The following is a 57,202-nucleotide window of genomic DNA, read 5'->3' as shown; positions in this document are numbered from 1 at the left end:
GATGTGCTCAACCGTTCGGCGGCGGATCTGCATCCCGACGGTCAGCGCCTGGCACTTTCCATCGATCCCACCGCCCTGTGTGAGGTAGCCTGATGACTTTGCTGACACCCAAGAGGGAACTGAACTGATGGCTCTGGCAATTTTTGATCTGGACGACACCCTGATCCACGGCGACTGCGCCACGCTCTGGAGCGAGCAGATGGGGCGCCTGGGCTGGGTCGATCCCGAGTCGTTCATGCGCAGGAACAACGAGCTGATGGACGCCTACAGCCATGGCAAGTTGCGCATGGAGGACTACATGGAGTTCAGCCTCGAACCGCTGATCGGCCGTACCCCGGAAGAAGTCGAACATCTGGTCGGGCCGTGGGTGGAAGACTTCATCGAGCCGATCATCTTCAGCGACGCGACCAAGATCATCGCCGCGCACCGCAAGGCCGGCGACCGGATTCTGGTGATCTCGGCCTCGGGTACGCACCTGGTCAAGCCGATTGCCGATCGATTGGGCATCGATGAGATTCTGGGTATCGAACTGGAAGTGGCGCATGGCGTGTACAGCGGCCAGACCGTGGGCACCCTGACCTACCGCGAAGGCAAGATCACCCGCTTGCTGGAATGGCTGGATGCCGAAGAAGAAAACCTTGAAGGCGCGAGTTTCTATTCTGACTCACGCAATGATCTGCCACTGTTGCTGAAAGTGGATTATCCGCATGTGGTCAATCCGGATCCGGTATTGCGCGAGCAGGCCGAGAAATCCGGGTGGCCGATTCATCTCTGGAAGTAAGCGATTGCCTTGTGGGAGCTGGCCTGCTCCCACAAGCATCCATGATCAGCTCAGGCTGTCGTCGATTACCAGCACCAGCTTCCCGGCTACCGTGTTGCTCGCCAGCTCGGCAAATGCCGCCTCGGCATCCTTGATCGCAAAGGTCTTGGCCAGTTGAGGCTTCAGGCGCCCCTCGGAAAACAGTGGCCACACGTGCTGGCTCAGATCGCTGAACAGATCGGCCTTGAACTGATCGTCACGGCTGCGCAGGGTCGAGCCCAGCAGTTGCACGCGCTTGGCCAGCACCTGGGCCAGATCCAGTTTTGCCTCGCGGCCGCCCATCAGACCGATCAGTACCCAGCGTCCATCCTGAGCCATCAGCTTCAGGTTCAGCGCCGAATAATGGCCGCCGACCGGGTCCAGAATCACATCGAACGGCCCGAAATCCCGCAGGCTTTCCAGATCATCAGTGCGCACCACGCCGCCCTGAGCACCCAGCGCTTCACAGTAAGCCAGGCGCTCGGCCGAACCGACGCTCACCCAGCATGGATTGCCAAACGCCTTGCACAGTTGAATGGCGGCAGAACCGATGCCGCTGGCGCCGGCATGCAGCAGAACTTTCTCACCCGGTTTGAGCGCAGCGAGTTGAAACACATTCAGCCAGACGGTCGCGTAAACCTCGGGCAACGCTGCGGCTTCGATCAGCGATACACCTTCCGGAACCGGCAACACATGCCGCCCGTCGACGACCACTTCTTCGGCCATCCCGCCCCCGGCCAGCAAGGCGCAGACCCGATCACCGACCTGCCACGACGAGCCGGCGCCGACCTCGCTGATCACCCCGGAACATTCAAGACCCAGTACTTGACTGGCACCCGGTGGCGGTGGATATAGCCCCGCCTTCTGTAATAAATCCGCGCGATTGAGGCCCGCTGCCGCCACCCGGATGCGAACTTGTCCTACATCGCACGTAGGACTTGGTTCATCAACCCATGCCACTTGACCTTCAACGCCTTGCAATGCCTTCACAGTGCCTCCATAGTGAGTCTGGACTGAGCCCGAAGCTGTAGCGCCGGGCTTTTTGCATTATGCGACCGGCCCTGGGGTCTGAACGATCGCTGAACAGCAATGATCGTACAGAGCGCAGAGGTACCGGCGACTTCAAAGACGGCCTAATATGCGTTATCAATTGTCCCCGCGTCGAATCAGCATGAAGCATTTGCTCCCCAGCACCGCCCTCGCTCTTTTCATCGGTATCGGCCTCTTGCCGGTGTCGGGCAGTACATTCGCAGCCAACAGCTGGGACAAGTTGCAGCCTGATCGCGATGAAGTGATCGCCAGTCTGAACGTCGTCGAGTTGCTCAAGCGCCACCATTACAGCAAGCCGCCGCTCGACGATGCGCGCTCGGTGATCATCTACGACAGCTACATCAAGCTGCTCGACCCGTCGCGCAGCTATTTCATGGCCAGCGACATCGCCGAATTCGACAAGTGGAAGACCCAGTTCGACGACTTTCTCAAGAGCGGCGACCTCAACGCCGGGTTCACCATCTACAAGCGCTATCTGGACCGCGTAAAGGCGCGTCTGGACTTCGCCCTTGCCGAGCTGAACAAAGGCGTCGACAAGATGGACTTCACCACCCATGAAACCTTGCTGATTGATCGCAAGGACGCCCCGTGGCTCAAGTCCACCGCCGAACTCGATGACCTGTGGCGCAAACGCGTCAAGGACGAAGTGCTGCGGCAGAAGATCGCCGGCAAAGAGCCGAAGCAGATCCAGGAAACCCTGACCAAGCGCTACAAGAACCAGTTGGCGCGTCTGGACCAGACCCGTGCCGAAGACATTTTCCAGGCGTACATCAACACCTTCGCCATGTCTTACGATCCGCACACCAACTACCTGTCGCCGGATAACGCGGAAAACTTCGACATCAACATGAGCCTTTCCCTCGAGGGCATCGGCGCCGTGTTGCAAAGCGACAACGATCAAGTGAAAGTCGTGCGCCTGGTGCCGGCAGGCCCGGCCGACAAGACCAAACAGGTTGCACCGGCGGACAAGATCATCGGCGTTGCCCAGGGCAACAAAGAGATGGTCGACGTAGTAGGCTGGCGCCTGGACGAAGTGGTCAAGCTGATCCGTGGTCCGAAAGGCACCGTGGTCCGTCTGGAAGTCATCCCGGCCAGCAATGCGCCGAACGACCAGACCAGCAAGATCGTGCCGATCACCCGTGAAGCGGTGAAGCTCGAAGACCAGGCCGTGAAGAAATCCATCCTGAGCCTCAAACAGGACGGCAAGGACTACAAGCTCGGCGTGATCGAGATTCCGGCCTTCTACCTGGACTTCAAGGCGTTCCGTGCCGGTGATCCGGATTACAAGAGCACCACTCGCGACGTCAAGAAGCTGCTGACCGAGTTGCAGAAAGAGAAAGTCGACGGCGTGGTCATCGACCTGCGCAACAACGGCGGCGGTTCCCTGCAGGAAGCCACCGAGCTGACCAGCCTGTTCATCGACAAGGGCCCTACCGTACTCGTGCGTAACGCCGATGGCCGGGTCGACGTGCTGGAAGACGAAAACCCGGGTGCGTTCTACAAAGGCCCGATGGCGCTGCTGGTCAACCGCCTGTCCGCCTCGGCTTCGGAAATCTTCGCCGGCGCCATGCAGGACTACCACCGCGCGCTGATCATCGGTGGCCAGACCTTCGGCAAAGGCACTGTGCAGACGATCCAGCCGCTGAACCATGGCGAACTGAAACTGACCCTGGCCAAGTTCTACCGGGTTTCCGGTCAGAGTACCCAGCATCAGGGCGTACTGCCGGACATCGACTACCCGTCGATCATCGACACCAAGGAAATCGGCGAGAGCGCCCTGCCGGAAGCCATGCCATGGGACACCATCCGCGCGGCGATCAAACCGGCGAGCGATCCGTTCAAGCCGTTCCTGGCCCAGCTGAAATCCGAGCATGACACCCGTTCTGCCAAGGACGCGGAGTTCGTGTTCATCCGCGACAAGCTGGCCCTGGCGCAGAAGCTGCTGGAAGAAAAAACCGTCAGCCTCAATGAAGCCGAACGCCGTGCCCAGCACGCCGACATCGACGCCAAGCAACTGGCGATGGAGAACATCCGTCGCAAGGCCAAAGGCGAAGAACCGCTCAAAGAGCTGAAGAAAGAAGACGAAGACGCTCTGGCAGCCGCCGAGCCGGACAAGGTCAAACCGGAAGACGACGCCTACTTGAGCGAGACCGGGCGCGTGCTGCTGGATTACTTGAAGCTGAGCAATCAGGTGGCCAAGAAGTAAGGTGATGGCAATTTAATGCTGACGATCCCCGGATCGTCATCAAACAGTCATCATTCTGTCGTGCAATAAAGGACTGGGAGCGGTTCTCTTCATCGAGAGCGCTCCCAGTCCTTTTTTATCGCCAGAGATTGCCATGACCACGACCGAACAGCTGAGTGCCTTGAGCTCGATCCTGACTCAAAGCGGTTTGCACAGCCTGTTCCAACCGATCATTTGCCTCTCCGAACGACGCATTCTTGGCTATGAAGCCTTGACTCGCGGTCCTTCCAACAGCCCGCTGCACTCCCCTATCGCCCTGTTCGCCGTGGCCCGTCAGGCCGGACGCTTGAGCGAACTGGAAATCGCCTGCCGCCATAGCGCCTGCCGCCGTTTCAACGAACAGCAATTGCCGGGCAAGCTGTTTCTCAACGTCTCTCCCGAATCTCTGCTCGAAGCCGCGCACCAGCCGGGGCGCACGCTGCGGCTGCTTCAGGATTTTGGTATTCCGCCGAGCCAGGTGGTGATCGAACTCACCGAACAGACGCCGATCGATGATTTCCAGTTGCTGCAAACTGCGCTGCATCACTATCGGGCGATGGGGTTTTCCATTGCACTGGACGATCTCGGGGCGGGTTATTCAAGTCTGCGCCTTTGGTCGGAGCTGCGTCCCGACTACGTGAAAATCGACCGGCACTTTATCGACGGCATTCACCAGGACGCATTGAAGCGCGAGTTCGTCGGATCGATCCTGCAAATCGCCAAGGCCTCCCGGGCCCAGGTGATTGCCGAAGGCATCGAACTGCCGGAAGAGTTGGCGGTGCTGACCGAGATGGGTGTGGATCTGGTCCAGGGCTATCTGCTCGGGCGCCCTCAGGAACACCCACCGCGCGATGCCCGGGCCTTGATGCCCAAACACGACAGCAGCGCCGTTGCGCTGAACGATGAAGGCAGCGACCTCAGCGCCCTGCTCAACGACCAACCGGCCGTGAATCGCGACACGCCGACCGCCACCGTACTTGAGGCCTTCCGCCGCCAGGCCAACCTGAACTCGCTGGCGGTACTCGACGAACTGGGTCAGCCGTGCGGCATCGTTCATCGTCACTCTTTGTCCGATGCGTTGCTCAAGCCGTTCGCCACCGACCTCTTCGCCCGCAAACCGATCAGCCGCTTGATGAACGACGACTTCCTCGCCGTGGAAATGAGCCAGTCGCTGCAACAGGTCAGCCGCCTGATCACCAGCCGCGCCCGGCAACGCATCGAAGAAGACTTCATCATCACCCTCAACGGCGGTTACCTGGGCCTGGGCCGGGTGATCGATGTGCTCAAACTGATTACCGAACTGAAAATCCAGCAGGCCCGTTATGCCAATCCGCTGACGTTGCTGCCGGGGAATGTGCCGATTCAGCAATGTTTGACTCGCCTTCTGCAACAGGGGCGGGAATCGGTGATCTGCTACGTCGACATCGACAGCTTCAAACCCTTTAACGATATCTATGGGTATGGGCGTGGGGATGAGGTGTTGCTGTGTCTGGCGCAATGCCTCAACGAACGCGTCGACCCGTCCCGTGATTTCGTCGGGCATATCGGGGGAGATGATTTCCTGTTGGTGCTCGGTCCGGAGGATTGGCGCAAACGGCTCAATCAATTGCTTGATGATTTCCAGAGCCAATGCCGACGGTTTTATCGCCCCGAACACCTCGAGGCTGGGTGTTTTGTTGCGCCGAATCGCCAAGGGATTCGCCAAGAGTTTCCTCTGCTTTCATTGTCCATTGGCGTGGTGCATTTGCATCCTGAAGCGTGTACGCAACTGGATGCGAGTCAGTTGGCGGAAATGGCTTCGCAGGCGAAGCATCATGCGAAGAATGTTCCGGGGTACAGCGTGCATTTGATTGATAGCCTTGCCGCTCCCAACCTTCATTCTCCGCAACTAATCGGTCAACGCTGAGCCCCAGACTACATCCACCGTGGAATCAGGGCTGCACGCGAAGGGTAGGTTAACGCAACTAACTAGTTACCTTGACACCAATTCAGCAAAAAACTAACAACATCTATTGTTTATTTTCATAAAAACAGTCGTACTCACCATATGGATCTATCCTCACTCGCTGCGAGTTCAAGGTCTTCCCTCCAGACATCTCTCGCCAAACGGTAGACCTCCTTAAAAAAACAACGCGAACTGTCTAACGAATACCACTCACCTCTAGGCCAACTACACGTTTCGCACTCGTCTATTTCAAAAAGACTACTAAAATCATAGTTTGAATCACCTAACGCCGCTTCTAAGGCCTCAACCAAAACCAGCTTATGCCTATATGATAGGTATGGCAGGTTCAGACAGTACTTCCTGATGAGAATCTCTCTATCCTCAGGAACATTCGGATTATATACACCGAGCTCTAGGCCTCGAGTCTCCTCTCGATCATAAACATCAAAAACGCCAATAAACCAAGTAAATCTTGGTTCGAAGCGCTCATTCATATACGGATCTTTCAACATCATCTTTTCTCCGACGGGAAGCCAGTAAATGGCTCCTGCGTGTTCGTCCTATCAAACTTAACTTCAAACCAGTTCATATTTTCATTCAAAATCGGATTTTGCGGATCTGAACTCTTCGGCCTATACCCCCGCCCTGCCCCAGGCAATTCAAATCTAACTATAGGAATATCATTCTGATCCCTTCCCGTATGCATGATTAAGCCATTTTTATCCCTAGCCATCGCCTTGTTTAATGCACCCAAATGCATTCGCCAGTTATGAAACTGTGAGCTTGGATTTCCTCTGGGCGGTGTTGGAGTGACGCCAGTGTGAGGATCAGTACCATCGATGGCTCGCTGCTTAACCGCCCTATCAGGAATTTCAGAGCTATGTTTTTTGACGGTGTGCATACCATAACGGTCTTCATATTCAGTTACCCGTCGCTTGGCGTTTTCCTCGGCTACCTCATCAATCCTCGCCCGCCGCTCCTGTGCTGTCATCTTTGGCAGAGGGGGCGCCCCCTCTTCGACGACCACTCGACCGGCTTCGTATCGCATTGGACGGCGCGGGGTCGGCGGTGGGCAAGAACAGCTCAACCCCAACGGATCCACCCACCCCGTCGGATTCGGCACATACCGGTACTGATTCAGCCCCCCAGCCAGCTTCACCGGATCCGGCGTCAGGTACCGTCCCACGTCCGGGTCGTAATACCGATGCCGGTTGTAATGCAGCCCGCTTTCGTCATCGAAGTACTGCCCCTGAAAACGTAGCGGCTGGTCCAGGTAGTCCTCGGTCGCGAGCTCCAGCGAGGTGACTTTGCCGTAGGCGCTGTATTTGGCTGACCAGACGATGTCGCCGCTGTAGTCGGTCAACTCCTGCGGGGTGCCGAGGTGGTCGAGCTGGTAGTAGAACGGGCAGGCGCGTTTCGGGCCTTTGCCGTCGAGCAGCGCCAGCGGACGAAAGGTGCCGGGTTCGTAGATGAAGCTGCGGTGCTGTTCCTTGCTGCTCTCGGCGATCAGGTGCTCGCCTTGCCAGAAAAACTCGGTGGTCTGGCCGTCGACGCTCTTGCGGATGCGCCGGCCGAAGGCGTCGTACTGGTAGCTGGCGGTGGTGCCGTCGGGACGGGTCAGGCCGATCAGGCGGTGCTGGCTGTCGTAGCGGTATGCAGTGACGAGTTGTTGCGCGCGGCCGCGGCGTTCGCGGATCAGGTTGCCGAAGGCGTCGTAGTCATAGTGGCGGTCGCCCTGCATCAGCAGGCGGTTGCCTTTGATGCTGGTCGGGCCCGGCCGGTCCTGCATCAGCAGGTTGCCGGCCGGGTCGTGGGCGAAGTTTTCCGGCAGGTCGTCGCGGGTGTGGCGTACGCGGATCAAGCGGTTGAGGGCGTCGTACTGGTAGCTGCGCTGGCCGTGGCGGGTGTCGGCGATGTGTTCGAGGTTGCCGTTGGCGCTGTAGGCAAAATCGCGGCGGTACAGCGCGCTGCGTTGATGACCGACAGCGTGGGCGCGTAAGCGGCCCTGTTCGTCGTAGGAGTATTCGCTGAGCAGCAGGCCTTGCTGGCGCTGCTGCTCGCGGCCGTTCTGGCAGGTGTGGCGGGTGAGCAAGGCGCCGTTGAGGTCGATCGCGGTCAGCGCGCCGCCCTTGGCGTAGTGGTAATCGAGCTTGCTGTTGTCCGGCAGACGCAGGCGAGTGAGCTGGCCGCAGGCGTCGTAGGTGTAACGCAGGGTGCCCCAGCCCTGATGCTCACGCACCAGGCGGTCCTGCAGGTCATACTCGAAGGCCAGCGGGTGATCCTGGCCGTCATCCACGCCGACCAAACGGCCCAAACGGTCATAGCGGTAGCTGACCTCGACCCCGTCCGGCAGGGTCTTGAGCAGCAGGCGCCCGGCGCTGTCGCGTTGGTAAGTGGTGACCAGCGTCGAGCCGTCGTCGCCGAACTCGGTCTTTTCCAGCAGATGACCGTTGCGGTCGTAGGCGTAGGCGGTGCGCCGGCCATCGAAGCCGGTTTCCTGTCGGATCAGTCCGGTCGGCGTGTAGTCCAGCCGGTACTTTTCGCCCGACTCGTTCTCGATTTCCGTGAGCAACAGCTGCGCATGGTCGTAGCGGTATTGAATCCGCGTGCCGTCGGGGTTGATCCGCCGGCTGACCAAATGCAGGTCGTCGTCATACTCGTAGCGGGTGATCCGCCCCAGCTCATCGCGTTCGGCGGTGACCTGGCCGTAGGCGCTGTAGGACCAGGCACGGGTGGCACCGGTCGGCGAGGTGGTCTGGATCAGCCGGCCAACGGCGTCCCAGGCGTGGCGGGTGATCGCGCCATGTTCGTCCTGCGCAGTAATCCGCCGCCCCAGCGCATCGTAGGAAAACTTCCGAACCCCGCCGTCCGGCAGACTTTCCTCGACCAGTTGCCCAAGGTCATTCCACACGAACACATGCCGAGCCGAATCCGGATAACGGATCGACAGCAACCGCCCCTGCGGGTCGTAGTAGTAATGGGTGACATGGCCGTCGGGATCGACCGCTTCGGTGACGTCGCCCTGGGCATTGCGCCGGTACGTCCACACCGCATCGCCACGCGAACGGCTGTGCAGGAAACCGTGGCGGTACTCGTAGGACGTTGGCGCATCGTCCGGCGGAATCAGCGCGATCAGCCGTCCGACGTCGTCGTAGCGGTATTCGGTGACCGCGCCCAGCGCATCCTGCTCGGCGATCAGCCGGCCCTGAGCATCGTAGGCCTTGAGCTGCTCGCCCCCGTCGGCGGTGACCTGACGCACCAGCCGCGCCGTGTCGTCGTGGACGTAGGTCTCTTCAGTCCCATCGACGTAATGCACCGTGACGCTGCCGGCGTCATCCCAGACGTAACGCGTGTCCATCTGCGAAAACGACGCCCAGTGCCGCACGCAACGCGCCGCCTTGCCGGCACGTTCCCACTCCCAGAAGAAGCTCGCGCCGCCGCTCAATTGCCGTTGCAGGATGACGTGCTGGTCGTCGTAGTCGTAACGCTCGCTCTCGCCGACGGCGTTGGTCGCGTCGATCAACCGATGGCGGGCATCAAAGCGGTAGCTGACCAGCGTCTGCTCGGTGCGCCAGGCCGACTCACAAAAAACCTGATAATCGACGGCGACCAGATGCGCCCGCTCGTAACGCAGCAGCAGCGAACGACCGGCCCCGTTATCCAGGCGCTGAATCCGGTCGGAATGATCCCGATGCACCGTCAGACGATTCGCATAGGCATCGCTGACAGCGGTAAGACGTCCAGCCCGAAAGTGATAAAACCGCGCCGCGTCCCCCGCCAGCGCGACGATCAGTTCCTCCGGCTCGTCCCCGAGAAAAATCGCCGCCCGCGACAAACTGTTGTGAATCGCCGGCCGCTCGACGCTCGGCAATGGAAACCGCGTGCGCCGGTTCTCATGGTCGACCCAGACCACCGAAGCACCATCGACCTCCAGCCGATGCGCCAGCGAATGACTCCAGCCAAACCCCAGCCCGACATCGATCTCGGCCGCACTGGTGCGATACAAGCGGCTGAACTCGAACGGCAACAGCCCGTCGAGCACGCCGTCAGTCAGCGTCAGCAATTCCTCACCGGTGACCATCGACACCGGACAGCCGTTGGTGCAGGTCCGCGGCGCACAATCGGCACTGTCACCGTTGGGGTTCTTCGCCTGATCCGGCGTGTCGTCGTGGTGCTCGTCTTTTTTCAGGGAGGCATTGCGCCGGGCATCCCAACGCAGTTGCATGCGGCCCTTTTTCACCCCGGCGGCGATGCCCCGCGCGGCGACGGATTTGTACTGGTTCACGTAGCCGATGAAGGTGCTGACAATGCCGAACATCGCCTTCACCAGGCGCGTCACCGCCGACAGCAACTGAGCGCCACGCTCCGCCAGACGCAAGGTCAGATACGCAATCCCCGCCCCGGCGCCGACAAAGGTCAGCACAACACCGATCAACACATCGATCAGCAGTTGCACCACCACCATCGAAACCGCCTCGGCAGTTTTCCCGGCGACTTCGCTGGGTGGCAGCATTTCGAGCCACAAACTGGCCGTGCGTAACAACAGACACAGCGCGGCCTCGTCACTGACGAGCAGTTGGAGCTGCTCCATCTTTTCCGGCATCGACACTGCGAATTCGGCCAACGTCGTCGCGCCATCTCCCAAGCGCCCAGCAAACTCGAGAGGATCCTTGAGAATCTCCGACAGCAACCCGATGCTGTCCCACGCCCCCTCGATCGCCGCCCAGCTCCCGGCCAGCATGCCGTTGCCCGCCGCCGTCGCCACCGACTGCGACCACTGCGGCCTGAAGCCCTGCCACTCGCTGCGCAGCCAGCTATCCAGCTGTCGGGTCAGACCATCGTAGGACTCGAACAGCGCATCAACCTGCTTCTCGCTGGCCTCGCCGTGCACCACTACCCGGTAGAACTTGCCTGCCTCACCGGTAAACAAACCCTTGCCCTGAGCATCGAGCGTGACGGACTTGACCTGGCCGCCATCCACCGCCACGACATCAACAACGATGTCGCCCAACGGAATGTCGTACACCGACTCGAACTTGCTCTCGATCTCCATTCGCCCGGTTGCCGGGCATTGCACGACAGCCGAAGAGAAACGCTTGTCGTCAATCGCGACCGCCGTGCCGTGTTCGCCGAAACGGATGATCCGCTCCATCCCCATCAGCGACGGCAGATCAGCCGCATGACTGACGCCGTCTGCCGAGCGGCTGAGCCAGTGCTTCAGCTGTTTGCGATAGAGATCGAGGGTGCGGGGAAAGCTGTCGAGTTCTTGCTCGATGCGGGTGACGGCATCCATCAGCGCATTCCCATGCGCATGGCGAAACGAAAAACCGGGTCGAGCATGTGCGTTCCCTCGCGCAAAAATCAGGCGAAGGACTTTGCGGGGGATCAATCAGAAAAGAAGTCAGGCGAGTAGGCGAGGGATGTAGGAGAAGTCTGTAACTGATCTTTATCGAACAGCTGACGCAAGAACGGGGCGGGAGGTTTCCCTCACGCCCCGTTCACGGAACACCGGATTTGTTTATCGAGAAGCGTCCCGGCCGACCAGTTCTTTCAACTTGAGCTCGGCCAGCGGATGCCCGGCCTGCGCGGCCATGGTCCACCAACGAGCGGCCTCCGAAGGATCTGGCGCTTTGCTCGGCGTACCTGCAAGACTGATGACACCGACTTGATACGCCGCCTTGCCATCACCGGCCAGCGCCGCCAGTCGCAACAACCGCACACCTTCTTCACGCGCACCCAGGCCCACGCCGCGAAACGTCAGGATGTGCCCGTAAAAACTTTGCGCGCCGACATCGCCCAGGTTGGCCATGCGCGCAAACTGCCCTTCGAGCCAGCGCCAGCCTCGGGGCTGACGGACAAACCAAGACCAGTGAAAGAGCCTGCGGGCGAGCCAGTAACTGACCCGCGCCTTGAGTCGTAAAAACACTCAGGCCTCCGCCGATTCCGGGTATTCGTACTCAAAGACCCGCACCACTTCCGAGGCATGCCATGAAGCAGCGGCAACACCATCGGACGGCCCGGAAAAGCGCCCAAGACGCTCGACACATTCAAAGAAACCGGTGCGTGGCAGGCGACTGGCGCCCTGGCTGATCACCAGCGAACTGCGCAACGGTTGTTCTGCTTTCGCGTCCAGAGCGGCGAGATGCTCCAGTGCAGCGGTCAGTGTCTGCATCGCCGGCGTGGGCAATTGCAGACGCTCGAGCAAGGCTCGATAGGTCAGAAGATGGCGCTGCCTGCGCGCCTGGTCCAGCTCCCCCAGCAATCCGTCCCAATGTTGACGACTGATGCGTACGCTCACGATTGTTCCCTCCACCCTGGCACCGTCAACTCCCAGGCCAGGCTGCGGCGAATTGCAGCGTCGGGCAGACGCTCTCCGCTTTCGATCATGGCCAGGTAAGACGGGCTGATGCCTACCGTGCGGGCGAGCGCCTCGATGGCGATGCCCTTCCCTTCGCGCAAACTGCGTAACTGATCCAGACCTGGAAGAATCGGGTCCGGTGTGGCCGCAAGCGGCGCTGGAGCCGGTTGCGACGGTGCTTCGTTAATGCCTGCTGCTTTCAGTAGAGCCTGATACTGAGCCCATGGCAGAACCGCATACTCGGGCTCGCCATCGCGTGCAATTATCTGAATATCCATGACTACCCCGTAGGACAACAACACTTAACGAGTCGGCACTTTTCCCTAGAAGTGTAATCCTAACAGCGGCCAAGGTCGTGGGGGGTATCTATCTGTATAAGAGGCTGTCGCGATTCAGGACTTTTTCGGCCCCTGAAGCTGAAGTTGTTCGGGCGTATCGGGCAGACGCTCGACAACCCTGAGCTTTTCCGGTGCCTGCCGTTGGCGCCACAAACGGAATGCACTGAGTTCGTCGTCGAGGGTTTTCATTAGCCAGGCAAGGACGGCGATGTCATCGAGCATGCCGAAAACGGGAATGAAATCCGGGATCGCATCCACCGGACTGAGGAAGTACATCAGGCCCGCAACGACCGAAACGATGGCCTTGGGACTGATCGCGCGATACTCACCCCGCCAGTACGCCAGGCACAGTGCTTGAAGCAGACGCAGGTCATCCTTCAACTTGCCCAGACGATTGCCTTGAGCGGCGCCTTTGCTGGCCACGGCAAACAACAGCGTCGGCAAACGGCCACGGGCCAGGAGTCGTCCGGCCAATGGCAGGAATCGGGCGAAATTCCACGGAGCTTTCATCTATTTCTCCCGTTGAAATGTTATCCACACAAATTGTGGATAACCTTGTGAACAGAGCTGCATTTCAACGCTGAGAGCCCCGGTTCATAAGGGCCGCGCTCAGATCGGGCGTTTTTTACTCACATAAAAAACCCCAATATTTCATTGACTTGGCGGCTCAGGGCGTCTAGTGCAGCCAGCCACAAAGTCTAGGACTGTCATGACGCCTGTCGGTTCGCTCTGTTTACGCCGGGCGTCGACCAGATGCAACAACGCCCCGCATTAGCGAGGCGTTGTTATCGAAACCGAGGCCAATTACTTGGCTGCGGCGTCTTCCTTGGCTGGATCCTTGATACCCAGCAGTTCCAGGTCGAAGACCAGAACCGAGTTGGCCGGGATCGCCGGGCTTGGCGATTGTGCGCCGTAAGCCAGATCGCTAGGGATGTACAGCTTGTACTTCTCGCCAACGTGCATCAGTTGCAGGCCTTCGACCCAACCCGGGATCACACCGCTGACCGGCAGATCGATCGGGCTGCCGCGCTCGACGGAGCTGTCGAATACGGTGCCGTTGGTCAGCTTGCCGGTGTAGTGAACGGTCACGACATCGGTAGGCTTAGGCTGTGGGCCGTCGGCTTTCTTGATCACTTCGTACTGCAGACCGGAAGCGGTGGTGGTCACGCCGGCCTTCTTGCCGTTTTCTTCGAGGAATTTCTTGCCGGCGGCTGCCGACTCTTCGCTCATCTTGGCCATACGCTCTTCGGCGCGCTTTTGCAGCGCAGCGAAAGCTTCGACCAGTTCTTCATCTTTCAGCTTCTGTTCTTTCTTGCCGACGGCATCTTCGATGCCCTGGGCTACCGCTTTGGAGTCCAGATCATCCATGCCTTCCTGAGCAAGGCTCTTGCCCATGTTCAGGCCGATGCCGTAGGAAGCTTTTTGCGCCGGGGTTTTCAGCTCCACGCTGGTCTGCGAATCACAACCCGCGAGTACCAGGCTAACCAGGGCTACCGCCGCCGCCAACCGATGCTGTTTCATGCTATTTCCTTGTTCATGCGCCGAAAGGGCAATCGAGTAAAGCCGCGAGCTTATCAGGCCGCCACGACCAATGGCTACCGGCATGAGAGCAGGAATCCTCCGATAAGTTCAGGGATTAAAAAGCATTTGAGCAAAGGCAGGGTGAAGCTTCTGTCATCTTGCCCTGACAGTGACCGACGCCCCTTCCCACAACACTTGGCGTAATGGCCACTTGCCGCACAGCACTCGGCTGAGGCATAACAGCGCAACAACTCGACAAGGATGTTCATCTTGCGCCTCTTATTCCGTGTGCTGACGCTGATCGTGGTACTGCTGGGACTGGTCCTGGCGGTGGTTCTCTACTATGTCGCCAATCCGAGATTGCCCTTCCCCGCGCCTGCAAAACAGGTGCATTACCTGAACCAGTGGACCGACGAAGAGCGCCAGACCTACTATTTCACGCCGCAAGGCACTCAGGTAAAAGGCCTGCGTTATGAGTGGTTCCAGGCTCTGGAGCTGCCGTTTTCGCCGCAACGTTTCGCCTCGCCGGAATACCTTGCACGCTTCGGTTTTCTGGTCGATCCGCAGCAGAAAGCCACGCCAAGTAACCCGGGGAATCTCCCGGTGGGATTCACCCGGCATCAAAATCCCGGCAGCGCCGAGCAATATCTGGACATCACCTGCGCGGCCTGCCACACCGGTGAACTGCATCTCAACGGTCAGGCCCTGCGCATCGACGGCGGCTCGGCTCAACATGTGCTGCCTTCCAGCGTTCCTACATTGCGTGGCGGCAGTTTCGGACAGGCATTGGTCGCCAGTCTGGCCTCCACTTACTACAACCCTTGGAAATTCGAGCGGTTCGCCCGCACCGTTCTCGGCGAAGAATACGACGCGCGCCACGAACAACTGCGCAAAGACTTCAAAGGATCGCTGAACACCTTCCTCAAAGTGGCATGGAACGACACTCACCGCGGCCTCTATCCCACCGAGGAAGGCCCGGGGCGCACCGATGCATTCGGTCGCATCGCCAATGCGACCTTCGGCGACGCGATTTCCCCGATCAATTACCGCGTGGCCAACGCTCCCGTGGATTACCCGCAACTGTGGGACATGTGGACGTTCGACTGGGTGCAGTGGAACGGCTCGGCGCAACAGCCGATGGCACGCAATATCGGCGAGGCACTGGGGGTTGGCGCGACCCTGAATTTCTTCGATGCCAATGGCCAGCCGCTGCAGGGCGATGAACGTTATGCATCGAGCGTGCGCGTGCGCGATCTGCACAAGATCGAAGAAACCCTGCAAAAACTTCAGCCACCCGAATGGCCGGAAGAACTGTTTGGAAAGGTCGACAAACCACTGGCAGCCAAGGGACGCGCCCTGTTTGCCGAAAACTGTGCTGGCTGCCACGTCCCGCGGGCGACGCAAGAAGGCGAACGCTGGGTCAAGCATCTGCCCATGCTGCCCGTCGACGTCATCGGCACCGATCCGAACGCAGCCAACAACATCGCCAACCACCGTTTCGACCTGACAGCCCTGCAATGGGATCCGGCAGAACTTGAGCAGATGGACGTGAAACTGCATCCCGCGCCCAAGGAGCCGCTGGACCTCAGCCAGTTATCCGTGGCCAAGGGCTTGGCTTACGTGACGGCATTCGTTGAAAACCGTGCTTATCGTGAAGCGGGCGTCACAGCGGAGGAAAAACCAAAACTCGACGGTTTCGGTCTGCCCATCGGCGTACGCGAGAATGTCGCCTATAAGGCTCGCCCGCTCGCTGGCGTGTGGGCCACCCCGCCCTTCCTGCACAACGGCTCGGTACCGAGCCTGTATCAACTGCTGTCGCCGCAGGATGAACGCTCCACGACTTTCTATAAAGGCACTCTGGAATACGACCCTCGGCATCTGGGCTACCGCACCGAAGCCTTTACCAACGCGTTCCTGTTCGACACCCGCATTACCGGCAACCACAACAGCGGGCACGAATTCCGCGCCGGCGAGCGCGGTAACGGGGTTATCGGGCGGCTGTTACAGCCGGAGGAGCGCTGGGCGCTGCTGGAATATTTGAAAGTGCTGGGCGGACCGCTGGAGGCGCAACTGCCATGATCTTCAATTCGTTCAAGAAGCCATCGATGCTGTCACGTTTCTGGTTGTGGCTGGGACGGTTGCTGGGCAAAACCCTGCTGCTTTTGCTGTTGATCGGCCTGATCGGCTGGGCTTTGGCAACCGCCTGGTTCGCCTGGCAGCACCGGGGGCCGGTATCGGCACTGGAGCAGATTCCGGACGGAGAAGCAGCGATGACGCAAGACGTGATCCAGACTGCCGTGCGAATTGTCGATCAGCACCGGGAAAGCACGCGTTTTCTGCGCGACGCCCATGCCAAGGCCCACGGTTGCGTGAAGGCCGACGTGCAAGTGCTGCCGGATCTGACTCAGGACCTGCGCCGAGGTGTTTTCAGCGAGCCGGGCAAGATATGGCAGGCAACGATGCGCCTGTCCAACGGCAACGCCTACCCGCAGTTCGATAGCATCCGCGATGCCCGGGGCATGGCGATCAAACTGCTCGATGTGCCCGGCAAACAGTTGCTGGGCGACCGTCAGGGCCTGCACGAGCAGGATTTCGTGATGTTCAGTCACCCGAACTTCTTTGTCAGCGATGTCGCCGAGTATCGTCAGAATGTGGCGGCGCAGGCTGACGGCAAGAAAGTCATGGCGTTTTTCCCAGGCTGGGACCCGAGAACCTGGCAGGTCAGGCATTTGCTCATTGCGCTGGCAACGCTTTCTCCGCCGCCAGAGAGCCCGACACGTACGACCTACTTTTCGGTTTCGCCCTACAAGTTCGGCGAGGCCAATGCGAAGTTTCGGGTGACGCCGGATCCGGACAACTGCCCGGCCTACACACTGCCGAAGCAAAACCAGGATCTGCCGAACTTTTTGCGCAGTGCGCTGAATCAACAACTGTCCACGGATCGGGTGCCTGCGTGTTTTGTGTTGCAGATCCAGCGCCAGGACGCCAATCGGTTCATGCCGATCGAAGACACCAGCATCGAATGGCGCGAACAGGACAGTCCATTCCAGACCGTAGCCAAAATCACCCTGCCCCCGCAGGACTTCGATACCCCGGCCCTGAACCTGCAATGCGACAACCTGTCGTTCAATCCCTGGTTCGGCATCGAAGCCCATCGCCCGATTGGCGGGATCAACCGCTTGCGCAAGGCGGTGTATGAAGCGGTGAGTGATTACCGGCACAGTCGCAACTCGGCGCAATAGCAGCGCCAGAAACGAAAAAAGCGACCGTCAAAGGTCGCTTTCTGGTGGTCAGGCCCGGCAAAAGCCAAATCCCGGACAGCAAAAAGCCCGCACTGGGCGGGCTTTCTGTGATGACCTGGCGTTCAGTGTTCCAGGTTATCGAATATGGCGCAGCGGACGGGACTCGAACCCGCGACCCCCGGCGTGACAGGCCGGTATTCTAACCGACTGAACTACCGCTGCGCGAAACGCTTGAAACGAATGGTGGGTGATGACGGGATCGAACCGCCGACATTCTGCTTGTAAGGCAGACGCTCTCCCAGCTGAGCTAATCACCCTTCGCTTCGTTACGGGGCGCATTATGCCACAGATTTTCGTAATGTGTTGATTTAATTGAAGTTTTTTTCAAATAAATCCGAAAACCGGTGAAACGACACATCCCGCATGTACAACTCGAGGCAGAAAAAAACCCGCCTTGGCGGGTTTTTCCGTGGTGACCTGGCGTTCAGTGTTCCAGATTACCGAATATGGCGCAGCGGACGGGACTCGAACCCGCGACCCCCGGCGTGACAGGCCGGTATTCTAACCGACTGAACTACCGCTGCGCTAAACACTTGGAAACGAATGGTGGGTGATGACGGGATCGAACCGCCGACATTCTGCTTGTAAGGCAGACGCTCTCCCAGCTGAGCTAATCACCCTTCGCTTCGGTGTGGCGCGCATTCTACGGAGCGACCCAACCTCTGGCAAGCACTTTTTTAATTAATTTTCTTAGCCCTTCCAAAGGCTTAGAGAAGGGTTGGCCTATGACCCGGCGAAGACAATAATGCCCCCCTTTGTATAAAGGAGAGACTCACCCCATGTGGTTCAAAAACCTGCTTATCTATCGCCTGACCCAAGACCTGCCTGTCGATGCCGAGGCGCTGGAAACTGCACTGGCCACCAAACTGGCGCGTCCATGTGCAAGCCAGGAGTTGACCACCTACGGTTTCGTCGCGCCGTTCGGCAAAGGCGAAGATGCGCCACTGGTGCATGTCAGCGGTGACTTCCTGCTGATCGCCGCCCGTAAAGAAGAACGCATTCTGCCGGGCAGCGTCGTACGCGATGCCGTAAAGGAAAAGGTCGAAGAGATCGAAGCCGAGCAGATGCGCAAGGTCTATAAGAAGGAACGCGATCAGATCAAGGATGAAATCATCCAGGCGTTCCTGCCGCGCGCCTTCATCCGCCGCTCGTCGACCTTCGCCGCCATCGCGCCGAAACAGGGCCTGATCCTAGTCAACTCGGCCAGCCCGAAACGCGCCGAAGACCTGCTCTCCACCCTGCGTGAAGTGATCGGCACCTTGCCGGTTCGCCCGCTGACCGTGAAAACCGCACCGACTGCCGTAATGACCGAATGGGTCACCACCCAGCAGGCCGCTCCGGACTTCTTCGTCCTGGACGAGTGCGAACTGCGTGACACCCACGAAGACGGCGGCATCGTGCGTTGCAAGCGTCAGGACCTGACAAGCGAAGAAATCCAGCTGCACCTGAGCACCGGCAAGGTTGTGACTCAACTGTCGCTGGCCTGGCAGGACAAACTGTCGTTCATGCTCGACGACAAGATGACCGTCAAACGCCTGAAATTCGAAGACCTGTTGCAGGATCAGGCGGAACAGGACGGCGGCGACGAAGCCCTCGGTCAACTGGACGCCAGCTTCACCCTGATGATGCTGACGTTCGGCGACTTCCTGCCGGCGCTGGTTGAAGCGCTGGGCGGCGAAGAGACTCCGCAGGGCATCTAAGCCTCTGCGCAGTCTTTGGGTTATCTTCAAACGCCACCGCTTCGGTGGCGTTTTCACATAATAAGGAACAGGCCATGCGCGCACTGGCTGCACTGAGTCGTTTTGTCGGCAATACCTTCGCTTACTGGGTTCTGATTTTCGCGGTGATCGCTTTCCTGCAACCGGCCTGGTTCCTCGGCCTCAAAGGCGCGATCGTGCCGCTGCTCGGACTGGTGATGTTCGGCATGGGCCTGACCCTCAAACTCGACGACTTCGCCGCCGTCGCGCGTCATCCTTGGCGCGTGGCGCTGGGCGTGGTTGCGCATTTCGTGATCATGCCGGGGATGGCATGGCTGCTTTGCCAGGTTTTTCACCTGCCACCGGAAATCGCCGTCGGGGTGATTCTGGTCGGTTGCTGCCCGAGCGGCACTTCATCGAACGTCATGACCTGGCTGGCCCGTGGCGATCTGGCGCTGTCGGTGGCCATCGCCGCCGTCACCACCCTCCTCGCCCCGCTGCTGACACCGGCGCTGATCTGGCTGCTGGCCTCGGCGTGGTTGCCGGTCTCGTTCATGGAGTTGTTCTGGTCGATCCTGCAAGTGGTGCTGCTGCCGATCGTCCTCGGCGTGGTCGCGCAACGTTTGCTTGGGGACAAAGTACGCCACGCGGTGGAAGTGCTGCCGCTGGTGTCGGTGGTCAGCATCGTGATCATCGTTGCTGCCGTGGTTGCCGCCAGCCAGGCGAAGATCGCCGAATCCGGCCTGCTGATCATGGCCGTGGTGATGCTGCACAACAGCTTCGGCTATTTGCTGGGTTACTTCACCGGACGCCTGTTCGGCCTGCCGCTGCCGCAGCGCAAATCCCTGGCACTGGAAGTCGGCATGCAGAACTCGGGGTTGGGTGCTGCGCTGGCCAGTGCGCACTTCTCGCCGCTGGCGGCGGTGCCGAGCGCGTTGTTCAGTGTGTGGCACAACATTTCCGGGGCGCTGCTTTCGACGTACTTCCGGCGGATGAGCGAAAAAGAAGACCGTGAAACGTTGGCGCAACAGGCGGCCGACTGATCCCGTATCAAGGCGCGGCGCACATTTTTAGGTAGTATGTGCGCCACGCAGGGACGACCCTGCGGCTCAATCGAGTTTTCAATCTGGGGACGGCCCCGTCAATCGATGGAGGTCTTTCATGTCCTGGATCATTCTGTTTTTTGCCGGCCTGTTCGAAGTCGGCTGGGCCGTCGGCCTCAAATACACCGATGGCTTCACCCGTCCGCTGCCCACCGTGCTCACCGTTGCCGCCATGGCAGTCAGCTTGGGCTTGCTGGGCCTGGCGATGAAGGAATTGCCGCTGGGCACGGCTTACGCGATCTGGACGGGCGTCGGTGCCGTGGGCACGGTGATTGCCGGGATCATTCTGTTCGGTGAGTCGATGGCATTGATTCGGCTGGCCAGCGTCGCGCTGATCGTCACCGGGTTGATCGGGCTCAAGGTCAGCGCCTGAGCCGTTGCCGCCATCCGTCAAGGATGGCGGCTTTATAAGCGACTACCTGACAGTCCCGCGCAACGCCCCGACCAGCGCCTGCAACTCGGCAGGCTGCGCCGCTTCAATCGCCACCGGCGAACCCGCCACCAGCGTCACCCGCGACCATAACCGGCGAAACAACCCCTTATCGGGATCGCGGCTGAAGAAACTCCCCCACAACCCCTGCAACGCCAGCGGAATCACCGGCACCGGCGTCTCTTCGAGAATCCGCGTCAGCCCGCCCTTGAATTCGTTGATCTCGCCATCAGCGGTCAACTTGCCTTCCGGAAAGATGCACACAAGCTCCCCTTCCTTCAGATACTGGGCAATCAGGGTGAAGGCCTTTTCGTAGATTTGGATGTCTTCCTGGCGTCCGGCGATAGGAATGGTCCCCGCCGTACGGAAGATAAAATTCAGTACCGGCAGGTTGTAGATCTTGTAGTACATGACAAAGCGAATCGGCCGACGTACCGCGCCGCCGATCAGCAAGGCATCAACGAACGACACGTGGTTGCACACCAGTAACGCCGCGCCCTCATCGGGAATCGCCTCAAGGTTGCGATGCTCGACGCGGTACATGGAGTGGCTGAGCAGCCAGATCATGAAACGCATGCTGAACTCGGGGACGATCTTGAAGATGTAGGCGTTGACGCCGATGTTGAGCAGCGACACCACCAGGAACAGCTGTGGAATCGACAGTTTGACCACGCTCAACAACACGATGGTGACAATCGCCGAAATCACCATGAACAGCGCGTTAAGAATGTTGTTGGCGGCAATCACCCGCGCCCGCTCGTTCTCGGCGGTGCGCGACTGGATCAATGCGTACAGCGGCACGATGTAGAAACCGCCAAAGATCCCGAGACCCAGCACATCGATCAGCACCGCCCAGGCATGGCCGAAACTCAGCACTTCAGTCCAGCTATGGCCGAGCGCGCTCTCCGGAATTCCACCGGAATGCCACCACAGCAACAGCCCGAAAACGGTCAGGCCGAACGAGCCAAACGGCACCAGGCCGATCTCGACTTTGCGCCCGGAAAGCTTTTCGCACAGCATCGAACCCAGCGCGATACCGACCGAAAACACCGTCAGAATCAGGGTGACCACGGTTTCGTCGCCGTGCATCCATTCCTTGGCGTAAGCCGGGATCTGTGTCAGATAAATCGCCCCGACGAACCAGAACCACGAGTTGCCGACAATCGAGCGTGACACCGCCGGCGTCTGGCCTAACCCGAGCTTCAGCGTGGCCCAGGACTGGCTGAAAATGTTCCAGTTCAGGCGCATTTCCGGCGAAGCGGCCGCCGCCCGGGGAATGCTGCGGCTGGCGAGGTAACCGAGTACGGCGATGCCGACAATCGCGGTCGACACCAGCGGCGCATACTGCGACGAAGACATGATGACCCCGGCGCCAATGGTCCCGGCCAGGATCGCCAGAAACGTGCCCATTTCCACCAGTCCGTTGCCACCGACCAATTCGTCTTCCCGCAAAGCCTGCGGCAGGATCGAATACTTCACCGGCCCGAACAGCGCCGAGTGGGTGCCCATGGCGAACAGTGCCACCAGCATCAGCGACAGGTGATCGAACAGGAAGCCGACGGATCCCACAGCCATGATGGCGATTTCTGCCAGTTTGATCAGACGGATCAACGCATCCTTGGCGAATTTTTCCCCGAACTGTCCGGCCAATGCCGAAAACAGGAAAAACGGCAGAATAAACAGCAGCGCACACAGGTTGACCCAGATCGAGCGGTCACCCTCGATGGTCAGCCGATACAGAATGGCGAGGATCAGCGACTGCTTGAACACGTTGTCGTTGAACGCGCCCAGCGACTGGGTGATGAAGAACGGCAGGAAGCGCCGGGTGCGCAGCAGGTTGAACTGTGAGGGGTGACTCATCTTCCGTGTGACCCTGTTGTTTTTGGAAAGAGAAGGTAGCGAGTGGCCTGGCTACGCTTATAAGAATCTCGAACCGCGATCCAGGCCACACATTACCCAATCTTCGCAGGTTATTTCTTCAAACCTGCAATGCACGGTGAAACAAACAGCTCGCCGCGCCACGCACCTTGCAGCGTGCGTTTACCGACGATCAGCCACATCACCGCCAGCAACGTCACCAGTACACAACCGGCCACACTGAAGAACGTCAGGTGCAACGTGCTGCCCAGTTTCAGGGTTGCCAGCGAATACACGCCCAACGGGAAGGTGAAACCCCACCAGCCAAGGTTGAACGGGATGCCATCACGCAGGTAACGCACGGTGATCAGCAGCGCCATCAGCATCCACCACAGACCGAAGCCCCACAGCGTGATCCCGGCGACCAGCCCCAGGCCGGAAGCGATTTCGCCGATGCCTGGCAGACCATTGGCCGCGAAGATCGCCGGGGCGTCGCCGCCCAGCAGCAACATGCCCAGAGCGCCGGTGCCGATCGGCCCCAGGGCCAGCCAGCTCGAAGCGGCCATGTTTTCGTGGGGCAATTTGTGCAGCGCCATGCGCAACAGCAGGATGGTCAGAATGCTGAACGCCACCGGCAAGGAAAAGGCCCAGAGCACATAGCTGGTCGTCAGCACCACCAGTTGCGAGTGCGCATCGGCGAGATGCGGCGCCAGCAGTCCACCGCTGGCCGCCGCCACTTCTGCGGCCACCACCGGCAGCAGCCAGACGGCGGTCATCTGATCGATGCTGTGCTCCTGACGGGTAAACATCATGTAGGGAATCAGCACACCGCAGGCCAGCGACATCGCAACGTCCAGCCACCACAGCACTTCGGCCAGATGAATGACGGCCTCTCCCCAGCGCGGCAGACCGAACAACAGAAAGCCGTTGATGATGGTCGCCAGGCCCATGGGAATGGTGCCGAAGAACATCGAAACCGTGGAATGTCCGAAGATCCGCCGCGCTTCGTCGAAGAACAGAATCCAGCGGGCGGCGTAGGCAGCGGTAAACAGCACGAACAACAGAATGTTGAACAGCCACAGCCCTTCGGCCACGGCGTGCAGACCGGGAATGGAGACGGGCAATTGCGCCAGCGCCAACGCCAGTACGCCGGTGCCCATGGTGGCGGCGAACCAGTTCGGGGTGAATTGGCGGATCACTTCACGCGGATGCTGAAGCTGGCTGAATGGCTTGATGCCGGGTTTGGCGCTATTGGGGCAAATCATCATGAACTCCTGTCCTCAGGTGAGGTTGAGCTCATGGTAGAACCGAATCGAATATCTATATAACGGGTAATTTCTCTAACTGTTATCTGTTTTGTAGATATGCAGTCAGACACTGCCTTCCGTTTCAATCACCAGAATCCGCACCGCGCCCTGAGGATGAGCGACGTGTTCGGTGCCGATGGACGCGTAGAAAATATCGCCAACGTCGAGCAAGGCCTGCTTTTCTTCGCCTTCTTCGCGATAGTGCATGAGCACTTGACCGTCGAGCACCACGAACACTTCTTCGCCGTCATTGACGTGCCATTTGTAGGGCTGATCGGTCCAGTGCAGACGCGTGGTGATGCCGTTCATGTTGGCGATGTCGAGCGCGCCCCAGGCGCGTTCGGCGGTGAAGGTCTTGCTGCGGATAATCTTCATGCGTCGATCCGTGAGAAGAATGGGCTGGCCAAGGCTAACCGAATCCGCAGGCTTATGGCGCGCTGCAGGTCTTTGCCGCTTGCGCGCGGAAACTCATCAGGAGCGCTCCGACCGCCAGCACAATCAGCACCGCGCCGTACACATCGGTGGTGGCCAGCAGGCCCACACTGTGGGTGAAGTGCCCGGCCAGCAACGCCGGCAGGCAGAACGCCAAGTAACTCAGTACATAAAACGCCGACATCAAACCAGCACGCTCGTGGGGCAATGCCAGCGGCACCAGGCTGCGCACCGCACCGAGAAAACCGGAGCCAAAGCCACAACCGGCCACCAGCGTTCCGAAGAAGAACAGCGACAGACTGGCGCTGTGCACACCCAACAGAATCAGCACGATACCGGCCGGCAGCAGGCTCGCCCCGAGTTGCAGCGCGCGGGAGGCAGGACGATTGCGCAACGTGAAGATCATCAACGCACCGGTCACGGTCAGCGCCGCCACGGTCGCGCCGCCGATCAGGTTGGAGGTGGAACCGGTGGCCGTGCGCACCAGCGACGGCGCGAGCGAGGCATAAAAACCGCCGAGCGCCCAGGTCGCGGTGTTCAGCGGCAACACTCGCCACAGCGTCGAGCGCGCTTGAACTGGCACATGCAGGGTCGGCCGCAACGAGGCCCATGCCCCGGCCTGACGAGAAACGCTTTCCGGCACGCGCCAGACATAAATGCCCTGCAACACAAACAGCGCGAGCAGCAACCAATAGGTCAATTGCAACGGCGCCGGGGCGAACTCGGCCAGCAAGCCGCAGCCCATGCCGCCCAATGCCATGCCGAGCAACGGAGCAACGCTGTTGATCAACGGCCCTTGCTGGCGATCAGTGTCCAGCAGCGTCGCGCTCAACACGGCGGTGGCCATCCCGGTGGCGAAACCTTGCAGCACTCGCGCGCCGATCAGCCAGCCCACGCTGTCGGCGTAGATAAACAGCAGCATCGCCAGCGCATTGAGCGTCACGGCGGTGAAGATCACCGGTTTGCGTCCCAGGTGATCCGATAGCGAGCCGACCGTCAGCAACGCGGCCAGCAAACTGAGGGCGTAGACGCCGAAAATCAGGGTCAGCACCGCTGCCGAAAAATGCAGCTGATCCTGATACAGGTGATACAACGGCGTCGGCGCAGTGGAAGCGGCGAGAAAACTCAGTAAGGTGATCGCCAGAAACCACAGGCTGGAACGGTTGGAAGCAAGGCTGGTCATGGGCACACTCCGCAAAAGCTAATTTTTTGCTTTTGCGGAGTGTGCTCTCGGCTTGCGCTTAAAGCAAATTCTTTGTGTTAAGGTCTGCCGCATGGCTATTAAAGAAGGTTTACGCCCGGGCGGTCGCAGTGCCCGGGTGCAGGAGTCGATTCACTCGGCAGTCCGCGCGCTTCTGCAAGAACAGGAGCGCTCAACGGTGACCGTCCCGCAAATCGCGGCGCGCGCCGGGGTGACGCCGTCGACGATTTACCGGCGCTGGGGCGATCTGGCCGCCTTGCTGGCCGACGTCGCCCTCGCCCGCATGCGCCCCGACAGCGAGCCGGCGCAAACCGGCAGCCTGCGCAGCGATATCCGTGCCTGGGCTGAACAATATCTCGACGAAATGAGTTCGGAGCCCGGGCGCAACATGATGCGCGACGTGCAGGCGAGTGCGACCCCGGGTTATTGCGTAACGATCATCGGCGAGCAATTGCAGACCATCATTGGACGCCACCCCGAGGAACCGGCGCCGAGCGTGGATCGGCTGATCAATCTGGTGGTGTCCCCGGTGGTGTTCCGCATTCTGTTTTCGGCAGCGCCGCTGGAAGTCGAAGAACTGCACCGTTTGATCGACATCGCGCTCAAACCGGACTGACCACAGAACTGCCCGGCTCTGTTCCTGCGACACCCCGCCACGCCACGACCTTGGTCGACACTGACTAACCGCCGCGCCCGTGCGAGACTGTCTGACCGGGCGCAAGTCCGGTCGTTTTCTGTCGGGAGTGTTCCATGTCGTTGTCCACCGGGCTGATCGCCGCCGTCGCCCTGGCCTATATGGCCATCATGTTCGCCATCGCCTTCTACGGCGACCGCCGCAGCGCACCGTTGCCGCCGCGGATGCGTGCCTGGGTGTACAGCCTGTCGCTGGCGGTCTACTGCACCAGCTGGACGTTCTTTGGCGCGGTCGGTCAGGCCGCCGAACAGCTATGGTCATTTCTGCCGATTTACCTCGGGCCGATCCTGCTGTTGCTGGGTGCGCCGTGGGTTCTGCAAAAAATGGTGATGATCAGCAAGCAGGAGAACATCACCTCCATCGCCGACTTCATCGCCGCCCGTTACGGCAAATCCCAATCGCTGGCGGTGGTCGTGGCGCTGATTTGTCTGGTGGGCGTCCTGCCTTACATCGCCTTGCAGCTCAAGGGCATCGTCCTGGGCGTGAACCTGCTGATCGGCGCCGGTGCCGATGCCATGGGCACCCGCGCCCAGGACACGGCACTGATCGTGTCACTGGTGCTGGCGTTGTTCACCATCGTTTTCGGTACGCGCAACCTCGACGCCACCGAACACCACCGGGGCATGGTGCTGGCGATTGCATTCGAGTCGCTGGTCAAGCTGTTCGCCTTCCTCGCCGTCGGCGCCTTCGTCACTTATGGCCTGTATGACGGCTTCGACGACCTGTTCAATCAGGCAATGCTCGCCCCGCGCCTTGAGGAATACTGGAAAGAAACCATCAACTGGCCGTCGATGGTGGTACAGACCGGCGTAGCGATGATGGCGATCATCTGCCTGCCCCGACAGTTCCATGTGACAGTGGTGGAGAACATCGACCCGCAGGATCTGCGCCTGGCCAAATGGGTATTCCCGGCCTACCTCGGACTGGCTGCGCTGTTTGTAGTCCCGATCGCTCTGGCCGGTCAGATGATGCTGCCCAGTTCGGTCATCCCCGACTCTTTCGTCATCAGCCTGCCATTGGCCCAGGCTCACCCGGCGCTGGCCATGCTGGCGTTTATCGGCGGCGCCTCGGCGGCCACCGGCATGGTGATCGTGGCAAGCGTGGCGCTGTCGACCATGGTGTCCAACGACATGCTGCTGCCATGGCTGTTGCGCCGCAACAATGCCGAGCGGCCGTTCGAAGTGTTCCGCCAGTGGATGCTGTCGGTGCGTCGGGTCAGCATCGTGGTGATTCTGTTGCTGGCTTACGTCAGCTACCGATTGCTCGGTTCCACCGCGAGCCTGGCGACCATCGGCCAGATCGCGTTCGCCGCCGTGACCCAACTGGCGCCGGCGATGCTCGGCGCGTTGTACTGGAAACAGGCCAACCGCCGCGGCGTATTTGCCGGCCTCGCCGCCGGCACATTCCTGTGGTTCTACACCCTGATCCTGCCGATCGCTGCGCGCAGTCTCGGTTGGTCGCTGGACACTTTCCCCGGTCTGGCCTGGCTGCACAGCAATCCGCTAAACCTACCGATTACCCCGCTGACTCAAGGCGTGGTGCTATCGCTGGCGGGTAACTTCACATTGTTCGCCTGGGTCTCGGTACTGTCGCGCACCCGGGTGTCGGAACACTGGCAGGCCGGACGCTTCATCGGCCAGGAAATCAGCGCCCGACCCAGCGCACGCTCGATGCTGGCGGTACAGATCGACGACTTGCTGCAACTGGCGGCGCGCTTTGTCGGTGAAGAACGTGCGCGGCAGAGCTTCATTCGTTTCGCCTACCGCCAGGGCAAGGGCTTCAACCCGAACCAGAACGCCGACGGCGAATGGATTGCCCATACCGAGCGCTTGCTGGCCGGTGTCCTGGGTGCTTCTTCGACACGGGCTGTCGTAAAAGCCGCCATTGAAGGTCGGGAGATGCAACTGGAGGACGTCGTCCGGATCGCCGACGAAGCCTCGGAAGTGTTGCAGTTCAACCGCGCCCTACTGCAAGGCGCCATCGAGAACATCACCCAAGGCATCAGTGTGGTCGACCAGTCGCTGAAACTGGTGGCCTGGAACCGGCGCTATCTGGAGTTGTTCAATTACCCGGACGGCTTGATCAGCGTTGGCCGACCGATTGCCGACATCATTCGCTACAACGCCGAACGCGGCCTGTGCGGCCCCGGCGAAGCGGAGGTTCACGTTGCCCGGCGCCTGCACTGGATGCGTCAGGGCCGCGCCCACACCTCCGAGCGCCTGTTCCCTAACGGCCGGGTGATAGAACTGATCGGCAACCCGATGCCCGGCGGCGGTTTCGTCATGAGTTTCACCGACATCACCGCGTTCCGCGAAGCCGAACAGGCACTGACCGAGGCTAACGAAGGGCTGGAACAACGGGTCAGCGAGCGGACTCAGGAACTGTCGCAACTCAACGTCGCGCTGACTGAGGCCAAGGGCAATGCCGAGGCGGCCAACCAGTCGAAAACCCGCTTCCTCGCGGCGGTCAGCCACGACTTGATGCAACCGTTGAACGCCGCACGGCTGTTCTCCGCCGCCCTCTCCCACCAAGAGGACGGCTTGAGCGGTGAAGCACAGAAACTGGTGCAGCATCTCGACAGCTCGCTGCGCTCGGCCGAAGACCTGATCAGCGACCTGCTGGACATTTCCCGTCTGGAGAACGGCAAGATCAATCCGGATCGCAAGCCGTTCGCGGTCAATGAGCTGTTCGACACCCTCGGTGCCGAATTCAAGGCGCTCGCGCAGGAACAGGGCCTGAGCTTCCGGGTCCGCGGCAGTCATTTGCGCATCGACAGCGACATCAAGTTGCTGCGACGGATCCTGCAAAACTTCCTGACCAACGCCTTCCGCTACGCCAAAGGCCCGGTCTTGCTGGGCGTACGCCGGCGACAGGGCGAGATTTGCCTGGAGGTGTGGGATCGCGGTCCAGGGATTCCGGAAGACAAGCAGCAAGTGATTTTCGAAGAATTCAAACGCCTCGACAGCCATCAGACCCGCGCCGAGAAAGGCCTGGGCCTAGGCCTGGCGATCGCCGACGGCTTGTGCCGGGTGCTCGGGCACACCTTGCGCGTGCGTTCATGGCCGGGGCGCGGCAGTGTGTTCAGTGTGCGGGTGCCGCTGGCAAAGACGCAAACCGCGCAGCCGGGCGCTGCGGTCGAACTCAACGGCAAACTGCACAGCGGCGCGCGGGTGCTGTGCATCGATAACGAAGACAGCATTCTGATCGGCATGAACAGCCTGCTCACGCGCTGGGGTTGTCATGTGTGGACGGCGCGCAACCGCGAAGAATGTGCGGCGCTGCTCAACGATGGCGTGCGGCCGCAACTGGCGCTGGTGGACTTCCACCTCGATCACGGTGAAACCGGCACCGACCTGATGGCCTGGTTGCGTACGAGACTGGGCGAACCGGTGCCCGGGGTGGTGATCAGCGCCGACGGACATCCGGAAACCGTGGCCCTGGTGCACGCGGCCGGGCTGGATTATCTGGCCAAACCGGTGAAACCGGCGGCGTTGCGGGCGTTGTTGAGCCGCTATTTGCCGCTCTAAAAGAGTGGCTTATTCAGGCAGTTCGACCAGGCCGTCGGCATCGGTCATGGCGCGCTCCAGCAGATCCGCCGGCAGGCTCTTGCTCGCTCGTGCGCCGAGCAATTTCAGCTGCTCACTGCGACTGACCAGGTTGCCGCGCCCCTCTGTCAGTTTGTTTCGTGCTGCGCTGTAGGCTTTATCCAGTTGCTGCAGACGATTGCCGACTTCGTCCAGATCCTGAATGAACAGCACGAACTTGTCGTACAGCCATCCGGCTCGCTCGGCGATTTCCCGGGCGTTCTGGCTCTGGCGTTCCTGTTTCCACAGGCTGTCGATGACCCGCAGGGTGGCGAGCAGCGTGGTCGGGCTGACGATCACGATGTTGCGGTCGAAGGCTTCCTGAAACAGCGCCGGCTCGGCTTGCAGCGCCGCGGAAAACGCCGCTTCGATGGGCACGAACAGCAAGACGAAATCGAGGCTGTGCAGCCCTTCAAGACGCTTGTAGTCCTTGCCTGCCAGGCCTTTGACGTGGCTGCGCAGCGACAGCACATGCTGCTTCATGGCGATCTGGCCGATGGCATCGTCGTCGGCCGCCACATATTGCTGATACGCCGTGAGGCTGACCTTGGAGTCGACCACCACCTGCTTGTCGCCCGGCAGGTAAATGATCACGTCCGGCTGGAAGCGCTCGCCGTCCGGGCCCTTGAGGTTGACCTGGGTCTGGTACTCGCGGCCCTTCTCCAGCCCGGCATGTTCCAGCACTCGTTCCAGAATCAGTTCGCCCCAGTTACCCTGGGTTTTCTGGCCTTTCAGAGCACGGGTCAGGTTGGTGGCCTCATCGCTCAGGCGCAGGTTCAGTTGTTGCAGACGCTCAAGCTCCTTGGCCAGGGAGAAGCGCTCGCGGGCTTCGGCCTGATAGCTTTCCTCGACCCGTTTTTCAAAGGACTGGATGCGTTCTTTCAAAGGATCAAGCAACTGCCCGAGGCGCTGCTGGCTGGTTTCGGCGAAACGCTGTTCACGCTCGTCGAAGATCTTGCCCGCCAGTTCGGCGAACTGGGCGCGCAACTCGTCGCGGGAGCCTTGCAGGTCATCGAGACGTTGTTGATGGCTTTCCTGCTGCTCGCGCAATTCGGCATTCAGTGAAGCGGCCTGAGCGTCCAGACGTCGCAGCTCGGCTTCCTTGCTGGCGCGCTCGAGATTCCAGGCATGGGCGGCGTCGCGGGCGTCGTCGCGCTCGATCTGCAACAGTTCGACTTCCCGGCGCACGGCCGCGAGATCGGCTTGTTTGGAGGCATTGGCCTGGCCAAGGTCGGCGATTTCGTCGCGACAGGCTTCAAGCTGGGCATTGAGGCCGTCCTGGGCCATTTGCGCCATGGCCAGCCGCTCTTCGAGCAACGCGACTTCAGACTGGTTCTGACTGGCCCGACGTTGCAGTTGCCAGGCCAGTGCCAGCAGCGGCAAGGCCGCGCCTGCCAACCCGAGCAAGATGCTGGTCAAGTCCATCGCCATAGTCATTCCCGCCGATCCGATAAAGCCTGAAGGTTAACCAAGGCGTCAGGTCTTGGACAGCTCAGTCTTCGATCAGGCCGAGTTCCTGTTGTGCACGCCGGTCACCCGCACGGGCGGCCTGACGCAGCAGGTCCTGCCCGATGCGGCGATCCCGGGCATTGCCGCACTCACGACACATCAACTGTCCGAGACGGCTTTGCGCCACAATCACGCCTTCGCGGGCCGGTTGCTTGAGCAGTCGGCCGGCGAGGTGCTTGGCATTCTGGCTGTCGCTCAGGCGCGGGCTGTCGAGCAGCCATTCGGCCACACGTACGGACAATCGCTTGGGGGCGGTAACACGAGGGGGTTGGGAAGTAACAGAATCTGGAGCTGAGCGAAACTTCATAAAGCACTGTGGGGCAGATCGGAAGGCGCGCCACTCTACTCTTTTTTTCGCACAGGTAAAGTCGAAAAAAATCCCGGCACGCCCGTGCTAGAGCAAGCGCTCGGGACAATCCACAGAAGCTGTGGATAACTCAGTGGACAACCCCTCTCGACACGCCGCAAAGCCTTGTGGAATGGGGCCCGCAGTCAAACTGACGATTTTTTCACCAGTAAAAAAAAGCGATGTTTTTCATTGACTTAAACTTTCGTTACAGGCAGCCATCGGGGTCAGGAACGATGTGACAGTGTGGTTACCGTCTGCGCAACTAATGTGCACAAGTACCTGTTACGCGGTTATATCGATGCGCTTTTTCGGGTCGTTCCGGCATTCTGATTGGGGATAAGCGGCTGCGATGCAACCACTTCGCCGCCCCCGCGAGACGACCGACGGTCGGGATGTGAGCCAAATCGGGGCGCGGCCGGTGCCGGAAGAACATCCCGCAGGTTCTTTTTAGAAATGAGGTTTGCCTTCCTCGATGCGTTCCGTTAGTATCCGCGGCGTTAGTACCAAGCTGAAAGTCAATTCCGGTCGAACAACCCCCCACGGTCAGCCTTCTTTTCACAGAAGCCTCCACCGACAAAAGCGGGTCCGACCCCTCGATGGTTTCCAGGTAAATCTTGCGACGACACAGCCTTTGAAACGAATACAAAGGGTGTTGCGAAGACCACTTACTCTGACCGAACCAACCTGCAAATTGATCAGGATCTTCACCCCGGGCCCAGAACCTCTGCCCTCGATGTGTTGCCTGTCCTCCTAAGTACCTACCTGCCAGCCCAAGCGCGCCAACTTTTCAGCGCTTCAAACTGGCTGCTTTGTTCCAGTCGGGTTCTTCGTTCGACCAATGGTGGTCTGCGTTACTGGAACGTTTTAACGTTGCACGGTTCTTATCCGTGTCATTTGTAGGAACACCTAATAACTATGTCTACTCAAATCCAGACTCAGGATGCCATTCGCACCCTAACCAACGCTTTTGCTCCAATGAACTGCCTGATCATGGCCGCTCGCAAAGGCTGCTTCAGCTTCACCGTGGTCAATGAACACGGGATCGCCCGCCACAGCGAGCGTCTGTACCCCGATCAGTACTCCAGCGCCGAACCGCTGCAGGCCGTGATCGATCGCACGCGTCAGGCATTGATCGCCTGAGAGGCCGAAGTGGCTGCAAAAGCAAAAGCCCCGCTTGAAACGCGGGGCTTTTTATTGCCCGATGTTTCTCTTTTTACCGCTCACGGTTAAGCACCAACCGATATAACGGTTATAACTGCTCGCCGGAAATATTTTAAAAACAGGCCTTTACGGCGCGAATATGACACTACACTTCAACTCAAGCGGCTTGATCCGCTTTCGGCGGGCCTGATTCGATTCACAGCTGCCAAGCTCCCCTTCAGGCCTCGCCGCCCAATAACAAGAACCGAGGGTTTTATGGGTATCGCTGCCAGCGAACTGTGCCGCTATGTGATCCGTCCAACGCTGATTTATCTGGGACGTCACTGCGCCACCGCCGAATCCCTGCTGCTGGGCATCGCCGCCAGTCAGTCCGCCCTGGGTTCCGCCCTGCATGACCGCCGTGGCCACGGCCTGTACCGGATTGCCGAGCATCGCCACCAGGCCCTATGGGACCATTACCTGGCGCTCGATCCGGAGCGCGCCAGCCTGGTTCGCGGCCTGGCCAGCCAGCATGCCTTTCTCAGCAGTCCGCACCTCGAACTGACCGTCAACCTGCGTTACGCCACCGCCATCGCCTGGCTGCTGGTCGAAGAACAGACCCCCACCCTCCCCGACCCGGACGACCTGCTCGCAATGGCCCGCATCTGGCGCCAGACCTTTCAACCCCAGGGTCGTCTGCGTGACTTCACCTGTGCCTGGCAGACCTGTGTTTCACCGCTGAATCAGGTCGCGTGCTGACTCGTCAGTTTCGCAAGATCGTCCAACGGGTCGCGAATCTGGTCGGATTGTCCTACAAAACCGCTCTAACTCAAGCCTTAGGGACTATAGCGCTGGGACGAAAATGTTGGTAATTTCCGCCCCGGTGATCACCAGGAGTTCTAATAATGAAAAAAGTAATGCTCAAAACCACCATCAGCCTCGCCGTTTCCCTGGCATCCACGCAGATTTTCGCCGCTGGCTTTGCCATCAACGAGCACAGCATCAGCGGGATGGGGACTGGGTACGCCGGGCGATCTTCTTCTGCCGACGATGCAAGCACTGTTTATGGCAACCCTGCCGGCATGTCGCGTCTCACTCGCGAACAAGTCACCGGTGGTGTTGCATTCCTCGATGCCAAGACCGATATCAGCGACGCCAGCTCCAGCCCCAACGGCGGCAGCAACAAAGGCGACATGGTGCCCTTCACCTCAGTTCCTATGGGTTTCTACGTCAAGCCGATCGATGAGCATTGGGCATTCGGCCTGGGTGTGTACGTACCCTTCGGCCTGATTACCGACTATGAAAAAGGTTTCGCCGGCCGCTACTTCGGCAGCAAGTCCGAAGTACAGGTCATCACTTTCCAGCCAACCGTCAGCTACAAGTTCAACGATGTGGTATCGGTCGGTTTCGGTCCGACCATCAACCGTATCGACGGCACCCTGGAATCGAACCTGTCGATCACTCAGGCCCTGCCGGACGGCAAGGTCAAGATCAAGGGTGATGACACCGCGCTGGGCTACAACATCGGTGTGCTGGTACAAGCGACCGACACCACTCGACTGGGTCTGACCTACCATTCCAAGGTCGACTACAAGCTCGAAGGCAACACCAAGGTCAACTACGGCGCACTGGCCGCAGTCGGTCTGGGTGCCAGCCAGAAGTACGACGCTTCGCTGAAGATCACCACGCCTGAATCCGTGGACTTTTCGGTTACCCAGGCGATCAACGATCGCTGGAACGTCTATGCCGGTACCACCTGGACCCGCTGGAGCCAGCTGGAAAAGATCACCGTCAAGAACTCCGGTGTCCAGCCGCTGCTGGCCGGCCAGTTTGGCGAAATCACCGAAGAGCAGAACTGGCATGACAGCTGGGCTTACGCCATCGGTACGTCCTACCAGTTGAACAAGGAATGGGTACTGCGTACCGGTCTGACCTTCGACCAGTCGCCGACCAACAACGTCGACCGTTCGCCGCGCATCCCTACCGGTGACCGGACCATCTTCAGCATCGGTGCCGGCTGGAGCCCGACTGACGACCTGACCATCGACGTCGCGTACTCGTACCTGAAGGAAGAGGCCGTCAAGGTCCACAACGAAAACAATCGTGGCCAGACCTACGATGCCAAGTATGAAAACTCGGCAAACGGTTTCGGTGTCGGCGCGACCTACCGCTTCTGATGCTGTACGGCGAGGCTAACCCCTCGCCCACTAAAAAGCCCCGCCCTCTCGACAGAGGCGGGGCTTTTTAGTGGGTGTCGATCAGGGTTTCAGGGGTTTTGAGGCGATGGCTTTCTCGATAGCCGCGAGAAACTCCGGATCATCCGGCTTGGTCAGGCTGGAAAAGTTGGCGATCACCTTGCCCTGGCGATCAACCACGTATTTGTAGAAATTCCACTTCGGTGCGCTGCTCTGTTTTGCCAGCACCTGGAACAAGTGAGTCGCATCGTCACCCCGCACCTTCTGCGGCTCGGTCATGGTGAACGTCACGCCGTAGTTGGCGTAGCAGACCTTGGCGGTCTCGGCGCTGTCCTTGGACTCCTGCTTGAAGTCATTGGAGGGCACGCCGAGCATTTCCAGCCCTTGCGCCTTGTAGCGCTGATTGAGCGCTTCGAGGCCTTCGAATTGCGGGGCGAAACCACAGAAGCTGGCGGTGTTGATCACCACCAGCGGTTTGTCGGCGTAGCGCTGGCACAGGTCGATGGATTCCTTGGCCCGCAACCTGGGCAACGAACCTTGCAACAGATCCGGACAATCCGCGGCCTGGGCCAGTCCGGTCAACGCCATCAGCAACACAGGAACAGCACACCAGCGCTTGAGCATGTCGGGCATCCTTGAGAGTCGTCAGAACCCGACGTTACTCGCCACCAAAGCCTACAGGCAAGCACCCATGCCCAACTGCATCAGCGCCAGCCCGCCCTGATGCCAGCCCCACCACACCAGCGCCAGCAACGCGGCGCCCAGTGCAGAGATAGCGACTTGCGGCCAGATCCGCTTCATGCTGCGCTCGTACGGACCTGCAGACGCGCGACCGGGCGCTCGCGCACCGGCCAGTTCAGCGCGGCCGCCAACAGGCTCAAGAGAATCGCCACTTGCCAGATCAAGTCATAACTCCCGGTTCGGTCATACACCACCCCGCCCAGCCAGCCGCCCAGGAAAGAGCCGAGTTGATGGAACAGGAACACGATCCCCCCGAGCATGGACAGGTTTCGCACGCCAAACAAGGTCGCCACCGTACCGTTGGTCAACGGCACCGTCGACAGCCACAGGAAGCCCATGGCCATACCGAACAGATAAGCCGATGTGGTCGTCACCGGCAGCCACAGGAACAGCACGATCACCACCGCGCGCAGCAGGTACAGACCGGTCAACAGACGCGGCTTGGACATGCGCCCGCCGAGCCAACCGGCGGTGTAGGTGCCGAAGATGTTGAACAGGCCGATCAACGCCAGCACCGTGGTGCCGACGGTGGCCGGCAGATGCTGGTCGACCAGATAGGCCGGCAGGTGCACGCCGATAAACACCACTTGAAAACCGCAGACGAAGAAACCGAACGCCAGCAGCCAGAACCCGGAATGCGAACAGGCTTCGCGCAGGGCTTCGGACAGGGTTTGCTCATGGCCGAGCACCGGCAGCGGTTTGTCCTTGAGCATGCTCACCAGCGGCACGATCAGCGCCACCAGCAGGCCCAGCACCAGCAACGCCGCCGACCAGCCGAGCCAGCCGATCAGCCCGAGGGTGCCCGGCAGCATGGCGAACTGACCAAAGGATCCGGCGGCGCTGGCAATGCCCATGCCCATGCTGCGTTTCTCCGGTGGCACGGCGCGGCCGACGACGCCGAGAATCACCGAGAACGAGGTCCCGGACAGCCCGATGCCGATCAGCAGGCCAGCGCTCAGGGACAAGCCCAAAGCGGTCTCCGACAGCCCCATGAACACCAGGCCCAGGGCGTAGAGCACGCCGCCGATCAGTACCACTTTTGCCGCGCCGAAGCGGTCGGCCAGTGCGCCGGTGAAGGGTTGCGCCAGGCCCCAGATCAGGTTCTGCAAGGCGATGGCGAAGGCGAACACCTCACGGCCCCAACCGAACTGGGCACTCATCGGCGACAGGAACAGGCCGAAACCGTGCCGCACGCCCAATGACAACGCCAGAATCAGCGCACTCCCCAATAACACCCAACCGCACGTACGCCACATCGAACTCATTGTTATTCTCCAGTCGCGGGTATATACCCGCTTAGATTCGGAAAAAACCGGCCCTCAGGCCAGTTCATCCAATAGCCGCAGCAAGGTTTCACGCTTCTCGGCACCCAGTCGGTCGATCAACCGCTGCTGCGCCGCTTCCCAGGCCGGCAGGGCTGCTGCCAGGCGTTGCGCACCGGTTTCGGTGAGCCGGACAATGCGGTTGCGCATGTCTTCGCCCTCAGCCAGCGCCACCAGCCCTTCGCCTTCCAGTACCCGCAGATTGCGTCCGAGAGTGCTGCGATCCAGGCCCATCGCTTCGGCCAGCTCGGAGATGCTCGGTTGATCCAGCCGCTGCAGATTGCACAGCAGAGAATACTGGGCAACGTTGATCCCGAAGCCGTCGAGAGCGCCGTCGTAATGCCTGCTGACGCCACGTGCGGCGCGACGCAGGTTGATGCACAAACACTGAGAAGGAAGCATGATGCGTGTATATACCCGCGAGTCTGTCAAATCAAGTTACAGATCAAAACAAGGCCAGCCCGACCAGCACCGACATTTCCAATAATTCCAGCAGTGCACCGGCCGTATCGCCCGTGGTTCCGCCCAGGCGCCGCACCATCAAATGTCGCAACCAGATGAACACGACGACCGCCAGCAGCAACGCCACGACAGCATTGAACCCGGCAATCACCACGCACACCGCCGCACTCACCGCCAGCACCTGCCAACCCGTCTTGCGTGGCAGATGATCGGCCAGCGCCTGCCCCAATCCACCGGCCCGCACATAAGTCGTGGTGAGGAACAGTCCGAGCAGCGCCGCCCGCCCGATCAGCGGCACGATGATCAATGCCATACCCTGCTGCTGTTCGATCAAGGCCAGCAACGCGGCAAACTTGAGCAACAACACCAGCACCAGCGTCACCACCGCAATCGGCCCGCTGCGCGGGTCCTTCATGATTGTCAGCGTACGCTCGCGATCACCGAAACCGCCGAGCCACGCATCGGCGCTGTCCGCCAGCCCATCGAGGTGCAAAGCACCGCTGAGCAGCACCCAAACCGTCAGCAACAACGCGGCATGCAACAGCAATGGCGTGCCGGCCAAGGCAATGTTCAGTGCCCAGAGAATCACCCCGAACAGCAAGCCCACCAGCGGATAAAACAGCAGCGAGCGGCCGAGTTCTTCGGGCGCCGGCATGCCCGGCAGACGAATCGGCAGGCTGCTGAGAAATTGCAGGGCGATCCACAGGGGCAGCATGTCAGCACACTTCCCTGAGCGAACCGTCGGCCTCGACGATCAGCGAAAACAGCGCGCCGTGACCCACTTCGACATTCAGCAACTGCTCACGAGGCAAACCACGGGCCCGCGCCAGCAACAGACGCATCACGCCGCCATGGCTGATCAGCAACACCCGCTCCCCCGCGTGCGCCGCATGCAGTCGCATGACCGCCGCCAGCACCCGCGCAGAAAACTCGCTGACAGGCTCACCCTGCGGCGGGGTAAACCCATACGGATCCGCCCAGAACAGCCCAAGCGCTTCGGCATCGGTTTCCATCAGCGCCGCCGCGCTCTGCCCTTCCCAGGCACCGAAATGCAGCTCTTGCAGATTCTTGTCCAGAGATACTGGCAGATCCCGCTGCGCACCCAGCTCTTCAGCAAACCGCGCACAACGCTGCAACGGCGAACTGACCAGCCGATCCCACGGTCCCTGCCCGCTCACCGCCTCGCGCATCTGCGCCCAGCCTTTTTCAGTCAGCGCGTCGTCGAGGCTGCCGCGCAGGCCACCGCCGAGTTCGGTTTCACCGTGGCGCAGCAGATCCAGACGCAAGGTCATGCCGGACGATCCGCCACCGCGGCCTCGGCGAAGGTCGCCATCTGGCCGTGCAGATCACAGGCCAGACGCAACAACGGCACCGCCAGCGCAGCGCCGCTGCCCTCGCCCAGACGCAGGCCCAGTTCAAGAAGCGGCTCGGCACTCAGCGTTTCCAGCACATGACGATGGCCCGGCTCGGCGCCGCGATGACCGAACAGCAGCCACTCACGGCAAGCCGGATTCAGACGCACCGCCACCAGCGCAGCGACCGTGCAGATGAAGCCGTCCACCAGCACCGCCACACCTTCCTGAGCACAGGCCAGATACGCGCCGACCAAAGCCGCAATCTCGAAGCCGCCGAGATTGAACAGGGTCTGCAGCACATCCCCACGCTGCGCCGAGTGCAGCGCCAGCGCCCGCTCGATCACCAGCGCCTTGTGGCTGACGCCTTCGGCATTCAACCCGGTGCCGGGACCGGTCAGGTGTGCCACCGGGCAATCGAGCAGCGCACAGGCCAGCGCACTGGCGGCCGTGGTGTTGCCGATGCCCATTTCGCCACCGATGAACAATTGCGCGCCCGCCGCCTTCGCGCGCAGCACACTGTCGCGGCCGCCCTGCAAGGCGAGTTCGCCCTGTGCCCGAGTCATCGCCGCACCCTTGGCGAAATTCGCCGTGCCCTGGCCGATATTCAAGTGGCGCACGCCCGGCAGGTTCAGCGACGGGGTCACGGTGCCCAGATCCACCACTTCCAGTTGCGCACCGAGCTGCCGCGCCAGCACGCTGATCGCCGCGCCGCCGCTGACGAAATTCAGCAGCATCTGCCCGGTGACTTCCTGCGGAAACGCGGAAACCCCTTCGGCGACAACGCCATGGTCGCCAGCAAAAATCGCGATCCAGACCTGATCGAGTTTCGGCTTGATCTGCCCCTGCAATCCGGCCAGTTGCACTGCTACAGATTCCAGTCGCCCGAGGGAGCCTGCGGGTTTGGTCAATTGCTGTTGACGGGCTGCCGCGCTTTCAACGGCGTCCGTATCCACCAGTTTGCACGGGTTCAGCCACCAGGCTTGAGTCATAACGCAGGTCCTTTAAGAGTCAGGGGCAGGCCGGCGACGGTCAGGACGACTCGCTGACAACGCTCGGCCAGAGCTTGATGCAGCCAACCGGCTTCATCGACGTAGCGGCGAGTCAATTCGCCCAGCGGCACGACACCCATTCCGGTCTCGTTGCTGACAAAAATGATTTCACCCGGCAGCGACGCCAGGCATTCAAGCAGGGCTGCGCGCTCGGCGGCGAGGCGTTCGGCGTCTTCGAGCATCAGCAGATTGGTCAGCCACAGCGTCAGGCAATCCACCAGCAGGCAACGCTCGGCACTGGCGTTCTCGCGCAGCACCCGGGCCAGCTCCAGCGGCTCCTCGATCAACGCCCATTCGGCGGGACGACGGGCACGGTGATGGGCGACGCGTTCATTCATCTCGCCATCCAGCGGCTGACTGGTGGCGATGTACGTCACGGCCAGCGCGCTGTCAGTGGCGAGCTTTTCGGCCAGGCGACTTTTGCCGGAGCGGGCGCCGCCGAGGATCAACTGGAGCATGGAGGCATCCTGAAAAAAATTCGTTGAGACAACTGACCTCTTCGCGGGCAAGCCCGCTCCCACAATGGATGTCGGCCGGACATGGCACTCGAGTACACCTCAATACCCTGTGGGAGCGGGCTTGCCCGCGAAGAGGCCATCACATCCGGCCTGGATACCACAGAGTTCACACAACAGCCCGGTATCCAGATGCTTCTCCACCAGATCCGCCAAGCGCTCGATATCGCGTTCGCGCAGGCCGTGGTAATCCACCTCCTGCACATCGTTCAGACCGGCCCAGCGCAACAGCGCCGCACTGGCCGCCGGCGATTCGAACAGGCCATGCAGGTAGGTACCGAAAATCTGCCCGTCGAGACTTTGCGCGCCATCACAGCGGCCGTCATCCAGATGGACAGCAGCGTTTTCCAGCGCAGCCCCTGTCGTCACACCCGCATGAATTTCATAACCGCTGACCTCGGCATCTTCCAGCGCCAGACGCCCGCGCACATTGCGCAATTGCTTCTCGGCTTCGAGCTGCGTTTCAAACGCCAACAGCCCCAGACCGGCGCTGGAGCCCGGTGCGCCTTCCAGGCCGAGCGGATCATGCACCTGCTCGCCGAGCATTTGCAGACCGCCGCAAATCCCCAGCAGCTTGCCGCCATAGCGCAGATGACGGCGGATGGCGGTTTCCCAGCCATTGGCGCGCAGATACGCCAGGTCACTGCGCACGCTTTTCGATCCCGGCAGGATGATCAGATCGGCCGGTGGAATCGCTTGCCCCGGGCCGATGAATTGCAGGTCAACCTGCGGATGCAGTCGCAGGGGATCGAAATCGGTGTGATTGCTGATGCGCGGCAGCACCGGCACCACCACTTTCAAGACTTGCTCGGCCTTGTCGATCTGGCGCTGGTCGATGCCGTCCTCGGCTTCCAGATGCAGGTCCATCACGTACGGCAGCACGCCCACCACCGGCTTGCCGGTGCGCTGCTCCAGCCAGTCGAGGCCCGGTTGCAGCAAGGCGATATCGCCACGGAAGCGGTTGATGATGAAGCCCTTCACCCGTGCCTGTTCGCTCGGCGACAGCAGTTCCAGCGTGCCCACCAGATGGGCAAACACGCCGCCCCGATTGATGTCCGCGATCAACAGCACCGGGCAATCCACCGCTTCGGCGAAGCCCATGTTGGCGATGTCACCGGCGCGCAGATTGATCTCCGCCGGCGAGCCCGCGCCCTCGACCATCACCAGCGGATACGCAGCGCTCAAGCGCTCGTGAGAGGCCAGTACGGCCTGCATGGCGATGGCTTTGTAGTCGTGATAGGCGACGGCGTTCATGCTGGTGACCGCACGTCCATGGATGATGACCTGGGCACCGGTGTCGCTGTTGGGCTTGAGCAGCACTGGATTCATATCGGTGTGTGGCTCGAGAAACGCCGCCTGCGCCTGCACCGCTTGCGCCCGGCCGATCTCGCCGCCGTCGGCGGTCACTGCGCTGTTGAGCGCCATGTTCTGCGGTTTGAACGGCACTACGGCAACGCCCCGACGGGTTGCCCAGCGGCACAGCGCCGTCACCAGCGTACTTTTGCCAGCGTCGGAGGTGGTGCCTTGCACCATTAACGTAGTCATGCGGGTTTCTTGTCCATAGAGCGGTCCATGGCAAACGCTTGCAGGGCCTGCTCAAGACGCGCTTCATCGGCGACATTGGCGGGCAGACCGAAACGCAGGCTGCTGTTGTGCGTGAAGAGACGCAGGAGGATGCCGCGACGGGCCATGAATTCGTGGAGTGCGTGAGCATGCTCGGTGATCAGCCACTGAAACAGCGCACAGCCGCCCTGAGGCTTGAAGCCATAGCGCTCGAGCAGTGCAGCCAGCCGTTCGCTGGCTTCGTCGCTGCGGATCCGCTGGCGGGTATGACCTTCAGTGTCTTGCAGGCAGGCTTGCCCCAATACCCGGGTCGGCCCGCTGACGGCCCAGGGTCCGACCTGCTCGGCCAGCAATCTGAGCAGCTTGCGCTCCGCCAGCACGAACCCGAGTCGAACACCGGCCAGACCGAAAAACTTGCCGAACGAACGCAGGACGATCAACCCCACTTGATGCGCATGCGGGGCAAGGCTTAACTGCGGCGTGTTGTCCATGAACGCTTCATCAACCACCAGCCAGCCGCCGCGCTGGGCCAGCCGTGCGTGCCAGTCGAGCAGGCGCGCCGGAGTCAGGCTCAGGCCGGTGGGATTGTTCGGGTTGACCACCACCAGCACGTCGAGGCCGTCGAGGAAGAAATCGACTTCCTGCTCCAACACTTCGCGGACGATGTAACCGCTGCGCCGCCAGGCTTCGCCATGCTCGGCATAACACGGCGACAGCACGCCAACCTTGCCGGCCCGGCGCAATCGCGGCAACAACTGGATGGCCATCTGCGAACCGGCCACCGGCAAAACCTGCGCGGCGCCGTAGTAGTCGCACGCGGCCTGCTCCAGACCGTCATCGGTTTCCGGCAAGCGCGCCCAGGCCCGCAGCGGAATTTCCGGAACCGGAAACGGCCACGGCGCCAGACCGGTGGACAAGTCGAGCCAGTCTTCTTCCGCGATGCCGTATTCAAGCGCCGCCCTGCGCAGCCGGCCACCGTGCTCAAGCATAGAATTCAGCCCCCACGCAGAGAATCAGCAGCCATAACCATACCCCGCGCTGAACCAATTGCCAGCCACGTTCGATGGAATCGGCATCCGCCGGCGCACCCTCGCCCAGTTGCGCACGCTCGTGCAGCTCGCCGTGATAGATCGCCGGCCCGCCCAGCTCCACGCCCAAGGCACCTGCGCCGGCAGCCATCACCGGGCCGGCGTTCGGGCTGTCCCATTTCGGGCCTTGGGTGCGCCAGCATTTCAGCGCGAGTCGGGTTTTGCCGAGCAGCGCGTAGGTCAACGCCACAAGCCGTGCGGGAATGTAGTTGAGGACATCGTCGATTTTTGCCGCGGCCCAGCCGAAACGCTCGAAGCGTTCGTTGCGATAACCCCACATCGCGTCGAGGGTGTTGCTCAGACGATAGAGCACCACGCCCGGAACACCGGCCACGACAAACCAGAAGATTGCAGCGAACACCGCATCGCTGCCGTTTTCCAGCACCGACTCGGTGGCGGCACGGGCGACAGCCGTGCTGTCCAGCTCACTGGTCTGACGGCTGACCAGGTAACCCACGCGCTTGCGCGCCTCTTCCAGGTCATCGCTGCGCAAAGCCTTGGCCACCGGCTCGACGTGCTCACCGAGACTGCGCATGCCGAGGGCGCAATACAGCGCGATGATCTCGACAATCCAGCCCACATAAGGCGCCCAGGACAATGCCGTGGCAAGTAACGTCAATGGCAGCACCGCGATCACCCAAGCGGTGACACCATGGCTGCGCCACCCACGCCCGCCGGTGTTGAAACGTTGCTCGATGCGCCCGGCAAAATTGCCGAACGCCACCAGTGGATGCCAGCGCTTCGGCTCACCCAGTAGCGCATCCAGCGCGACCGCGGCGACACTCAACAACGCCACACTCATTGACTCACTCCCCAGAAATTTTCATACAGCAGCTCATTGAGCGGACGCGCCTGCGCCCACCCTTCGAGTACCAGCATCGGCGCCGGATAGAATTCCTTGACCGGCCCCAGGCAAAGCACTGCCAGCGGCTTGGCCCCGGCCGGCAGTTTCAGCAGATCGGCCAGCGCCTGCGGCTCGAACAGCGACACCCAGCCCATGCCCAGGCCTTCGGCGCGCGCCGCCAGCCACAGGTTCTGGATCGCGCAGGACAATGAGGCCATGTCCATTTCCGGTAGCGTGCGACGACCGAAAATGTGTCGTTCGCGATCATCCATCAAGGCTGCGACCAGCACTTCTGCGCAGTCATTGATGCCTTCGACCTTGAGCTTCATGAACTCGTCGCTGCGCTCGCCGAGGGCTTGGGCGGTGCGCACGCGCTCTTCTTCAACCAGGTTCTGGATCTGGCTACGCAAAGCGCGGTCGCTGATGCGGATAAAGCGCCACGGCTGCATCAGGCCGACGCTCGGCGCCTGATGCGCGGCCTCCAGCAAACGACGCAACAGTTCAGGCTCGACCGTGCCACCGCTGAAGTGGCGCATGTCGCGACGTTCGGCGATGGCGCGGTAGACCGCTTCGCGCTCGGTTTCAGTGAATGCGTTGTCGGTCATGGCACCAACAGTGCGGCAATCGCCGACGGATTCGATGGAAAGTAAAAATGCACGTACGAGGCGGTCATCCGCCCTTGCCGATACACCGCTTCGGCACCGCGCCCGCCATTGGGGCTGTGGCCACGGGCGATTGGCGTCAGTTCGGTGGTGGTCAGGGAGTGGTGATAGGTGTGGCCGCGCAACAGGCCTTCCGGCAGGTCGACCTCTTGCAAGGCCAGCGCGGCGAGGCGCTTTTGCATCACGGCATCGCCACTCAACAGGCCGACCAAGTCAGCGCGGGTGCCTTCGACATCGGTCAGCGAGCCGAGCAGGTACAGCATGCCGCCACATTCGGCGAGCAGCGGCTTGCCAGCGGCGTGATGCGCGCGGATCGCGTTGAGCATGTCGGCGTTCTGCGACAAGGCAACGTGGTGCAATTCCGGGTAGCCGCCGGGCAGGTACAAGCTGTCGGCGTCGGGCAATTGCGCATCGCGGATCGGCGAGAAGAAACTCAACTCGGCGCCCATCGCCCGCAACAGATCGAGACTGGCACCGTAGGTGAACGCGAAGGCTTCGTCGCGGGCAACGGCAATTCGCACGCCTTCGAGCAACTTTTCAGTCTCAACGATTTCTGGCGCGGCGAATTCCACGGCCGGCGGCAGCGCTACCTCGCAGGTGCCGGCCAGCGCTTCGGCGGCGGCGTCGAGGCGCACGTCGAGGTCATTGAGTTCGCTGGCCTGCACCAGACCGAGATGACGGCTTGGCAGTTCGATCCCGGTTTCACGGGACAGCGCGCCGTACCAACGCAGGCCTTCGGTCAGGCTGCCTTCGAGCAATTGCGCATGGCGCACGGTGCCAACGCGGTTGGCCAGTACCCCGGCGAACGGCAGGTCCGGCTGATAACGCGCCAGGCCCAGGGCCAGTGCGCCGAACGTTTGGGCCATCGCGGTACCATCGATCACGCCGAGCACCGGCACGCCGAAATGCCGCGCCAGATCGGCGCTCGACGGCGTACCGTCAAACAAACCCATAACGCCTTCGATCAGGATCAGATCCGCTTCGGCGGCGGCTTCCCACAACAGACGTCGACTTTCCTGCTCGCCGACCATCCACATGTCCAGTTGATAGACCGGCGCACCGCTGGCGCGCTCGAGGATCATCGGGTCGAGAAAGTCCGGACCGCACTTGAACACGCGAACCTTGCGCCCCTGATTGCGATGCAAACGGGCCAGCGCGGCGGTGACGGTGGTCTTGCCCTGACCGGAGGCCGGCGCGGCGATCAGTACCGCCGGGCAGTGACGTGGTTGATTCAAAGTTCGACGCCTTTCTGCGCTTTGATGCCGGCCTGGAAGGCGTGCTTGATCATGCCCATTTCGGTGACGGTGTCGCCCATCTCGATCATTTCCGGCTTGGCGGCGCGGCCGGTGACGATCACGTGCTGCATCGGCGGGCGGGCCTGCAGATCGCTGAGCACCTGATCCAGATCGAGGTAACCGTGCTTGAGGGCGATGTTCAGTTCATCGAGCACCACCAGACCGATCGACGGATCACGCAGCAGCTCGCGGGACACTTCCCATGCAGCTTCGGCGGCGGCGATGTCACGCTGGCGGTCCTGGGTTTCCCAGGTGAATCCCTCACCCATCACATGGAAGCGCACCTGCTCCGGGAAGCGGCGAAAGAACAGTTCCTCACCGGTGCTGTTGCGGCCCTTGATGAACTGCACCACGCCGCACTGCATGCCGTGGCCCATGGCGCGGGCGAGCATGCCGAACGCCGAGCTGCTTTTGCCTTTGCCGTTGCCGGTCAGCACCAGCACCAGGCCGCATTCATCTGGCGAATTGGCGATGCGCTCGTCGATCACGGCTTTTTTACGCTGCATGCGCGCGAGGTGACGCTCGTCGCGTTCGGGGGAATCACTCATGGGGAAGCTCTCCGTTGAGGCTGGATAACGGCGGGCAGGCACAAGAACAGACGGCAACAAGCCTGGCATCGCCCACCGTGATGCCGCTGGATGGATCAGGCCGGTCTCCGGGCTCATGAGCGGCTGGTGCCTGGCTGCGCGCCTTCCCGCTGTTAAGCAGTGGCATCCGACGCAGCTTTTACTCATTTACCGTTGCGGGGGCAGCGCCGGGATCGTGAGGGTTCATCGCTTGAAGACCCGCCTCACCGGCTTCCCTGTTTCACTCTGTCGACATGCGCCACAGAGCACCTGAAACAAGCCGCGAAGGTTAGAGGGTTGGGGGTGGAGCGTCAATTGAAGAGGGGCTTGTGCGGCGAATAACTGCCGCCGATCAATTAACTGACGCCAATCTTGTGCCACACTGCCAGCAGTGATATCAAAGAGCCATGCTTTTTGACTGCAGAGAGCACATCACAATAACAAGGGAGAGCACCATGCAAGGCATGATCATCAGCAATCCGCGGCTGGAATTCCTGCGCCCGGTGCTGGAACGCTGGTTTGACTGTATCGACCGCTACAACACCGTGCGTGGCGACAACGACACGCCCTACTGGCACGACGAAAAAGCCAACCTCGGCCTGCTGTCCGCCGCCGCATGGATGGCCGAACTGGTCACCCTGCGTGACACCGCCACCCGCAAACAGAATGAGGAAGGCGAACGCAATGCCCGTGCCGACCTGTTCCTGGCCGGCGCCGAAGATCGCGCTTACATTCAGGCGACCCAACGCTGGCCGCGCGTCAACAACCTGAATCTCACTCAGGCCCTGGCCGATATCACCAGCGATGCCAAGCGCATCAGCTACGCCAGCGATCTCAAACTCGGCTGCCTGTTCGTCGCCCCACAGAAAGCCCAGCACAGCGCCAGCCCGGAAGAACTGCAGGACATGGTCGACGACCTGCAAAAGGAACACACGTGCGCCGTCGCCTGGTACTTCCCCTACGCCTACCGCAAATTGCGCAGCGAGGCCGGCAACTACCATCCCGGCATTGCCGTGCTGTTCAAGGAGGCGCGCGGCTGAACGGTTGAACCATCGGGCTCGCGCACTTCTCTATGATTAGGAATGCATTCATAGGGAAGATCAGTAATGCGCAAGCCCCAGCTCGTTTTCGTCATCGCACTCGCCGGAGGGCTCACCGCCTGTGGTGAATCCTCCAGCCTGCAAGTCTCGGACGGCACCGGCCCATCCCCCAAACTGCCCGAACCGAATAAAACCCTGATTCCGACGGTGAACATCGCCCCGGCGATCGGCTGGCCGGCCGGTGCGAAACCAACGGCAGCCGCCGGCACCCAGGTGGCCGCATTCGCCGAAAACCTCGATCACCCGCGCTGGCTCTACGTATTGCCCAACGGTGATGTACTGGTGGCGGAAACCAATGCCCCGCCGAAACCTGACGACAGCAAGGGCATACGCGGCTGGGTGATGAAGAAAGTCATGGGCCGTGCGGGCGCAGGGGTTCCCAGCCCGAACCGCATTACCCTGCTGCGCGATGCCGACCACGACGGCGTGGCGGAAACGCGCACGGTGTTTCTGCAGAACCTGAACTCGCCGTTCGGCATGACACTGGTCGGCAATGACCTGTACGTCGCTGATACCGACCGTTTGTTACGCTTCCACTACGAACCCGGGGCAACGGAAATCAAGAGCCAGCCAATCAAGGTCGTGGACCTGCCGGGCGGCCCGCTCAACCATCACTGGACCAAGAACGTCATTGCCAGCAAGGATGGCAGCAAGCTTTACGTCACCGTCGGCTCGAACAGCAACGTCGGCGAAAACGGCCTGGATCAGGAAGAGGGCCGCGCGGCGATCTGGGAAGTGGACCGCGCCACCGGCAATCACCGGATCTTCGCTTCAGGCATTCGCAACCCCAACGGCCTCGCCTGGGAACCGAAAAGCGGCGCGCTGTGGACAGCGGTAAACGAGCGGGACGAGATCGGCAGCGATCTGGTGCCGGACTACATCACCTCGGTGAAGGACGGTGGTTTCTATGGCTGGCCGTTCAGCTATTACGGCCAGCACATCGATGTCCGCGTCGAGCCACAAAACCTGGACCTGGTGGCCAAGGCCATCGCCCCGGATTACGCCGTCGGTCCGCATACCGCCTCACTGGGCCTGACCTTTGCCGAGGGCAACACGCTGCCAGCCCAATTCAAGGAAGGCGCGTTCATCGGTCAGCACGGATCGTGGAACCGAAAGCCCCACAGTGGCTACAAGGTGATCTTCGTACCGTTTAGCGCCGGCAAGCCGAATGGAACACCTGTAGACGTACTGACAGGCTTCCTCGACAAGGATGAAAACGCCCTGGGACGCCCCGTTGGCGTGGTGATTGATCAACAAGGCGACTTACTTGTGGCAGACGACGTCGGGAACAAGGTCTGGCGAGTGTCGGCAGCCAAATAGCCCGACCCTGAAACAAAAAAACCTGTGGGAGCCGATGCGCTCCCACAGGTTTTTTATTGCTTCGAATGACTAAGGGTTATGCGCCAGATGCTCCGGCTGCAGAACACGCTTGGCACTCAGATAGGCCTTCTGCCAATAGGCCTTCGACAGGCTGTCCAGCTTCACGGTACCGCCGGTGGCTGGCGCATGAACGAAGCGCCCCTCCCCGACGTAAATCCCCGCATGACTGACCTGGGAGCCGCCATTGGTGGCGAAGAAGATCAGGTCGCCGGTCTGCAGCCCTTCCTTGCCGACATTCGGCGCCTGCATGACGATCATCTCGCGGGTAGAGCGCGGCAGGCTGATGCCGGCAGCATCGCGGTAGACGAAGCCGATCAGGCCGCTGCAATCAAAACCGGAATCCGGCGTGTTGCCGCCCCAGCGATAAGGCGTCCCAACCAGCCCGAGCGCACGGAACAGTACGTCTTCGGCAGCGGGAGAAAAAGCCTGGGAGGATCCGAACACAACCGGCGCGCGAACCACGGGGGCTGGCGGCGGAGTGCGACTGGCGCAAGCGCTGAGCAGCGCTGCGAAGAACATCAGGGCAAGGCGGGCCGTCATCGTCATAAGCAGAACATCCTGATCTGGCTGCGGCTTTTACTGCCGATTCGACAGAAAACAAAACCGCCTGCGGGGGAACGCAGGCGGTTTGCCATCAATATAGATCAGGATTCTAGCGGCTACGCGGCAAACTTCAAGTAAGACTTTAACTTCACCTTGTAAAGTTTAAGTCTATTGCCCCTGAAGGACCGCTTGTCGCCACGAGCGTGGCGACATAGGCGTGATTACTTGCGAGCGGTAACCACGGTTGGAGCGTTCGCCAAAGCACGTTTGGCTTCGATGAAGGACTTGCTCCAGTAGCTGTCACCCAGACTGTCGATACGGACACCGCCACTGCGACGACTGCTGGAGTGGATGAACTGATTGTCGCCCAGATAGATCCCGGCGTGGCTTACACGACCGCGACGACCATTGGTGGCGAAGAACAGCAGATCGCCCGGCTCGAGGTTGCCGCGCGAAACCAGCGGGGCATCCACGTTGATCATTTCGCGAGTGGAGCGTGGCAGGTTCATGCCGGCTTCTTCGCGGAAGAGGTAGCCGATGAAACCGCTGCAATCGAACCCGGCTTCAGAGGTGCCGCCGAAACGGTAACGGGTACCGATCAGGGACATGCCGCGTTCAAGAATGCTGTCGGCCAGAACCGGAAGCTGGTAAGGCTTCTTGCCGTTGAAGTCGGCCAGTTCCTTTTCGGTGTCCAGCTCTTCCTGATAAATAACGGAAGACTGGGCGGTAGCAGAATTTTTAGCCTGCTGTTGCTGCTCTTGATTGACAGGTGAATGAGCAGCGCAACCGAACAACAGGGTGACGAGTGCGAGAGGCACGAGGGGTGCGAAGCGCTTTAGCATGGGCACGACCGTGGCTGATAGTTGTAAAGAAGCCGAGACTATGCCCGCTATCAGCCTCATTTGCAAATTCAATCGATCTTTTTGTGACTTCTCGGTTTCTCGTTTACATCTAAGCGCTTAAGCCTATTTGAATCGAGACGCGGCCTGCGCAATGCACAGGAAAGCGGATTTTCTGGCGCCTGAAATATGCCGAAACCGGCTGAGAGCCCCGGTTTTACCAGCCCAGGGTTTCTTTCAGGAAGGGAATGGTCAGCTTGCGTTGAGCCTGCAAAGAGGCCTGATCGAGCTGCTCGAGCAGGTCAAAAAGCGCGCTCATGCTGCGGGTACCGCGAGTCAAAATAAAATGCCCGACTTCGTCGGTCAGGTGCAGACCGCGACGGGATGCGCGCAATTGCAGGGCGCGCAATTTGTCTTCATCGGAGAGAGGACGCATCTGGAAAATCAGCGCCAGGGTCAGGCGCGATTTCAAGTCCGCCAGTTTCACCGGTAATTCACGTGGCGAGGTGGAGGCGGCAATCAGCAACCTGCGACCGCTGTCACGCAGACGGTTGAACAGGTGAAACATCGCCTCTTCCCAATCGGACTTGCCGGCAATCACCTGCAGGTCATCCAGGCAGACCAGTTCGTACTGTTCGAGGTTGTCGAGGATTTCGATGCCGCGATCCATCAACTCGGCCAGCGGCAGGTACACCGCCGGTTCGCCCATCTGTTCGAAACGCAGGCACGCGGCCTGCAACAGATGCGTACGCCCCACCCCGTGTTTGCCCCACAGATAGATCAGGCTTTCGGTCCAGCCGGCGTCGGCTTCGCATAGACGCTCGACATAGCCGAGTGCAGCGGCATTGGCGCCTGGGTAGTAGTTGATGAAGGTGGCGTCGTCACGCAGACGCACACCTAGGGGCAGCTGAATCGGTTTCATGCTGACTGAACAGTTCCCAAGGAACCGTTAGTGGCCTCTGTGTAAAGTGTGCGAAGTTTATACCCGTGAAGCGGAGCGCACAATGCGACAGACCCCAAGCAAAATCAAAGGTTTGCGTTAACACGCTGGTTTTATGACAGTTTCTTTGGCGCACAGGCGTCAGCATTGCCTGCACGAGACGGGCCAACCCGGCAATCCACCGGGCGGCCCTCCCTCATGTTACAGCTTCGGATCATCCACTCCGCTGTACATGTCAGAGTCCTTGTACAAGTCATGAACGTGACGCACCAGCACCATGATCACCGCCGCCACAGGCAACGCCAGCAACACACCGGTAAAACCGAACAGCTCGCCGCCAGCCAGAATGGCAAAGATCACCGCCACCGGATGCAGGCCGATTCGATCACCGACCAGCAATGGCGTCAGCACCATACCCTCCAGGGCCTGCCCCACCATGAATACCGCGACAATCCCGATCATCGGGTACAGGTCGCCGCCGAACTGGAACAGCCCGGCAATCAGCGCCGCGCCGATCCCGATCACAAACCCCATATAAGGCACAATGGCCGCCAGCCCGGCGATCAGGCCGATCAACAGGCCCAGTTCCAGACCGACAATCATCAGGCCCGCCGCATAGATCACGCCCAGCGCCAGCATCACCAGCAACTGCCCCCGCACGAAAGCGCCAAGCACCTCGTGACATTCGCCCGCCAGCGCCACCACGCGCTCTTCACGATCACGCGGCAACAGGCTGCGGATCTTGGCCATCATCACGTCCCAGTCGCGCAGCAGATAGAAACTGACCACCGGGATCAACACCAGATTCGCCAGCCAGCCGATCAGGGCCAGACTGGAGGCTGTGGCCTGACTCAGCACCACGCCGACGATGTCGGTGGTCTGGCCCATGTGCTCGGTGATCGCAGCCTTGACCTTGTCGAACTTCCAGAAGCCATCCGCCAGCCCCAGCTTCGACTGCGCCCAAGGCAGCGCCGTGTGCTGCAGCCAGTCGAGCATCTGCGGTGCCAGCTCGTAAAGACGCAGCAGTTGCTTGGCGAGCATCGGCACCAGCACCAGCAACAACGTAGTGACGATCAGAGTGAACACGGCAAATACCGCGATCACGCCCCAGGTGCGGGACAGTCCGAGGCGCTCCAGACGGTCCACCAGCGGGTCGAACAGATACGCGAGCAACAGCGCCACCAGAAACGGCGTGAGGATCGGATGCAGCAACCAGACAAACGCGCAAAGCAGGAGCACCCCACCGAGCCAGAACCAACGCCGCGTATCGGCCATGTAACACTCCATTGCTTCTATATATGAAAGAAAAACCTACCAGCGGAATCGCAACGACGGCGCCGCAGGAACCGGCGCCGGTGCAACGACAGGCGCACCGCCTGGCACCGCAGGCTGCGGAGCCACCGGAGCCGGCGCCTCGGCCGGCACTTCCTGTAACTTCGCCAGCGACAACTGCGCCCGCAACTGATCGGCACTGCCGTTGACCCGATAGACGATACGATCGGCATCGACACTCTGCAGCCGCACACCAAACGGTTCGAGCATCCGCAGCAACGTTGCGTAATGCTCCAGATTCATGCCCTGCACTTCCAGAGTCTGCTGCCCCGAGGCACCCGGTTTGGCGACAAAGCGAGGCGCCAGGCGCTCGGCGACCGCCAGCATCACAGCATCGGCAACAGCGGCCTGATCAGCCCCCTGCACGCTTCCCGCCTCTTTTTGATCCCCCAGCCACAAATGCCACTTGGCCTGCCACTGACCGCCTTCTTCACGGGCATGCACGGCGAGCAGTGCATCGGCGCTGTAACGTTCCGAGGCGGCATTCAGCGGCGCGGGGTCGGAACCTTCGAGCGTCGGAGCGGTTGCAACCAATTGCTCACTCAGGTCCGCCAGCGGCAAACGCAATGGCAAACCTCTGTGTTGGGCGGCACGTCGCAACGGCGCGGCACTGGCCTGACCATCACCCACAAGACTCGCCCCCTCAGCGGAGTCGTTCAGCCACCAGCCCAGGATCGACGGCCGACTGGCGCCCCACAGCGACAACCCGGCACGGCGCAGCGCCTGCTCGGTGGTAGCCGGGTCGAAATCGACCTTCAATACTTCCGGCGGCCCGGCATCGAAACCGAACTGACTGATGATCTGCTGCGGATCCTTGCGAATCGGCGCCAGCCCGGGGTTCTGCGGCGCCTTCGGGTCACCGGTCAGACGCAACACCAGCGTATCCAGTGCAGCCTGGGTAGCGCGATCACGCTCCTCGGGCGACTGGCCATTAACCGGCTCGCGAACCTGATAAAGACCTTTGATGTTTTCGGCCTGGCTCGCCAGACTGAAGAGAGACAAGCAGCCCACAAACAGCAATTTACACAAACGCATGGAGAATTCCCGTCGACAAGAGCGGCTGGAACAGGCCGCGTGAACCGGATAGAGCAAGCCTGTGACCACAAGCCGTTGCAAAACATTCACACGCTGGCGGTAAGTTTTTGCACAGTCCTAACGATAGACGGTTCCTTATACAGGCACCCGTGATGTCACCCACAGCTTCAATTGCAAAATTTTTCGGCCGATATGGCCCTGCCCGTCGGCGCGAGGATGGCCGCTGCCCCTCAAGCCTGATAAAATCGCGCGCCTTCGCAGACCGGCAACAGCCGGGCACATCGAAATTCGCGTGAGGCAATCGCCCCCGTCGGTTTCGGCGTTCCCGCTGGACTCGGTCGTTACCCCTGAATCCCCTCCCCTAAAGGCCTGGATCATGAGCAAGCAACCCTCCCTGAGCTACAAGGACGCCGGTGTAGACATCGACGCCGGTGAAGCATTGGTCGAACGCATCAAGAGCGTCGCCAAGCGCACTGCGCGCCCGGAAGTCATGGGCGGACTGGGCGGTTTCGGCGCCCTCTGCGAAATCCCGGCCGGCTATAAACAGCCCGTACTGGTTTCCGGCACCGACGGCGTCGGCACCAAACTGCGTCTGGCACTGAACCTGAACAAGCACGACAGCATCGGCCAGGATCTGGTCGCCATGTGCGTCAACGACCTGGTGGTATGCGGTGCCGAGCCGCTGTTCTTCCTCGACTACTACGCCACCGGCAAGCTGAATGTCGACGTTGCCGCCACCGTCGTCACCGGTATCGGCGCAGGCTGCGAACTGGCTGGCTGCTCGCTGGTGGGCGGCGAAACCGCTGAAATGCCTGGCATGTACGAAGGCGAAGACTACGACCTGGCCGGCTTCTGCGTCGGCGTTGTGGAAAAAGCGGAAATCATCGACGGCTCGAAAGTCGCCACTGGTGACGCCCTGATCGCCCTGCCATCGTCCGGCCCGCACTCCAACGGCTACTCGCTGATCCGCAAGATCATCGAAGTCTCCGGCGCCGACATCGAAACCGTTCAGCTCGACGGCAAGCCGCTGACCGATCTGCTGATGGCCCCGACCCGCATCTACGTGAAGCCGCTGCTCAAGCTGATCAAGGACACCGGCGCCGTCAAGGCCATGGCCCACATCACCGGTGGCGGCCTGCTGGACAACATCCCGCGCGTTCTGCCAAAAGGCGCTCAAGCCGTGGTTGACGTGGCCAGCTGGACTCGCCCGGCCGTCTTCGACTGGCTGCAAGAGCAAGGCAACGTCGACGAAACCGAAATGCACCGCGTACTGAACTGCGGCGTGGGCATGGTCATCTGCGTGGCTCAGGAGCACGTTGAATCTGCACTGAGCAACCTGCGTGAAGCCGGCGAACAGCCTTGGGTCATCGGCCAGATCGGTGTCGCTGCCGAAGGCGCGGCCCAGGTCGAGCTGAAAAACCTCAAGGCTCACTAATGCCTAATACCTGTGATGTCGTGGTGCTGTTGTCCGGCACCGGCAGTAACTTGCAGGCCCTGATCGACAGCACGCGGGCCGGCGACAGCCCGGTCCGCATCGCCGCGGTGATATCCAACCGCGCCGACGCCTACGGCCTGCAACGCGCCAGTGACGCGGGTATCGCCACCCGCTCGCTGGATCACAAGGGTTTCGAAGGTCGCGAGGCCTTCGATGCCGCCCTGATCGAACTGATCGACGAATTCAATCCGAAACTCGTGGTACTGGCCGGTTTCATGCGCATTCTCAGCGCTGACTTCGTCCGTCACTACCAGGGTCGCCTGCTCAACATCCACCCCTCGCTGCTACCCAAATACAAAGGGTTACACACTCATCAGCGCGCGCTGGAAGCCGGCGACGCCGAACACGGCTGCTCCGTGCACTTCGTCACCGAGGAACTCGATGGCGGGCCACTGGTCGTACAGGCAGTAATACCGGTAGAGTTGCACGATTCGCCACAGAGTCTGGCGCAACGGGTTCATGTTCAGGAGCACCTGATCTACCCGATGGCCGTACGCTGGTTTGCCGAAGGACGGCTGGCCCTCGGCGAGCAAGGTGCTTTACTGGATGGCCAGTTACTCGGGGCCAGCGGTCACTTGATTCGAAACTAGGAGATTTTATGCGTCGCGCCCTGCTCTTCGCTTGCGCTCTGCTCACCCTGCCTTTCGCGCAGGCGGCAGACCTTCAACCGTTCTCCGCCAGCTACACCGCCGACTGGAAGCAGCTGCCCATGAGCGGAACCGCCGAACGCAGCCTGACCAAGGAAGCGAACGGCGTCTGGAAACTCAGCTTCAAGGCTTCGATGATGATCGCCAGCCTGACTGAAGAAAGCACCCTGACCCTGGACAAGGACACCCTGCTGCCACAGTCCTACCACTTCGAACGTGGTGGCCTGGGCAAGGCGAAAAAGGCTGATCTGGACTTCGACTGGAACAACAAGCTCGTCACCGGCACCGACCGTGGCGACGCGGTGAAAGTCCCGCTCAACCGCGGCATGGTCGACAAATCCACCTATCAATTGGCGCTGCAGCATGACGTGGCCGCCGGCAAGAAAAGTATGAGCTATCAGGTAGTCGATGATGGCGAAGTCGATACCTACGACTTCCGCGTGCTGGGTTCGGAGAAGGTCGAAACCAAAGCCGGCCAGATCGATGCGATCAAGGTCGAACGCGTGCGTGATCCGACACAAAGCAAGCGCACCACTGTCATGTGGTTCGCCAAGGATTGGGATTACCTGCTGGTTCGCCTGCAACAGGTCGAGACCGACGGCAAGGAGTACAACATCATGCTCCAGGACGGCACGGTCAACGGCAAAACAGTCAAAGGCAGCTGATTCAACAAAAAGCCCCGCAAACGCGGGGCTTTTTTTCGCCTGTCGAACGCTGATCAGACCGAGAACCTGGCCACCATGCTGTTCAGGTCCACCGCCAGCCGCGACAGCTCCTGGCTCGCAGCGCTGGTCTGATTGGCCCCCGCCGAAGTCTGCATCGCCAGATCGCGGATGTTCATCAGGTTGCGGTCCACTTCCCGCGCCACGGCGGCCTGCTCTTCCGACGCACTGGCGATCACCAGGTTGCGCTCGTTGATCAAGGTAAACGCCGAAGCGATTTCCTCCAGCGCCACGCCAGCGGCCTTCGCCAGCTCCAGGGTCGAGCGTGCGCGAATGTTGCTCTGCTGCATCGAGCTGACTGCCGAATCGGTGCCCTGCTGAATGCCGCCGATCATCTGCTCGATCTCCTGGGTCGACTGCTGAGTGCGATGGGCCAGCGCCCGCACTTCGTCCGCCACCACCGCAAAACCCCGCCCGGCATCCCCCGCCCGCGCGGCTTCGATCGCCGCGTTCAGCGCCAGCAGATTGGTCTGTTCGGCAATCGAGCGGATCACGTCCAGCACCTTGCTGATGCTGTAGACCTTCTGTGCCAGATCCTCAACTTGCGTAGCGTTGGCGGTTACGTCATCCGCCAGCAGCTCGATGGACGACACGGTCTGCTGCACCTGCTCGCGACCATGCTGGGCAATGCGATCAGACTCACGGGAAGCCTCGGAAGTCGCGACGGCATTG

52 protein-coding genes, 4 tRNA genes and 1 riboswitch (2 of these 57 cut by a window edge) are annotated in these 57,202 nt (G+C 60.8%); of the genes, 19 read left to right on the top strand and 37 right to left on the bottom strand.

Annotated features, from left to right (window positions below; all coding sequences use genetic code 11):
- Both NE357_RS08610 and NE357_RS08605 read left to right on the top strand, forming a co-directional pair.
- On the top strand, window positions 1-93 hold the 3' end of the coding sequence (locus NE357_RS08610; protein ID WP_169429499.1) for an ABC transporter ATP-binding protein. Its footprint begins 897 nt before the window's first position; 93 of the gene's 990 nt are visible here — the last part of the coding sequence; its start codon lies beyond the left edge, outside the window; the stop codon is at window positions 91-93.
- Between the two features lie 34 nt (window positions 94-127).
- Window positions 128-781 (top strand): HAD family hydrolase, encoded by a 654-nt coding sequence (locus NE357_RS08605; protein ID WP_169429498.1) that lies wholly within the window; start codon window positions 128-130, stop codon window positions 779-781.
- A 45-nt stretch (window positions 782-826) separates the two neighbouring features.
- On the opposite strand, the gene NE357_RS08600 is transcribed toward NE357_RS08605, so the two are convergent.
- On the bottom strand, window positions 827-1,789 hold the full coding sequence (locus NE357_RS08600; RefSeq protein ID WP_169429497.1) for a zinc-binding dehydrogenase: 963 nt from the start codon (window positions 1,787-1,789) through the stop codon (window positions 827-829).
- A gap of 181 nt (window positions 1,790-1,970) precedes the next feature.
- Between NE357_RS08600 and NE357_RS08595 the strand changes: the two genes are divergently transcribed.
- Entirely contained in the window at window positions 1,971-4,055 is a 2,085-nt protein-coding gene (locus NE357_RS08595) for a carboxy terminal-processing peptidase (protein WP_169429496.1), read from the top strand.
- A gap of 133 nt (window positions 4,056-4,188) precedes the next feature.
- The gene (locus tag NE357_RS08590) at window positions 4,189-5,979 is read left to right on the top strand and encodes a bifunctional diguanylate cyclase/phosphodiesterase (protein WP_169429495.1); all 1,791 of its coding nucleotides are present in this window, start codon (window positions 4,189-4,191) and stop codon (window positions 5,977-5,979) included.
- Between the two features lie 550 nt (window positions 5,980-6,529).
- Here NE357_RS08590 and NE357_RS08585 read toward each other — a convergent pair.
- The 6 genes from NE357_RS08585 to NE357_RS08560 all read right to left on the bottom strand — a co-directional run bounded on the left by NE357_RS08585 (window position 6,530) and on the right by NE357_RS08560 (window position 14,235).
- Window positions 6,530-11,311 (bottom strand): RHS repeat-associated core domain-containing protein, encoded by a 4,782-nt coding sequence (locus NE357_RS08585; protein WP_445576628.1) that lies wholly within the window; start codon window positions 11,309-11,311, stop codon window positions 6,530-6,532.
- Window positions 11,312-11,536: 225 nt separating this feature from the next.
- Window positions 11,537-11,944 (bottom strand): SEL1-like repeat protein, encoded by a 408-nt coding sequence (locus NE357_RS08580; RefSeq protein ID WP_169429494.1) that lies wholly within the window; start codon window positions 11,942-11,944, stop codon window positions 11,537-11,539.
- Window positions 11,945-12,316 carry a hypothetical protein gene (locus NE357_RS08575; protein WP_003223109.1) on the bottom strand — a complete coding sequence of 124 codons (372 nt, stop codon included), beginning with the start codon at window positions 12,314-12,316 and terminating at the stop codon, window positions 11,945-11,947. It lies immediately after the preceding gene.
- A complete protein-coding gene (locus tag NE357_RS08570) occupies window positions 12,313-12,654 on the bottom strand; it encodes a helix-turn-helix domain-containing protein (protein WP_007950435.1) in 342 nt (113 codons plus the stop codon). Before NE357_RS08570 ends, NE357_RS08575 begins: the two co-directional genes overlap by 4 nt.
- A gap of 114 nt (window positions 12,655-12,768) precedes the next feature.
- On the bottom strand, window positions 12,769-13,224 hold the full coding sequence (locus tag NE357_RS08565; RefSeq protein ID WP_065260414.1) for a YkvA family protein: 456 nt from the start codon (window positions 13,222-13,224) through the stop codon (window positions 12,769-12,771).
- A gap of 294 nt (window positions 13,225-13,518) precedes the next feature.
- Window positions 13,519-14,235 carry an FKBP-type peptidyl-prolyl cis-trans isomerase gene (locus tag NE357_RS08560; RefSeq protein ID WP_169429493.1) on the bottom strand — a complete coding sequence of 239 codons (717 nt, stop codon included), beginning with the start codon at window positions 14,233-14,235 and terminating at the stop codon, window positions 13,519-13,521.
- Window positions 14,236-14,505: 270 nt separating this feature from the next.
- Between NE357_RS08560 and NE357_RS08555 the strand changes: the two genes are divergently transcribed.
- Window positions 14,506-16,314, top strand: coding sequence for a di-heme-cytochrome C peroxidase (locus tag NE357_RS08555; protein WP_169429492.1), 1,809 nt, complete (start codon window positions 14,506-14,508; stop codon window positions 16,312-16,314).
- A 26-nt stretch (window positions 16,315-16,340) separates the two neighbouring features.
- The gene (locus tag NE357_RS08550) at window positions 16,341-17,477 is read left to right on the top strand and encodes a catalase family protein (RefSeq protein ID WP_169432608.1); all 1,137 of its coding nucleotides are present in this window, start codon (window positions 16,341-16,343) and stop codon (window positions 17,475-17,477) included.
- A 145-nt stretch (window positions 17,478-17,622) separates the two neighbouring features.
- Here the strand turns inward: NE357_RS08550 and NE357_RS08545 are convergent.
- The 4 genes from NE357_RS08545 to NE357_RS08530 form a co-directional block, all read right to left on the bottom strand.
- Window positions 17,623-17,699 (bottom strand) — tRNA-Asp (locus NE357_RS08545).
- Between the two features lie 19 nt (window positions 17,700-17,718).
- Window positions 17,719-17,794 (bottom strand) — tRNA-Val (locus NE357_RS08540).
- A gap of 190 nt (window positions 17,795-17,984) precedes the next feature.
- A tRNA-Asp gene (locus NE357_RS08535) sits at window positions 17,985-18,061 on the bottom strand.
- Between the two features lie 20 nt (window positions 18,062-18,081).
- Window positions 18,082-18,157: transfer RNA gene (locus NE357_RS08530), tRNA-Val, on the bottom strand.
- A gap of 159 nt (window positions 18,158-18,316) precedes the next feature.
- Between NE357_RS08530 and rdgC the strand changes: the two genes are divergently transcribed.
- The 3 genes from rdgC (at window position 18,317) to sugE (ending at window position 20,710) form a co-directional block, all read left to right on the top strand.
- Window positions 18,317-19,237, top strand: coding sequence for a recombination-associated protein RdgC (gene rdgC, locus NE357_RS08525; RefSeq protein WP_169429491.1), 921 nt, complete (start codon window positions 18,317-18,319; stop codon window positions 19,235-19,237).
- A 74-nt stretch (window positions 19,238-19,311) separates the two neighbouring features.
- Complete coding sequence (locus tag NE357_RS08520) at window positions 19,312-20,277, top strand: bile acid:sodium symporter family protein (RefSeq protein WP_169429490.1); 966 nt, start codon at window positions 19,312-19,314, stop codon at window positions 20,275-20,277.
- Window positions 20,278-20,395: 118 nt separating this feature from the next.
- The gene (sugE, locus tag NE357_RS08515) at window positions 20,396-20,710 is read left to right on the top strand and encodes a quaternary ammonium compound efflux SMR transporter SugE (protein WP_039769847.1); all 315 of its coding nucleotides are present in this window, start codon (window positions 20,396-20,398) and stop codon (window positions 20,708-20,710) included.
- A gap of 42 nt (window positions 20,711-20,752) precedes the next feature.
- Here the strand turns inward: sugE and NE357_RS08510 are convergent, their stop codons facing one another.
- The 4 genes from NE357_RS08510 to NE357_RS08495 form a co-directional block, all read right to left on the bottom strand.
- Window positions 20,753-22,627, bottom strand: coding sequence for an MFS transporter (locus NE357_RS08510; protein WP_169429489.1), 1,875 nt, complete (start codon window positions 22,625-22,627; stop codon window positions 20,753-20,755).
- Between the two features lie 110 nt (window positions 22,628-22,737).
- Window positions 22,738-23,889, bottom strand: a complete 1,152-nt coding sequence (locus tag NE357_RS08505; protein ID WP_169429488.1) for a TDT family transporter — start codon at window positions 23,887-23,889, stop codon at window positions 22,738-22,740.
- A 105-nt stretch (window positions 23,890-23,994) separates the two neighbouring features.
- Entirely contained in the window at window positions 23,995-24,306 is a 312-nt protein-coding gene (locus tag NE357_RS08500; RefSeq protein WP_169429487.1) for a cupin, read from the bottom strand.
- A 52-nt stretch (window positions 24,307-24,358) separates the two neighbouring features.
- On the bottom strand, window positions 24,359-25,546 hold the full coding sequence (locus tag NE357_RS08495) for an MFS transporter (protein WP_169429486.1): 1,188 nt from the start codon (window positions 25,544-25,546) through the stop codon (window positions 24,359-24,361).
- A 91-nt stretch (window positions 25,547-25,637) separates the two neighbouring features.
- On the opposite strand from NE357_RS08495, the gene NE357_RS08490 reads away from it, so the two are divergent.
- Window positions 25,638-26,180, top strand: a complete 543-nt coding sequence (locus NE357_RS08490; protein WP_169429485.1) for a TetR/AcrR family transcriptional regulator — start codon at window positions 25,638-25,640, stop codon at window positions 26,178-26,180.
- A 134-nt stretch (window positions 26,181-26,314) separates the two neighbouring features.
- Window positions 26,315-29,785: a hybrid sensor histidine kinase/response regulator gene (locus NE357_RS08485; protein ID WP_169429484.1), complete on the top strand. Its 3,471-nt coding sequence runs from the start codon at window positions 26,315-26,317 to the stop codon at window positions 29,783-29,785.
- A gap of 9 nt (window positions 29,786-29,794) precedes the next feature.
- Here NE357_RS08485 and rmuC read toward each other — a convergent pair whose 3' ends face one another.
- On the bottom strand, window positions 29,795-31,159 hold the full coding sequence (gene rmuC / locus NE357_RS08480; protein WP_169432607.1) for a DNA recombination protein RmuC: 1,365 nt from the start codon (window positions 31,157-31,159) through the stop codon (window positions 29,795-29,797).
- Between the two features lie 175 nt (window positions 31,160-31,334).
- Window positions 31,335-31,658 (bottom strand): sel1 repeat family protein, encoded by a 324-nt coding sequence (locus NE357_RS08475; RefSeq protein WP_169429483.1) that lies wholly within the window; start codon window positions 31,656-31,658, stop codon window positions 31,335-31,337.
- A 957-nt stretch (window positions 31,659-32,615) separates the two neighbouring features.
- On the opposite strand from NE357_RS08475, the gene NE357_RS08470 reads away from it, so the two are divergent.
- The 3 genes from NE357_RS08470 to NE357_RS08460 all read left to right on the top strand — a co-directional run bounded on the left by NE357_RS08470 (window position 32,616) and on the right by NE357_RS08460 (window position 35,017).
- Complete coding sequence (locus NE357_RS08470; protein ID WP_007950419.1) at window positions 32,616-32,840, top strand: hypothetical protein; 225 nt, start codon at window positions 32,616-32,618, stop codon at window positions 32,838-32,840.
- Window positions 32,841-33,116: 276 nt separating this feature from the next.
- Complete coding sequence (locus tag NE357_RS08465) at window positions 33,117-33,599, top strand: hypothetical protein (protein WP_085710598.1); 483 nt, start codon at window positions 33,117-33,119, stop codon at window positions 33,597-33,599.
- Window positions 33,600-33,745: 146 nt separating this feature from the next.
- The gene (locus tag NE357_RS08460) at window positions 33,746-35,017 is read left to right on the top strand and encodes an OmpP1/FadL family transporter (RefSeq protein ID WP_169429482.1); all 1,272 of its coding nucleotides are present in this window, start codon (window positions 33,746-33,748) and stop codon (window positions 35,015-35,017) included.
- 81 nt (window positions 35,018-35,098) lie between these two features.
- Here NE357_RS08460 and NE357_RS08455 read toward each other — a convergent pair whose 3' ends face one another.
- The 14 genes from NE357_RS08455 to cobO form a co-directional block, all read right to left on the bottom strand.
- Window positions 35,099-35,659 (bottom strand): glutathione peroxidase, encoded by a 561-nt coding sequence (locus NE357_RS08455; RefSeq protein ID WP_169429481.1) that lies wholly within the window; start codon window positions 35,657-35,659, stop codon window positions 35,099-35,101.
- 51 nt (window positions 35,660-35,710) lie between these two features.
- A complete protein-coding gene (locus NE357_RS08450; RefSeq protein ID WP_283241417.1) occupies window positions 35,711-35,836 on the bottom strand; it encodes a hypothetical protein in 126 nt (41 codons plus the stop codon).
- Window positions 35,833-37,041, bottom strand: a complete 1,209-nt coding sequence (locus tag NE357_RS08445) for an MFS transporter (RefSeq protein ID WP_169429480.1) — start codon at window positions 37,039-37,041, stop codon at window positions 35,833-35,835. Before NE357_RS08445 ends, NE357_RS08450 begins: the two co-directional genes overlap by 4 nt.
- Window positions 37,042-37,095: 54 nt before the next feature.
- The gene (locus NE357_RS08440) at window positions 37,096-37,500 is read right to left on the bottom strand and encodes a MarR family winged helix-turn-helix transcriptional regulator (RefSeq protein WP_169429479.1); all 405 of its coding nucleotides are present in this window, start codon (window positions 37,498-37,500) and stop codon (window positions 37,096-37,098) included.
- A gap of 43 nt (window positions 37,501-37,543) precedes the next feature.
- Window positions 37,544-38,275, bottom strand: a complete 732-nt coding sequence (locus NE357_RS08435; RefSeq protein ID WP_169429478.1) for an adenosylcobinamide-GDP ribazoletransferase — start codon at window positions 38,273-38,275, stop codon at window positions 37,544-37,546.
- A 1-nt stretch (window position 38,276) separates the two neighbouring features.
- Window positions 38,277-38,852, bottom strand: coding sequence for an alpha-ribazole phosphatase family protein (cobC, locus tag NE357_RS08430; protein WP_169429477.1), 576 nt, complete (start codon window positions 38,850-38,852; stop codon window positions 38,277-38,279).
- A complete protein-coding gene (gene cobT / locus NE357_RS08425; RefSeq protein ID WP_169429476.1) occupies window positions 38,849-39,904 on the bottom strand; it encodes a nicotinate-nucleotide--dimethylbenzimidazole phosphoribosyltransferase in 1,056 nt (351 codons plus the stop codon). Before cobT ends, cobC begins: the two co-directional genes overlap by 4 nt.
- A complete protein-coding gene (cobU, locus tag NE357_RS08420; protein WP_169429475.1) occupies window positions 39,901-40,422 on the bottom strand; it encodes a bifunctional adenosylcobinamide kinase/adenosylcobinamide-phosphate guanylyltransferase in 522 nt (173 codons plus the stop codon). Before cobU ends, cobT begins: the two co-directional genes overlap by 4 nt.
- A 99-nt stretch (window positions 40,423-40,521) precedes the next feature.
- Entirely contained in the window at window positions 40,522-42,024 is a 1,503-nt protein-coding gene (locus NE357_RS08415) for a cobyric acid synthase (protein ID WP_169429474.1), read from the bottom strand.
- Entirely contained in the window at window positions 42,021-43,031 is a 1,011-nt protein-coding gene (gene cobD, locus NE357_RS08410; RefSeq protein ID WP_169429473.1) for a threonine-phosphate decarboxylase CobD, read from the bottom strand. The genes NE357_RS08415 and cobD overlap by 4 nt, the downstream gene beginning before the upstream one ends.
- Window positions 43,024-43,932 (bottom strand): adenosylcobinamide-phosphate synthase CbiB, encoded by a 909-nt coding sequence (gene cbiB, locus NE357_RS08405; RefSeq protein ID WP_169429472.1) that lies wholly within the window; start codon window positions 43,930-43,932, stop codon window positions 43,024-43,026. The genes cobD and cbiB overlap by 8 nt, the downstream gene beginning before the upstream one ends.
- Window positions 43,929-44,579, bottom strand: coding sequence for a 5,6-dimethylbenzimidazole synthase (bluB, locus tag NE357_RS08400; protein ID WP_169429471.1), 651 nt, complete (start codon window positions 44,577-44,579; stop codon window positions 43,929-43,931). Before bluB ends, cbiB begins: the two co-directional genes overlap by 4 nt.
- Window positions 44,576-45,871 carry a cobyrinate a,c-diamide synthase gene (locus NE357_RS08395; RefSeq protein ID WP_169429470.1) on the bottom strand — a complete coding sequence of 432 codons (1,296 nt, stop codon included), beginning with the start codon at window positions 45,869-45,871 and terminating at the stop codon, window positions 44,576-44,578. The genes bluB and NE357_RS08395 overlap by 4 nt, the downstream gene beginning before the upstream one ends.
- Complete coding sequence (gene cobO, locus NE357_RS08390) at window positions 45,868-46,479, bottom strand: cob(I)yrinic acid a,c-diamide adenosyltransferase (protein WP_127797339.1); 612 nt, start codon at window positions 46,477-46,479, stop codon at window positions 45,868-45,870. Before cobO ends, NE357_RS08395 begins: the two co-directional genes overlap by 4 nt.
- Before the next feature lie 81 nt (window positions 46,480-46,560).
- A riboswitch (cobalamin riboswitch) is annotated at window positions 46,561-46,786 on the bottom strand.
- A gap of 166 nt (window positions 46,787-46,952) precedes the next feature.
- On the opposite strand from cobO, the gene NE357_RS08385 reads away from it, so the two are divergent.
- Window positions 46,953-47,537 carry a hypothetical protein gene (locus NE357_RS08385; RefSeq protein WP_169429469.1) on the top strand — a complete coding sequence of 195 codons (585 nt, stop codon included), beginning with the start codon at window positions 46,953-46,955 and terminating at the stop codon, window positions 47,535-47,537.
- 66 nt (window positions 47,538-47,603) lie between these two features.
- Window positions 47,604-48,917 (top strand): PQQ-dependent sugar dehydrogenase, encoded by a 1,314-nt coding sequence (locus NE357_RS08380; protein ID WP_169429468.1) that lies wholly within the window; start codon window positions 47,604-47,606, stop codon window positions 48,915-48,917.
- 69 nt (window positions 48,918-48,986) lie between these two features.
- Here NE357_RS08380 and NE357_RS08375 read toward each other — a convergent pair whose 3' ends face one another.
- The 5 genes from NE357_RS08375 to NE357_RS08355 all read right to left on the bottom strand — a co-directional run bounded on the left by NE357_RS08375 (window position 48,987) and on the right by NE357_RS08355 (window position 53,666).
- Window positions 48,987-49,523, bottom strand: a complete 537-nt coding sequence (locus tag NE357_RS08375) for a C40 family peptidase (RefSeq protein WP_169429467.1) — start codon at window positions 49,521-49,523, stop codon at window positions 48,987-48,989.
- A 218-nt stretch (window positions 49,524-49,741) separates the two neighbouring features.
- Entirely contained in the window at window positions 49,742-50,362 is a 621-nt protein-coding gene (locus tag NE357_RS08370) for a C40 family peptidase (RefSeq protein ID WP_169429466.1), read from the bottom strand.
- A gap of 214 nt (window positions 50,363-50,576) precedes the next feature.
- Window positions 50,577-51,281, bottom strand: coding sequence for a DnaA regulatory inactivator Hda (gene hda, locus NE357_RS08365; RefSeq protein WP_169429465.1), 705 nt, complete (start codon window positions 51,279-51,281; stop codon window positions 50,577-50,579).
- Between the two features lie 219 nt (window positions 51,282-51,500).
- Window positions 51,501-52,574: an AI-2E family transporter gene (locus tag NE357_RS08360; RefSeq protein WP_169429464.1), complete on the bottom strand. Its 1,074-nt coding sequence runs from the start codon at window positions 52,572-52,574 to the stop codon at window positions 51,501-51,503.
- A 36-nt stretch (window positions 52,575-52,610) separates the two neighbouring features.
- Window positions 52,611-53,666 (bottom strand): DUF2066 domain-containing protein, encoded by a 1,056-nt coding sequence (locus NE357_RS08355; RefSeq protein WP_169429463.1) that lies wholly within the window; start codon window positions 53,664-53,666, stop codon window positions 52,611-52,613.
- 376 nt (window positions 53,667-54,042) lie between these two features.
- On the opposite strand from NE357_RS08355, the gene purM reads away from it, so the two are divergent.
- From purM to NE357_RS08340, 3 genes are read left to right on the top strand one after another with little or no spacing between them, the layout of a single operon-like run.
- Window positions 54,043-55,101 (top strand): phosphoribosylformylglycinamidine cyclo-ligase, encoded by a 1,059-nt coding sequence (purM, locus tag NE357_RS08350; protein WP_169429462.1) that lies wholly within the window; start codon window positions 54,043-54,045, stop codon window positions 55,099-55,101.
- Window positions 55,101-55,751 carry a phosphoribosylglycinamide formyltransferase gene (purN, locus tag NE357_RS08345; protein ID WP_169429461.1) on the top strand — a complete coding sequence of 217 codons (651 nt, stop codon included), beginning with the start codon at window positions 55,101-55,103 and terminating at the stop codon, window positions 55,749-55,751. Before purM ends, purN begins: the two co-directional genes overlap by 1 nt.
- A gap of 8 nt (window positions 55,752-55,759) precedes the next feature.
- Entirely contained in the window at window positions 55,760-56,473 is a 714-nt protein-coding gene (locus tag NE357_RS08340; RefSeq protein ID WP_169429460.1) for a DUF3108 domain-containing protein, read from the top strand.
- Window positions 56,474-56,526: 53 nt separating this feature from the next.
- Here the strand turns inward: NE357_RS08340 and NE357_RS08335 are convergent, their stop codons facing one another.
- On the bottom strand, window positions 56,527-57,202 hold the 3' end of the coding sequence (locus NE357_RS08335; protein WP_169429459.1) for a methyl-accepting chemotaxis protein. It continues 950 nt past the right edge of the window; only the last 676 of its 1,626 coding nucleotides appear in the window; its start codon lies off the right edge, out of view; its stop codon occupies window positions 56,527-56,529.

This window comes from Pseudomonas sp. G7(2022) (genome assembly GCF_052660475.1).
Note: the sequence above shows the minus strand (reverse complement) of the source record. Positions and strands in the feature narration are given on the sequence as shown.

Coding starts and splice junctions, on each gene's coding strand:
- cobD (WP_169429473.1), bottom strand. CDS start 43,031: ATGCTTGAGCACGGTGGCCGGCTGCGCAGGGCGGCGCTTGAATACGGC.
- NE357_RS08470 (WP_007950419.1), top strand. CDS start 32,616: ATGTCTACTCAAATCCAGACTCAGGATGCCATTCGCACCCTAACCAAC.
- NE357_RS08370 (WP_169429466.1), bottom strand. CDS start 50,362: ATGCTAAAGCGCTTCGCACCCCTCGTGCCTCTCGCACTCGTCACCCTG.
- bluB (WP_169429471.1), bottom strand. CDS start 44,579: ATGACCGACAACGCATTCACTGAAACCGAGCGCGAAGCGGTCTACCGC.
- cobU (WP_169429475.1), bottom strand. CDS start 40,422: ATGCTCCAGTTGATCCTCGGCGGCGCCCGCTCCGGCAAAAGTCGCCTG.
- cobC (WP_169429477.1), bottom strand. CDS start 38,852: ATGACCTTGCGTCTGGATCTGCTGCGCCACGGTGAAACCGAACTCGGC.
- NE357_RS08565 (WP_065260414.1), bottom strand. CDS start 13,224: ATGAAAGCTCCGTGGAATTTCGCCCGATTCCTGCCATTGGCCGGACGA.
- purM (WP_169429462.1), top strand. CDS start 54,043: ATGAGCAAGCAACCCTCCCTGAGCTACAAGGACGCCGGTGTAGACATC.
- sugE (WP_039769847.1), top strand. CDS start 20,396: ATGTCCTGGATCATTCTGTTTTTTGCCGGCCTGTTCGAAGTCGGCTGG.
- NE357_RS08460 (WP_169429482.1), top strand. CDS start 33,746: ATGAAAAAAGTAATGCTCAAAACCACCATCAGCCTCGCCGTTTCCCTG.
- NE357_RS08465 (WP_085710598.1), top strand. CDS start 33,117: ATGGGTATCGCTGCCAGCGAACTGTGCCGCTATGTGATCCGTCCAACG.
- NE357_RS08340 (WP_169429460.1), top strand. CDS start 55,760: ATGCGTCGCGCCCTGCTCTTCGCTTGCGCTCTGCTCACCCTGCCTTTC.
- NE357_RS08510 (WP_169429489.1), bottom strand. CDS start 22,627: ATGAGTCACCCCTCACAGTTCAACCTGCTGCGCACCCGGCGCTTCCTG.
- NE357_RS08520 (WP_169429490.1), top strand. CDS start 19,312: ATGCGCGCACTGGCTGCACTGAGTCGTTTTGTCGGCAATACCTTCGCT.
- NE357_RS08475 (WP_169429483.1), bottom strand. CDS start 31,658: ATGAAGTTTCGCTCAGCTCCAGATTCTGTTACTTCCCAACCCCCTCGT.
- cobO (WP_127797339.1), bottom strand. CDS start 46,479: ATGAGTGATTCCCCCGAACGCGACGAGCGTCACCTCGCGCGCATGCAG.
- NE357_RS08485 (WP_169429484.1), top strand. CDS start 26,315: ATGTCGTTGTCCACCGGGCTGATCGCCGCCGTCGCCCTGGCCTATATG.
- cbiB (WP_169429472.1), bottom strand. CDS start 43,932: ATGAGTGTGGCGTTGTTGAGTGTCGCCGCGGTCGCGCTGGATGCGCTA.
- NE357_RS08570 (WP_007950435.1), bottom strand. CDS start 12,654: ATGGATATTCAGATAATTGCACGCGATGGCGAGCCCGAGTATGCGGTT.
- NE357_RS08550 (WP_169432608.1), top strand. CDS start 16,341: ATGCTGTCACGTTTCTGGTTGTGGCTGGGACGGTTGCTGGGCAAAACC.
- NE357_RS08495 (WP_169429486.1), bottom strand. CDS start 25,546: ATGACCAGCCTTGCTTCCAACCGTTCCAGCCTGTGGTTTCTGGCGATC.
- NE357_RS08355 (WP_169429463.1), bottom strand. CDS start 53,666: ATGCGTTTGTGTAAATTGCTGTTTGTGGGCTGCTTGTCTCTCTTCAGT.
- NE357_RS08595 (WP_169429496.1), top strand. CDS start 1,971: ATGAAGCATTTGCTCCCCAGCACCGCCCTCGCTCTTTTCATCGGTATC.
- purN (WP_169429461.1), top strand. CDS start 55,101: ATGCCTAATACCTGTGATGTCGTGGTGCTGTTGTCCGGCACCGGCAGT.
- NE357_RS08380 (WP_169429468.1), top strand. CDS start 47,604: ATGCGCAAGCCCCAGCTCGTTTTCGTCATCGCACTCGCCGGAGGGCTC.
- NE357_RS08450 (WP_283241417.1), bottom strand. CDS start 35,836: ATGAAGCGGATCTGGCCGCAAGTCGCTATCTCTGCACTGGGCGCCGCG.
- NE357_RS08360 (WP_169429464.1), bottom strand. CDS start 52,574: ATGGCCGATACGCGGCGTTGGTTCTGGCTCGGTGGGGTGCTCCTGCTT.
- NE357_RS08440 (WP_169429479.1), bottom strand. CDS start 37,500: ATGCTTCCTTCTCAGTGTTTGTGCATCAACCTGCGTCGCGCCGCACGT.
- NE357_RS08385 (WP_169429469.1), top strand. CDS start 46,953: ATGCAAGGCATGATCATCAGCAATCCGCGGCTGGAATTCCTGCGCCCG.
- NE357_RS08490 (WP_169429485.1), top strand. CDS start 25,638: ATGGCTATTAAAGAAGGTTTACGCCCGGGCGGTCGCAGTGCCCGGGTG.
- NE357_RS08590 (WP_169429495.1), top strand. CDS start 4,189: ATGACCACGACCGAACAGCTGAGTGCCTTGAGCTCGATCCTGACTCAA.
- NE357_RS08585 (WP_445576628.1), bottom strand. CDS start 11,311: ATGGATGCCGTCACCCGCATCGAGCAAGAACTCGACAGCTTTCCCCGC.
- NE357_RS08455 (WP_169429481.1), bottom strand. CDS start 35,659: ATGCTCAAGCGCTGGTGTGCTGTTCCTGTGTTGCTGATGGCGTTGACC.
- NE357_RS08560 (WP_169429493.1), bottom strand. CDS start 14,235: ATGAAACAGCATCGGTTGGCGGCGGCGGTAGCCCTGGTTAGCCTGGTA.
- NE357_RS08605 (WP_169429498.1), top strand. CDS start 128: ATGGCTCTGGCAATTTTTGATCTGGACGACACCCTGATCCACGGCGAC.
- NE357_RS08435 (WP_169429478.1), bottom strand. CDS start 38,275: ATGCTGCCCCTGTGGATCGCCCTGCAATTTCTCAGCAGCCTGCCGATT.
- hda (WP_169429465.1), bottom strand. CDS start 51,281: ATGAAACCGATTCAGCTGCCCCTAGGTGTGCGTCTGCGTGACGACGCC.
- cobT (WP_169429476.1), bottom strand. CDS start 39,904: ATGACTCAAGCCTGGTGGCTGAACCCGTGCAAACTGGTGGATACGGAC.
- rdgC (WP_169429491.1), top strand. CDS start 18,317: ATGTGGTTCAAAAACCTGCTTATCTATCGCCTGACCCAAGACCTGCCT.
- NE357_RS08505 (WP_169429488.1), bottom strand. CDS start 23,889: ATGATTTGCCCCAATAGCGCCAAACCCGGCATCAAGCCATTCAGCCAG.
- NE357_RS08445 (WP_169429480.1), bottom strand. CDS start 37,041: ATGAGTTCGATGTGGCGTACGTGCGGTTGGGTGTTATTGGGGAGTGCG.
- NE357_RS08415 (WP_169429474.1), bottom strand. CDS start 42,024: ATGACTACGTTAATGGTGCAAGGCACCACCTCCGACGCTGGCAAAAGT.
- NE357_RS08500 (WP_169429487.1), bottom strand. CDS start 24,306: ATGAAGATTATCCGCAGCAAGACCTTCACCGCCGAACGCGCCTGGGGC.
- NE357_RS08375 (WP_169429467.1), bottom strand. CDS start 49,523: ATGACGATGACGGCCCGCCTTGCCCTGATGTTCTTCGCAGCGCTGCTC.